The sequence below is a fragment of the Deinococcus sp. genome, assembly GCF_025362455.1.
Classification (GTDB): domain Bacteria; phylum Deinococcota; class Deinococci; order Deinococcales; family Deinococcaceae; genus Deinococcus.
This window is the reverse complement of sequence record NZ_JANYGJ010000114.1, coordinates 1-56044: the sequence shown is the minus strand read 5'-3', so window position 1 is coordinate 56044 and position 56044 is coordinate 1. Positions and strand designations below refer to the sequence as shown.

Here is a 56044-nt window from a genome sequence, read left to right as displayed (position 1 = left end):
GTCTCCGGACGCGGCGAGCTGCACCTGTCGATTCTGCTCGAAACCATGCGCCGCGAGGGCTACGAGCTTCAGGTCGGCGCCCCGCAGGTCATCACCCGCGATATCGACGGCGAGAAGTCCGAGCCCATCGAGCACCTGGTCGTGGACGTGCCGGAGAACTTTTCGAGCACCGTCATCGGCGCGATTACCAGCCGCAAAGGCCAACTGGTCAACATGGAGCCGCAGGGAAGTCGCGTGCGCGTCGAGTTCAAGGTGCCTTCCCGCGCGCTGTTCGGCTTCCGTACCCAGTTTCTGAGCATGACCCAGGGCGAGGGCATCATGAGCCACATCTTCGACGGCTACGCGCCCTGGGCCGGGGAACTCAAGACCCGCCAGAACGGCTCGCTGGTGGCGATGGAGGCCGGAAGCGCCTTCGCCTACTCGATCTGGAAATTGCAGGACCGTGGAAGCTTTTTCATCATGCCTGCCACCGAGGTCTACATCGGTATGATCGTGGGTGAGAACGCCCGTGAGAAAGACATGGACGTCAACGTCACCAAGAACAAGAAGCTCACCAACGTCAGAAGCAGCGGCGCCGACGACGCCCTGAGCCTGACGCCCATCAAGAAGCTGACCCTCGAAGACGCCCTGGAGTACATCGGCGACGACGAACTGGTGGAAATCACGCCCAAGAGCATCCGGCTGCGCAAGAAGATTCTCGAACCCAATATGCGCAAGTAAACCAGTCGGAATGAACCCGCCCCCAGTCGTCATTGACCGGGGGCGGGTTTTTTTATTTTCAGGGCAGAGGGATACGCTTCACATCTGGAAACACGGCCTGATATACCGTGTCGTCGAAGGTCAACAGGCTGGCGCCGTGATGCTCGGCGTGGGCGGCGATCAGGAAATCGGCGGCGATGCGGCGCGGCAATACCCGGTTGCGGCGCTGATCGGCGTAAGCGCGGAACGTCTGCCCGGCCCGCTCCCAGACGGCAGGGGGCATTTCCCAGATCACCTCAATCCCGCTCAGGTTGAGCCAGCCCTCGATTTGCAGCCAGGTTTTGCTGGCACACAACTCGGTGAACACAGGCGGCGAAAGAATCATAAGTTCAGTCGCACCCATCTGGCCCACTAGTGCGCGGGCAACGGCGTGGTTGGCGTCACCAAGATTGAGCGTAGAAAAGATGATGTTGGTGTCGAGCGAGATCAGCGTCACTCCTCGTCCCAGCCGCGTTCACGACGAACGTGAGCCACAGCGTCCGGCATGGTCGGGTCATGGTAGGCGAACTGGTCGATGGTCGACAGGATGTCGGGACGGCTGGGCAGCACTCTGAGCCCCGCGCCCTCGACCTCGAAGGTGACTTTATCCCCAGGTTTGAGCCTCAGCTCCCGCAGGAGTCTGGCCGGAATGGTGACCTGGCCCTTGCTGCTGAGCGTGCCGCGAATTGGAGTGGTCATGGCCAAGGATAGCACGCTTGGCACGCTGCGCTTGGTATCCAATGGTGTCCGCCTTCACCGGCTGCTACCCTACAGGTCATCATGCGTGAACATGAACTGTGGCGCGAAGACTTCGGCACCCACACCGAATACACCCTCTGCCTGGCCGGACCCGCAGGCGAAGCGGCGCGGGCCTCGCTCGGCCCCAGCGCCACACGCATCTGGACCGTCCGGGCCGCCAGTTACGTGAACGCCATGCAGCAGTATTACGACTTCATGGACTGGGGCGACTGCTCTGTAGTTGGCTGCCCGGTGGCTCACGAGACGGACCGGGAGCCCTGCGCCACTGCGGCGCCGACAGCGTTTGGCAACGCGACAGGCGACAACAAAACCTGACCAACGAAGGCAGCGGCCAGCAGTTCCATCAGATGCATCTTGACAGATACATACATGTATGATTGTATCTGTATATGAAACGGACCCAGGAAGACGCCGCGCTGACCCGTGAAGCGCTGCTCATGGCGGCCCTGTCAATTTTCAGTCGTCGGGGGTACGCCGCCAGTACCCTCGCGGAAATCGCCCAGGCGGCTCAAGTTACACGCGGCGCGCTCTATCACCACTTTTCGGGCAAATCGGAGCTGTACACCACCCTGATCGCTCAGGCCGCCCAGCAGCCGGGCATGATTGCGGCGCAGGCCATCGCCGAGGGCGGAGACTTTCTGGAGATCATCCGCCGGGTCTTCGTGCGCCAGCTCGAACTGCTGAGCAGCGACCCGACCTACCGGGCCACCGCCGAACTGGTGATGTTCCGGCTGGAGTACGGGCCGGAGCTGGACACCGCCCACACGCTGCTGAGTGCCGAGCGAGCGGCCACTCTCCGGCTACTGACCGGCGCCTTCGAGGAGGCCAGGGCACAGGGGGCGGTGCGGCGCGACCTCGCACCCGAAGAGCTGAGCCGCAGCTTCATGGCGCTTCAGATCGGCCTGTTCCAGCTCTGGAGTTCAGGTTCGCACACGTTTGATCTGGTAGCCAGTGCCCACGCCCTGGCCGATGTTCTGATCGCCGGGTTGAAGCCGCTGCCTTGAAGTCAGACCCATCTTTTTTTGAATCACAAACATACAGACAAGTACGTATCAAAGGAGTATTGACATGACCACAGCACCACAAATCGACTTTTTTTGGATGACCGGTTCTACCCGTCCAAGCGGTGAAACGTGTTAATCTGGGTGGCGGCTGCGCTGGTCGCCCTCGGCTTGGGGGTGGTGTACCTGCTGTCCACGGCGACCATCGCCATTCCGAAACCCAGCGGGCCGCACGCGGTCGGATTTGCGAGCACGACCATCAGTGACCGGACACGCACCGTCACGCTCGACATCTGGTATCCGGCGTCCAGCACGGAAGGTTGCCGGGCCGCGCCCTACAACGAGGCGGCGCTCAGGGTGGCGCTGGCAAAATATCAGGGCATTCCGGCGAACCTCAACCGCGAGACGCCCTCGTTCGCCTTTCAGGACGCGCCGGTGCTCGGTGGCCGACATCCGGTGGTGATCTTCAATCACGGCTACGGCAGCTTCAGCAAGCAGAACGCCTCCACCACCCAGGAACTCGCCAGCTACGGTTATATGGTGCTCTCACTGGCACATCCCGGCGACTCGCTGATCGCCCAGGATGCCCAGGGCCAGATCGCCGAATTCGACGGCCAGGATGAGGTCTACCAGCAGCTCAGAGTTTCGCAGAAGGCACCAGCCTTCGCAGCCGGGCTGGCCACACACCTGGCTGCTCAGCGCCGGGCCGGTACGCCTGAAGCCCACCTGGCTGCCACCCAGGCCCTGACCCGTGGCCTGCCCTATTCGCTGCTGGGGCCACTGCGCCAGCGCTGGTTTTACGACACCCGGCTGGTCATCACCAGGCTCGCACAGACCAGGCTTTCGCAGGATGAGAGCGACAGCATTTTGAGCGCCGCAGATACCAGCCGGGTCAGCGTCATGGGGCACTCGTTCGGCGGCGTAACCGCGCTGGATATCGCCCGCGATCCGCTCCCCGGCGTCCAGCGGGTCATCGACCTCGACGGCCCCTGGCTCGAAGCACTCGGCGGCGAGGGCGGCAGCAGCTCAGAGCTGAAGGTGCCGGTGCTGGCGCTCCTGAGCACGCAAAATATCCAGCAGCGCCAGGATCTGGGGCTGCACGGCACCTTCGACGCGCCGCTGAGGCAGGGGCGTCACGGCAACCACGCCATCGAGATCGCGGGCACGGCCCACATGAATTTCACGGACCTGAACTTCATCCCCATTCTCAGGCGCTTTTCACCGCTGCTGGGCCGTGTGGACAACCGCCGGATGGCCCGGCTGATGAACCGGGCCATCCTCGAATTTCTGTCGCGTGGTCCGGCGAGCGCGGCAGCGCCCCTGCTGCCTGCTGAACATGATGTCCGCCAGCAGTTCTTCCCACCCGCCGACTGAGCTTGCTACCCTTTGCCCATGCCCACGCCACTCAAACCCACCGTCAGTTTTGATGCCACCCTCGGCTTGCTCGATATCCGGCTGGGGCGGGTGCTGAAGGCAGAGCTGGAACCGTCTGCCCCGAAACCCGCTTACCGCCTGACCATCGACTTCGGCCCGTACGGCACGCGAACGAGCGTGGGGCGCTTCACCTGTCACCCGCCAGAAGACCTGATCGGCAAACAGGTGATGGGCGTGCTGAACCTCACACCGCGCCTGATCGGCGACGTGCTGAGCGAGGTGCTGGTCATCGGCGTTCAGTTCAAAGGGGCCGAGAGCGGCGAGGCGACGTTTCTGACGCCCGCGTTGGAAGGCAAGTTGGGCAGCAAACTGTTCTGAGCTGTCACTTCTTGCAGGTCAAATCCACCCGGAAGCTGGGGTCGGGCACAGTGAAGGCCACACCCTTGTAGCGGTCGGTGATCTTTTTCAGGTTTTCGATCAGCAGCTTCTGGGGGGGCCTGGCGAGCACCTCGGCCCTCTCCAGCTTGGCGTCGGGATACAGCTTGAAGGTGTAGAGAAAGCCCGCGCCCTGCGGCAACTTGGTGTAGGTCTTGTCCTGCCAGCCGTCACGCACGCTCTTGCCCCAACTGTCGCCGTCGGCGAAGGTGAGATTGACCGCGCCGTTGTAGACGACGCCGACATCATCGAGCGTGATGGTCTGGGTAACGCCGTTCCTGGCTTCAATCGTGACCGCCCAGCCGTCACCGTAGTTGTAGCTGCCCGGCGGGTCGGTGACCGGCTCGACCTTGGTGGCCCGCAGCCGCCAGACGCCGTTGAACAGCCACTCGTTCAGGCAGCCGGTCACGCTGGCCTTCTGGTTGGCGCCGCCTGTGCCGCTGCTGGGCGCCGTGGCCGCCACCGCCGCCTTGCCCCCGGTCAGGCTGAGCACGCCGCCGCCGCTGCTGACCTGAACGCCCAGGCTGGGCAGGGCGCTCAGCGGCACGTAGACCTTGCCGCCCACCGTCAAGACTTTTTCAGTGGACACCTTGCCGTTGAGAATCAGCGTCTGGGCCAGGGCGCCGGAACTGGCCGAAGCCGTGAGCAGGAGAACGGGGAGCAGCAGCCGGACGAACAGCGATCTGGTCATGGACGGAGAGTACGAAAGGGGGCGTTAAATGTGCGTCAAAAGCTGCTGGAGCGCAGCACGGCCACATCACACTGGCAGTCTCCGGGCGCAGCCCCACCACAAAGGCGAAGCACCACACCGCCCGCTTCATTCTGTTCAAACCGAAATCCAGCCGCTAGACTCTTCGTATGGCCCCGACCCTCGCCACCCTCCGCGCCGCCGCTTACCGGACGCTGGCGCCACAACCGGACCTTCAAACCGCGCTCAATCAGATGGGCTTTCTCCAGGCCGACCCGATCCGCGCTCCGGCCCGCGCCCAGGACCTGACGCTGATGCAGAGGGTGCCCGGCTACCGCGCCGGAGAGCTGGAGGCCCGCTACGCCGAGCTGGAGGTGGAAGAGGACTACTTCCCCAATTACGGCTTCGTGTCGCGCCCGGTCCGGGGGCTGCTCCACCCCCGCGCTCCCCGCGCCGCCCGCATCGAGCACGACGCGCCGGGCCTGATGGAGCGGGTGCTGGCGCATACGCAGCACACCGGTGAGCTGCATCCGCGCATGGCGGGCGAGGTCTTCGGGCGCACGCGGGTGGCCAACAACTGGGGCGGCGGCTCCAACGCCACCACCCGCGCCCTGGAGGCGCTGCACCACGCCGGTCACCTCCGGGTCGTGCGGCGCGAGGCGGGCATCAAGGTCTTTGGCCCGGCAACTGTGCCCGCCAATGTGCTGACCCAGGCTGAGCGGCTGCGGGCGCTGGTGATGGTCCTGGCGCGGCTGTACGCCCCCGCCTCCGAGCCGGGGTTGCGGCTGCTGGTGGGACTGTCGCACTACGGGATGCCCGGTCTGCTGGCCGAGTTGCGCGCCGAACTGAAGGCGGCGGTAAACGACGGGGCCTTGACGTCGGCGAAAGTGGACGGCCTGAGCTACCTGTGGCCTGAAGGCACCGAGCTGGACAGTATGTCAGCCGCCACGTCAGCTTCCGGCGTGCGAATCGTCGGCCCCTTCGACCCGCTGATCTGGGACCGGCGCCGCTTTGAACACCTGCACGGCTGGACTTACCGCTTCGAGGCGTACACCCCGCCCGCCAGACGGGTCATGGGCTACTACGCGCTGCCGCTGTTTCTGGCGGACAAGGCGGTGGGCTGGGCCAACCTGAGCGTCAAGGGCGGTGAATTGGTGTCTGACATCGGGCTGATCCCTGGCCTGCGGCGCACCGCCGCCTTCGAGAAGGGGCTGAAGGCCGAGCTGGAGCGCTACCGGAGGTTTCTGGGACTGGTTATCTGAGAATCAGGACGCCGCGCAGTTGATCATCCATCCCACGCCAAATTTGTCCGTCAGCGAGCCGAAGACGCCGCCCCAGAACATCGGTGAGAGCGGCATATTCACCTCACCGCCGTCGCTGAGAGCGGCGAACAGGCGCCGGGCGTCTTCCAGGGTGTCGGGTTCCAGATTGAGGTGAGCGTTGTTGCCGAAGTTGAGCTTGAACCCCATCGACTCCGGGGCGTCGGTGCCCATCAGCACATGGCCGCCCAGAATTTCCAGCTCGATGTGAACGAGCAGATGACGGTCAGCCTCCGACATCGGCGGGGCGCCGTCCTGGGCGGGCACCATGCCGAAGCGCATCAAGCCCGTCGGTGTGGTGCCGAAGACCGAGCCGTAGAAGTAAAAGCGTCCTCTGTGTGGCGGGTAAAATTCAGGTAAGTGCTGGTGCGGGCCATGCAAAAATAGTAGCATCAATCACACTCGAAGGGAGGAAAACACCCATGACCACCATCACCGTCGCCGTGACCGTCAATGCCCCGCTGGAGCGCGTCTGGACCGCCTGGACGCAGCCGCAACACATCACGCGGTGGAACTTCGCCTCACCTGACTGGGAATGCCCGTCGGCGAGTAGTGACCTGCGTGCGGGCGGCAGCTTTTCATACCGGATGGCCGCCAGAGACGGCAGTTTCGCCTTCGATTTCGGCGGCGTGTACCGTGAGGTTTCCTTGCATGAGCGCCTGGTCTCCGAGCTGGGCGACGGCAGGCGGGTTCAGGTGGACTTCGGGCGCCTGCCAGACGGGCAAACCCGCCTCACCCAAGCCTTCGAGGCCGAGGACCAGAATCCTGCCGAGATGCAGCGCCAGGGCTGGCAGGCCATCTTGGAGAACTTCAAAACGCACGCGGAGTCGCTGCCGGGCTGAGCGCTCCTCCGCCACCTGGCCGATGTGGTGGGCACGGCCCGGCTTCTAGACTGGCGGGATGTCCTGCTCTCTCACGCTTCCGGCCAGCACTGTCCGCAGCACCGTTCTGGCCGTCGTCGCGCATCCGGATGGTCGGCGCCTGCTCAGCCTCGGCGGCGAACTGCCCGCGCTGGATGTACTCCATAGCGTCTATTTCGGCCAGGGCGTCGCGGCAGACTTCTCCAGACTGCTGGGCACCCAACTCGAACTGCTGCGCCGAGTGCACAGCGAAAAACTCAACGATGTGGCGTTGCACGCCAGCGGCCTGTCGCTACGCCGGGTGATCTGGACGCTGGGCCTTGTCGGTCATGAGCCGGACAAAGCCGAATGGACCGTGCCCGCCGACCTACCGCCTGAACAGCGAATCTGGGCGCTGGCAGCCCTGGCACCCATTCCTGCCGCGCGCCCGCTGTGGCAGCGGCCCGGTGGGCAACGCCGTCTGCTGGCCTGGCTGGACGCCGAACTGGCCGCCCAGGAGCGCCCCCGCACCGCCGACATCGAGGTCGTCAAGCACAGCCAGATCAGCTTCCTGGCCCGCGTGCCCACCGCTGCCGGGCCGCTGTACCTCAAGGCGGTGCCGGAATTCTTCGGGCGTGAGCTGCCCGTCACCGCCTGGCTGAGCCGGGAGCTGCCGGGAGGGGCGCCCTTCGTCCTGGCCTCTGACAGCGCACTCGGCGCCCTGCTGCTCGAAGACGCCGGAGAGCCTATCGAAGTCGAGGCGACCGGCTGGAACGGCCCGGCGGCTCACCCGGAGCGCTGGACCCTGGAGGACAGCCGGGCGCTGCTGCGGCACCTGGCGCGGGTTCAGCGGGCCACCGAAATGCGGCTGCCGGAGCTGACTGAACTTGGCCTGCCCGATCACGGCCCGGAATACCTGCTGGAGCGGCTACCCACGCTGTTCGAGCCGGAGAGATTGCTGGAAGGCCAGCCGGGCGGGTTGAGTTCGGCTGAGACGCAACGCTTCGTGCTACTGCGGCCCGCGCTGGAAGCAGCGCTGACCCGGCTGGCGGCCTCCCCGGTTCCCCGGACGCTGGGGCACGGCGATCTGCACGAAGGCAATGTGGTGGTCAGGGACGGCGCCTTCACCCTGATCGACTGGTCGGATTCGTCAATCACGCACCCGTTTCTGGACGCCAATCCGCGCTATCTGGTGCCCGAAGCCCACGCCGAGGCCGCTGCCGAAGCGTATCTGGACGCCTGGGCGGGGGTGCTACCGCCGGAGGAGCTACGTGCCCTGCTCTGTGACGCCGTTCTGGCGGGTGAGGTCTACCGGGCACTCGGTCTGATCCTGGGCATCCAGCCGCACGTCGAAGACGATTCCGAGCAGGGCGACGCCCATCTGTACCACGTCCAGGCGCTGCTCAGGATGACGGTTTGAGGGCTGCCAAGTTCCTGTATCCGCCGACGAACAGCGCCACCCGCAATTCCTGAATGAAGTTCGCCAGCCAGGCTTCCACCGCTTCGGGGCTCTCCAGCGCGTGCTCCAGCAGGGGCCGGGCCACCGCCACCACGTCGGCGCCCAGGCTCAGCGCACGGGCCGCGTCCAGCCCGCTTCGGATGCCCCCGGAGGCGATCAGCGGCATCTGGGGCAACGCGCCGCGCACCTCGCGCACAGCCTGGGCGGTCGGAATGCCCAGTTCGCACAGGTCGGGGCTGCGGACCTCGCCCAGCTCCGAGAGTTGCTCGACCCGCGCCCAACTGGTGCCGCCCGCCCCGGCCACGTCCAGCGCAGCGAATCCGGCGCCCGCGACCTGGCGGGCCACCCCGGCGCCCAGCCCGTGCCCGACTTCCTTGAGCAGCAGCGGCAATTTTGTCTGGGCGGCGACCTCGCGCAGCCGCTGCGCCAGTCCAGCCCAGTTGGTATCACCGCCGGTCTGCACGGCCTCCTGCAAGGGGTTGAGATGGATCGCCAGCGCGTCGGCGTCCACCAGCTCAGCCGCCCGCTCGATCTCGGCGGCGCCGTAACCCTTCAGGAGCTGCGCGGCGCCCAGGTTGCCGATCAGCAGAATATCGGGCGCGTATTCACGCACCTGAAAGCTGGACACGGCTTCGGGGCGCTCCAGCATCACGCGCTGGCTGCCGAGCATCAGGCCCAGGCCCAGGTGCTGCGCGGCAATGGCCAGGTTGCGGTTAATGAGGGCCGACTTCTCGGCGCCGCCGGTCATGGCGCCGATCAGCACGGGAGCGCTCAGGGGCTTGCCCAGAAAGGTGGTGGACAGCTCCACGTCTGCCAGATTCAGCTCCGGCAGGGCGCGGTACGGCCAGGGCACCGCTTCGAGGCCGGTGCTCACCGTCTGGTACTGACTCTCCGGCAGCAGGCAGGCTTCGATGTGCCGCAGTTTGCGCGTCTGGATATCGGCGCCGGGCACCGCTGCTGGCCGGGCCGTCACGCTAGCGCTGTCCCGACGCCCTGATGGCCTGCATCAGTTTCTGGAGCGACAGTTTCTTGAGCGACTGGGCGACATTGATCGCCTCCGAGCGCACGGCTGGGTCTTTGCTCAGCGCCCCCAGCCGGGTCGCCGCCAGTTTCGCTAAATTCAGCACAGCGCCAGATTCAGCACGGCGGTGGTCGGCAGCCGGATACCCTTCGGAGTGGATGGACGGGTCATGCCTGCATTGTGCCGCGCCAGCGGAGAATGAAATGGAGGCTGGATCAACACCGTCACGCGCCTGTCTATACTCGCGCCATGAGCGACCCTCCCCCAGACCCGGCACCAGACCCGGCACCAGACTCGGCCCGCCGCCTGATCTTCGGCGAGCAGCATGACCGTATCCAGCAGCGCCTGGAGCGCCTCGATCCCGATCTGGCAATCTACATCCGCGACTTCGCCTACGACACGGTGTACCAGCGGCCCGGCCTGGACCTCAAGACCAAGGAACTGCTGGCCTGCGCCCTGCTGGCCAGCCTCGGCGCGGGCAGCGAACTCAAAACCCACCTGCGCGGCGCCCTGCGGGCCGGAGCCTCTGAGACCGAGCTGCGCGAGACGCTGCTGTTCATGATTCCGTACCTGGGCTTTCCGAGGGTGGTCGCCGCCTTCGAGCAGTTGCGCGGGCTGGTGGGGGAAGGGGAAAAGGAGGGTTGAGATGCGGAGGTCGGGACAGCAGACGCCTCGGCAGGATCGAAAGCACGTCTGCCGCGAAGGAGCAGGGGGTGATCCACCCATCCCATCTCACTCGATACTCAAAACCGGTGCCCAAAAAAGGGCGCGGCCACCTGCTCAGGCCGCGCCTCACTTCGTCCAGAACCTTACGCGCTCAACGCCACTTCCGGCGCGGTGTAGGGCAGCTCCAGCGCCTCGGAGACGCCCCTGAAGGTCAGCTTGCCGCCTTTGGTGCTCAGGCCCCGCCGGAGGGCCTCGTCGCGGCGCAGGGCGTCCAGGCCGTGATCGGCGAGGTTCAGGGCATACGGCAGGGTCTGGTTGGTCAGCGCGAAGGTGCTGGTGCGCGGCACGGCGCCGGGCATGTTGGCCACGCCGTAGTGCAGCACGCCGCCTTCGGTATACACGGGATCGTCGTGGGTGGTGGGGTGGATGGTCTCCACGCAGCCGCCCTGATCCACCGCCACGTCCACGATGACGCTGCCTTCCTGCATCAGACTCAGCATGTCGCGGGTCACCAGATGCGGGGCGCGGGCGCCGGGAATCAGCACGCCGCCGATCAGCAGGTCCGTTTCGGGCAGCAGGCTGCGGATGTTGGCCTCGCTGCTCATCATGGTGGTCAGCTTGCCGAAAAAGACGTCATCGAGGTAGGTCAGTCGGCGGTGCGAGACGTCCAGAATGGTGACCCTGGCGCCCAGACCCATCGCCATCTTGGCCGCGTTGGTGCCCACGACACCGCCGCCGATAATCACCACATGCCCGGCCTGCACCCCCGGCACGCCGCCCAGCAGCACGCCGCGCCCACCCTGCGGCTTCTGGAGGTGGTAGGCGCCCGCCTGGACGCTGAGTCGTCCGGCGACCTCGCTCATGGGCATCAGCAGCGGCAAACTGCCGTCGGCACTCTGGACCGTTTCGTAGGCGACGCTGGTGGTGCCAGAATCGAGCAAGGCGGTGGTCAGCGCCGGATCGGCGGCCAGGTGAAGGTAGGTGAACAGCAGCAGATCGGGGCGCAGGTGAGCGTACTCGCTAGCGGTGGGCTCCTTGACCTTCACGACCATCTCGGCGGCCCAGGCATCATGGGCGCTGCCCAGCTCGGCGCCTGCCGCCCTGTATTCCTCGTCGCGGACGCCGCTGCCAACCCCCGCGCCCGCCTCGACCATGACGCTGTGGCCGCGCCGGATCAGCGTGGCGACGCCGCCGGGCGTGAGGGCCACGCGGTTTTCCTTGACCTTGATTTCCTTGGGGAGTCCGATTCGCATAGTGCTCCTTGGGTGCTTGAGAGTTGTTCGGGGTCGTACCCTCCATGCTAGTCCAAAATCAGGACTCAGGATTGCCGGGCGTGGCCCAAAACAGCCGTGCGGCGCAATACAAATGCGTGCGGGCAGGGTTTATACTCTAAAAATGTCTCAGGCCGAACTCGACGCAGTAGACCGCAAGATTCTGAGCATCCTGCAACTCGACGGGCGCATCGCCAACACCGAACTCGCCGACGAGGTGGGCCTGACTCCGGCGCCCACCCTGCGCCGGGTCCGCCGTCTGGAAGAGGAGGGCGTGATCCGGCGCTACGTGGCGCTGCTCGACCCCAAAAAGGTGGGCCGCGACCTGACGGTGTTCGTCAACGTCAGCCTGGACAAACAGACCAAGCCCGGCTTCCAGACCTTCGCCGAGCACATGAGCCGCCGCCCGGAGGTGCTGGAATGTTACCTGTGTCTGGGCGAGAGCGACTTTCTGCTCAAGGTCTGCGTGCCCGACCTCGACGCCTACCAGCGCTTCCTGGTCGATGTGCTGGCGGCCATTCCCGGCGTGCGCAACACCAACTCGACCATCATCGTCAAGCAGGAGAAGAGCACCACCAGCCTGCCGCTGGACTGAGGGCTCTGAACAACCCCACCCCCCAACGCCGGATGAGTACCCCCTGAACTTGTCATGCACCGGCCCCGGCAGAGGTCTACACTACGAGGCGTGTCATGTGTACTCAGGGCCGTTGGAGCCGAATTCGAGGTGGACGCTTTTTTGCGTTGTAGCCGCCTGTCACCGCTGAAAGTCTGGCGCCGGGGAGACCGGCTGGGTGCCCGCGCCGCGCCGGAGCAGATGCTGATCGAGCACGAGGTCGCCGAGAAGAAATACGGCCAGTCGGGTTTTGCGGTGGTAGCCAGCGCGGCCTCGTTCCGCGACCCGGTCAAGCAGGCCACCGACGCCGCCTGTTTTCTAAGACGCCACGAACCCGCGCTCTCACAGCTTGCGGGCTGCCCCGGTATCGAGGCGATTTTGCTCGACTTCGGCATCGAGGACCGGCCCGTGGAGCAGCAGACCAACTACTTTCCGCCGGAACTGCTGAACCTGATGGGCCGCCTGGGCATCGGGCTGGTGGTCACCCGCTACCCGGAAACGGCAGGCTGAGGCCGGGACAAGTCGCCCCTGACAGGCGCCTACAGTACCGGCATGAAGTGGTTCACCGCTGCCCTGCTCACTGTCGCCGCCGTCCTGGGCGGCCTGCTGATCTACCGCAACGAGGCCCAGGCCAGCGCTGTGCTGCACGGCACCTCGCTCGATCCGGCCAAGCTGGTGGGCGCCCTGCCGCTGACCCGCGACGACGGCCAGGCGGTCAACGTCGGCGGCCCCGCCGCGCAGGTCCGGCTGGTGTTCTTCGGCTTCACGCGCTGCCCGGACGTCTGCCCGCTGACGCTGGGGCTGCTCGCCAAAACGTACAACGGCCTCAGCGCCGAACAGCGAAAAGCCGTGCTGGTGCAGCTCGTCAGCGTGGACCCGCAGCATGACCAGCCCGCCGTGCTGCGAGCGTACCTGAACAACTTCAGTGCCGACTTCCGGGGCTTTACCGGCACGCCTGAGAAGGCCAAAGCCGCTGCCGACGCCTTTTATGTGCTGAGCACCAGGGCTGCCGACGGCACTATTTTGCACGGCGAACAGGTGGCCGTGCTGGACCGCCAGGGCCGCTTTCGCCGTGTCTACAACGGCGACTCGCTGAGAAACGGGGACCTGGGCGCGGATTTGCCGGGGATGATGAAGACGTACTGAACGCCACATCGCTTTTGGTCTACCTCGTAAGTGTCAATTCATAAGTGTAGATTCATAAGTGTAGATTCCGCTTTTCTCCCGATTGACTTTGAAGGAGAATACCCGGCCCATACTGGTCAGGTTGATCGGGCCAACCCTTTCACTGTTTGGAAGACCATCTTTAAGAAACGAAGTTTCAAACATGACACTACCTGAACGGGGCATGTACGTTTCCCACACCCGGTTCGTTCCGCTCGGTTTAAGGATGTCCTTGCTCGCTCCGCTCGGTAAAGCTAAAGCCTTACAAGGAGATACTTAATTACCGCCACAACAATCTTTGACGTTGCAGTGTTTTTGAAGTAGAGCTGGACGGTCAATGGACCTGGTGGTTGTTTCGATGCTGAAGGGGAGACGACCCGGACGCTCCGCTCCGGCGCTATTTCCCCGGTTCTCCTGGCATCATCAAACCCGGTCCACAGGGATCACGGCTGCGAAGACCACCGGGAGTACCAGTATCGTCGATACGAATATTTTGAGCGTAGCTTCTCCTCTCGCTTACCGACAAGGGCCGCCCCAGCTTCCCAGGGCGGCCCTCTTCATTCCAGAGCAGTACTCCGAATGACGCCACGGGGAAAACAGCCTCCCCGCGCCTCCATTCTGCGCCTTGCTCAGTCAACACTACTCGCTCCGCTCGGTCATAAAAAAGGTCTTTTTATGACATCTGCTCCAGTACTGGCTTACTTCGGCCCGGCGATCACCGGCCCGGCGGTCACCTGCACGATGTTGGCCGGGTCGAGGAGTTCCCTGGCGGCGGCGTTCACGGCTTCGGGGGTCACGGCGTTGATCCTGGCCTGGTAGTCGCTCAGCTCGCTCAGCGGCAGGCCGTCGGCGATCAGGCTGGTGAAGGTGCCCGCCAGCGCGGCGGGGTCGGACAAGCTCACCGTGTAGCTGCTCAGCAGGCCGTTCTTGGCGGTGCCGACCTCGGTGGCGCTCAGGCCGTTGTCGCGCACGTCTTTCAGCACGGCCAGGGCGCTGCCGATGGCCTTGGCCGTGTTGGCAGGCGCGGTCTGCATATTGATGAAGAAGGGTCCAGGCTGACGCAGCGCCGAGAACCCGCTGCTAACGCCGTAGGTCAGGCCTTCCTTGTCACGGAGTTGCGTGCCCAGGCGGCTGCCCAGGGTACTGCCGCCCAGCACGTCGTTGAGCACCAGCGAGGTGTAGTAGCGCGGGTCGCTGCGGGCGATGCTCTGGTAGCCCAGGTAGGTCACCGCCTGGGTTTTGTCCGGCAGATCGACCTGCGCCTTCACGACGCCGTTGGGCTTGCCGATGGTCGGATAGGTGATGGTCGGCGCCGCCCCCGTGGCCTTCCAGCCGCTGAATTTCTGGGTCAGCAAGGCCTTGACCTGAACCGGGTCGAAGTTGCCCACCAGCGTCAGCACGGTGGCGTCAGGGCGGTAGTGGGCCGCGTAGAAATTCACGGCGTCTTGCTGGGTCAGCGAGGCGATGGTCTGGGGCGTGCTGAAGACCTGCCAGGGATTGCCCGCCGGATACAGGGTCTTGCGGAAGGTCTTGACGGCCACGCTGCCCGGATCGTCATTGGCTTTGCGCGCACCCTGCACGGCGCGGGTCTGGGCCTTGCCGAACTGGTCCGCCGGGAAATTAGCGTTTTGCAGCACGTCCGACAGGGCCTCGATCAGAGTGGGCAGGTCCTTGTCCCGGCTGGCGCCGCTGAAGTTCACCCCGAAGCGGTTGGCGCTGGGCGAGAGCGAGGCGCCCACGTCGTCGAGCAGCTTGGCCAGGGTCAGCTCGTCGCGGGTCTCGGTGCCCGACAGCAAATTGGCGGCCACCAGATCGACCAGCCCGGCCTTGGCATCCACGTCGAACTCACGCCCGGCCTTGACGGTGGCGCTGAGGGTCACGGTGGGGGTCGAGGTGTCGCGCAGCAGCAGGGCGGTCATGCCGTTGGGCAGCTTGATCTGCTCCGGCAGCGTCACCTTGGTCTGGCCCGACGGCTGGAATTTGGGCAGATACCGGGCGACCTCGGCGGGGTCCACCGGTGGCCCGGCGTTGAAGCCCTCCTGGGTGGCGCCGCCCGCCGACGCGCCGCCGCCACTGCCTGCCACCACTTTGGTCGGCTCGAAGTAGCCCACGCTACGCGAGCTGTCTTGCAGGTACTTGTTCGCCACCCGCTGCACGTCGGCAGGGGTGACTTTTTGCAGCGCCGCCAGAAACTTGTCGGTGTACTGGTAGTCACCAGCGGTGGTCGCGTCGGTGGCCAGGTTGGTGGCCTGGGCGTCCAGCGAGCGGGTGCTCAGCAGCGTGGAGGTGCCGATGCTGGTCTTGGCCCGCGCGATCTCCTCGGCGCTGACCGGGTTACTGCGCACGTCGGCCATGACCTTCAGCAGCGCGGCGTCGAGTTTGGCCACATCGGTATCGGGCGTCGGCGTGAAGTTGATGGCGTACCAGCCGCCGCGTGCGAATTGGTAGGGCGCGGTGCCGCCGTCCGCCGCCAGGCCAGTCTCGAACAGGGCCTGATACAGCTTGCTGGTGCGCCCCGACAGCAACACGAAATCGAGCACCTTCAGGGCCGGAGCGTCAGGGCTGCTGACGTCGGGCAGCGGGTACACGGCGCTGATGAGCGGTGTGGCGCCCGCCTCCTTGAGGATGAGGGGGGCCTTGAGCGCCGGTTTGCCCAGGGTCGTCTCGCTGCCGCCCACCACCAGCGGCACACTGGTGCCCACCGGCCTGGTGCCGGGCTTGCCCAGCTTGCCGAAGGTGTCCTTGATCTTGGCCATGATCTCGGCGGTGTTGAAGTCGCCCACCACCACCACGGTGGCGTATTCGGGCGAGTAGTACTTTTTGTAGTACGCCTTGACCTGATCGGCGGTGAACGCCTTGATGTCCTTGGCGGTGCCGCCCACCGTCAGGCCGTAGGGCGAGCCGGGGAAGGCGGCGGCCTGCACGGTGCGCTCCAGCCGGTTGGCCGGGTCGTTCTCGTTGCTCTGAATCTCGGAGAGGACCACGTTGCGCTCGCTCTCCAGCGCTGCCGGGTCGATAATGGAGTTGGCCATCCGGTCGGCTTCGAGTTCGAGCGCCGCGCCCGCCTTCTCGCGCTCCACGACCTCGTGGTAATCGGTCTGGTCGTAGTAGGTAAAGGCGTTGAAATCGGCGCCCAGTGCGCCCAGCAGGCGGCCAAACTGCACCGGGCGGTTGGTGGTGCCTTTGAACAACAGGTGTTCGAGCTGGTGGGCGATGCCGTTGACGCCCGCCGCCTCGTTGCGCGAGCCGATCTTGTAAGCGACCTGCACCGCCACCACCGGGGCGCCGCGCACCTCCTTGGTCAGCACGGTCAGGCCGTTGGGCAGCACCGTGCGCCTCACGTCTCTGGTCAGGCTGAACTCGGTCTGGGTCAGGGCGGTGGGGGCGGCCTGGGCGCCGGGAGAGAGCAGGGCCACGCTCAGCAGGGCGGTGGCCGTCAGGATGGGCGCCGTCAGGATGGGCGCCGTCAGGTAGTTCCCGATGGGATAGTTCTTCATTAGACCTCCGGAAATAAAGCGGGACCAGGCTACTGAGTAAGCCAGGGTACTGAGTAAGCCAGGGTACTGGGCAAGAAGGTATGCGCGTTCTCCGGGCAACGACAGGTGAGGGATTGTGCTGGTGTCCAGACTAGCGCCCGTGAGTGAAGCATAAATGTAGTCGAAGAACCGCCGCCGCTCCCCAGCTCGGAAGCTGCCTCTGAGCGCGGCGCACAGCCATACCATCTTGCTCTGATTCCAACCTATCCGCAAAAAGCACCGGATAGGTTTCCATCGCCGCCAGACGGTATTCTTTGCTACTCCCGTTGGTCGGCCCTCGTCTTCGACTCAACACAATTTGGTATCAGTTTAAGCGACTGTTGGAAAGGCTCCCACGCGGCGGCTTATGCTGGGAGCATGACCAAGCAGCCCCCCCAGGACGCCGAGTTACCCGAAGGCCAGACACCTGCGCCAGACGCCGCGCCGCTCAAGCTGTCCAGACCCAAGCTGCCGAGCAAGGCAGCCGTCACAGGAGCGCCAAAGTCGAGCACGCCGAAGCAGGCCACCGCGAGGACCGGTGAGGCGAAGGCAGCCCAGCCGAAAACAGGCAAGCCCGCCGCCGAGAAAAAGCCCCGCAAAACAGCGGTCAACACTGGTTCAGACGGGGCTGATACCGAGGCAGCCAAGGCCGGTACAGCCGACGCCAGCACGGCGACTGCCAAGCCGACTCGCAAGCCCACCACCCGCAAGCCTGCGTCCAGCCCAGAGAAGGTCAGCCCAGATAAGATCAGCATAGCCCAGCCCAGCCCAGACCAGCTCTCACCGGAAGCCGAGCAGACCCTCGCGCTGCGGCTGGAGCGTTACCGCGCCGATCTGGAAGGCAGTTTGCAGACCGTCTACGGCCAGGACCAGGTGGCCGCGCTGTGGCCCCGGCTGGAGGCGGCGCTGCGGCGCAACCTGGCCGAGCGCCCCGCCGAGCTGCGCCGCCTGGACGAAGCCCGGCTGCTGCGCCCCGACTGGCTCCAGGCGCCGGAGATGATCGGCTACGTGGCCTACGTGGACCGCTTCGCCGGAACGCTCAAGGGCGTGGCCGAGAAGGTGCCGTACCTCGAAGAACTGGGCGTGAGCGCCCTGCACCTGATGCCGCTGCTGGAGCCCAGACCGGGCGAGAACGACGGCGGCTACGCGGTTCAGAACTACCGCGCCGTGAGAGGCGACCTGGGCACGATGGACGACCTGAAGGCGCTGGCAGGTGAGCTGCACGGGCGCGGCATCAGCCTGGAACTCGATCTGGTGCTCAACCATGTGGCCCAGGAACACGACTGGGCGGTGCGGGCACGGGCCGGTGAAGCGCGTTACCGTGACTACTTCCGGCTGTTTCCGGACCGCGCCCTGCCCGACGCCTACGAGCGCACCTTGCCGGAGGTCTTCCCCGAATTCGCGCCCGGCAACTTCACCTGGAACGACGAGGCGGCGAGCTGGGTCTGGACGACCTTCAACAGCTACCAGTGGGACCTGAACTGGGCCAACCCCGAAGTGTTTCTGGAATTCGTGGAGACGGTGCTGTTCCTGGCCAATCAGGGCGTGGACATCCTGCGCCTGGACGCCATCGCCTTTATCTGGAAACGGCTGGGCAGCGACTCGCAAAACCAGCCGGAGGTCCACGACCTCACCCGCGCCCTGAGAGCCTGCGCCCGCATCGTGGCCCCGGCGGTGGCCTTCAAGGCCGAGGCCATCGTGGCGCCTACAGACCTGATCTCGTACCTGGGTGTGCGAGGTCACCACGGCAAGGTGTCCGACACGGCCTACCACAACTCGCTGATGGTGCAGCTCTGGAGCAGCCTGGCCAGCCGCAGCACGAGGCTATTCGAGCAGGCCCTGAGCGCCTTTCCGCCCAAACCGAGTAACACCACCTGGTCGATGTACCTGCGCTGCCACGACGACATCGGCTGGGCTATTTCCGACCACGACGCGGGCCTGGCCGGAACCGTCGGCTGGGGCCACCGCGCCTTCCTGAGCGATTTTTACAGCAATCAGCCGATTGAGGGTGAGCTGGAGAGTTCGTTTGCGCGTGGGCTGGTCTTCCAGGCCAATCCGCACACCGGGGACCGGCGCATCAGCGGCTCGGCGGCCAGCCTGGCGGGCTTGGAGGCGGCCCGCAGCGCCGAGGAGGTCGATTTGAGCCTGGGGCGCTTGCGGCTGCTGCACGCCGTGGTGCTCGGCTACGGCGGCCTGCCGCTGCTGTACATGGGCGATGAGCTGGCCATGCTCAACGACTACGGCTACGTGCGCGTGCCCGAACACGCCCCCGACAACCGCTGGGTTCACCGCCCGGTGATGGACTGGGCCACCGCCGAGCGCCGCCGCGACCCGCTGACCCTGGTAGGCCGGATGTACGGCGCGGTCCAGAAGCTGATTCAGGTTCGCAAGGGCCTGCCGCATCTGCACGCCAGCATCGAGGCGCAGGTGGTGCCCAGCCCGAACGACCACGTGCTGCTGCTGCGCCGCGCCCACCCGGAGGGCAACATGCTCGGCCTGTACAATTTCAGCGAGGAGTTCCAGCCGCTGAGTGCGGGCCTCCTGAGCCAGTTCGTCGGCGGCCACCCCCGCGACGCCCTGAGCGGCCACCATTGGAATCTGAACACGCCGGAAGTGGCGCTGGAGCCGTATGGGGCGTACTGGCTGGTTGAATGAGGCGCGTGGCTTGTGGGAACAGATTTGGGAAGTGGGAAGTGGGGCAAGACAGGGCCATGACATGATGTCATCCTGAGCGCGGCGAAGGATCTCGCCGTTCAACTACGAGACCTTCGCCGCGCTCAGGATGACAAAGTTTAGTTTTTAAAGGGCTGGCTTGTTTCAAAAGAGGGCGTGTTCGGTTGAATATTCAGGTTGCTGAACAGGCAGCCCAGTCCCGCTCAATCGAGCAGCTTCTCAACGACTCGCAGCCGCCTCGCCTCTTCCCCGCTCAGACCTGACACTCCAGGCGCTGATCGGCAGACAGCCAGCTCAGGTTCTGCCAGGTCAGCGCCATGTTCCGGGCGGCCAGGTAGGCGTCCAGGCAAAAACCGTGGGCTTCCAGTTCGCTCAGGAGGACGGCGGCCTGGGCGGTGACGCGGCGCCTCAGGTCAGGGGTCACGTAACCGGCTCGCCCGGCGGCGTGCAACTCGTCCTCGTCGACCAGGCGGACGCCCGCGCCGCTTTGCAGCAGCACATCGAGGTAATGGTCGTGCAGTTCCCAGACCTCGCCGCGCACGGCGACGGTGGCCAGGTCGAGGTAGTAGTCGTGCTCACGCTGACCGTGAAAGTCGTAGCGGCAGATTTGCAGCCCCAGGCCGGGCAGCAGGTGGGCCTGCCAGGCGCGAATCCGGGGATGGTCGGTGAAGGCGCGGGCCACGTACAACCCGTGCTGATGAAGCTGATAGACGCCGACCTGGCGCACGCCGGTATTGGTATGGTGCTCACGCCGCGACAGATAGTGCTTCTCTATTTTGGGCCGCTCCGGCTGGAGGCATGATGGGCGACCCGCCTCGGCAGCTTCCGGAGACTCGTGGTGGCGGGGCGCGGGCGACATACGCCACAGTACAGGCCGAACGGGCCAGGGGGATTAATTGACCGCCCAGCTATGTAGACCGGCGTTCAATTGCACCGTGTTCAAGGTTCAAGCAGCAGTGTGTCCAGAGCGCACCGCTCCCAGGCTCATGCAGCAGTGGGGTGGGTACGGACTTTACAAACGCCAGGTGTCCGAACAGCTCGAAGCCCACAACACGCATTTAAATCGTTTTTCTATATCTAAAACCTTTCACACGAGTTCTCCCTGCATCTTCAATCTACCTCCTGCATTCTTATCCATCTTTGTCAGTTCAGAGAGAATGCAGTGATAATTATGGGACTACACTGCCTTCATGTATTACGCTGATCTCGACACGCTGACCAAGGCCAGGCTGGCAGACGCCGGAGCCTCCCGCCTCACCGAGCCCACGCCGGGGTGGATGAGCAGATGGGTAAAGTGGGTGCTGGAGCGGCTGGAACACCGGAAATAGCGATGCTTTTGTAGTCGATGGTAGACTATGGTATGGGCTTTGAACTGATTCGCGGAAGACCAAATCGCCTGAAAAGTGACAATACGTTCCACCCCACGAGACACAGCACTTCTAAATCCACCTTACTCATTGAATCATACGACGGCGTTGACTTGATGCTGTTCTGGTATACTGAGTACATTGAGCTTCCATTTCACTTCAGCAACATCGAAGTTTTTCCTGTGCTAGTCGCCGCAGATGAGGTTCCAGATCGACTGAAGCATCTGGGTTACATTACAGAAAACGGCTTCTCAGGCTATGAGCTTAAAACAGACAGTGCAAGCTTTCTGATCATTAGCGGGGTTTGCGAGTTTATGTCCAGGCCGGAAGCTGAGGCCCGCGAAGAAGGTCTCAAGTTTGATGACCGTTGGATCAGCCTCTATGACGGCCTGAGCGTCAAAGAGCGCAGGATTGAGGCTGCTAAAGTTGGTGGCCCGCTCGCTTACGCTCAGTTGCAGCGCGAGCAATTGGGCGACTACTGATTTCTCCCGCTCACCGCACCAGCTTGGCATCATCTTGCTCGGACATCATTCTCAGGAAGGCGTCCACGAATTGCGGGTCGAACTGGCTGCCCGACTGCTTGCGGAGTTCCTGCAAGGCCCGCTCGCGGCTCCAGGCGGGCTTGTAGGGCCGGGCGTTGACCAGGGCGTCGTAGACGTCGATGATCGAGAACAGCCGGGCGGTGTCGGGGATGTCCTGGCCGCGCAGGCCGCTGGGGTAGCCGCCGCCGTCCCAGCGCTCGTGGTGGTAGCGCACCAGATCGAGCGTCTCGGCGGGCAGGAAATGCAGGTCCTGAAGCATGTCGTAGCCGATGGTGGCGTGGCGCTGCATACTGGTGCGTTCCTGGGGGTCGAGCGGGCCGGGTTTGTGCAAAATAGCGTCGGGCACGGCAATTTTGCCCAGGTCGTGCAGGTAGGCGCCCCAGCGGGCGGCCTTGAGGCGCTCCTCGTCCCAGCCGAGGCGGGCGGCCAGGCGCAGGCTGAGGGTCACCACGCGCTGAGTGTGGCCGCCGGTCTCGTCGTCGCGGTGCTCCAGGGCGGCGCCCAGGGCTTTGAGGGTCAGGTCGTTGGCGTCGCGCAGCTCGCGGATAGCGTAGACCTGGCCGAGCTGGGCGCCGAACAACCGGGCGAACGACTCGACCACCGATTTCTCGTCGATGCGAAATTCGCGGTCCTCGCGGGTCAGCAAGATCAATCCCAGGTGCTGGGTGGCGCGGCCATAGATATTGACCACCAGTTGCGTCTTGCGCTGCGTCCTGGGCAGCAGCGACAGGACTTCCTCAGCGACCCAGTGGTCGGCCTGGACGCTGCGGCTGTCGTTGTCACCGGGCACGATCGGCTGCTCGATGAAGTTCTCGAAGGCCCCCCGCGCCGCCAGGATCATGGGGGTGCCGCGCCGGTAGGCGACCAGGGCGAAATGCGGCGCCACCCGCAGGTTCTGCAAAATGACGATGCCCGCCCGGATGATCGCCTCGGCGTCTCTCGCCTCGCCCAGCTTGACGCTGCCTTCTTCCAGGGCGCTGACGGTGTTTTTGAGCCAGACCGTCTCACGCGACTTAGTGCCCTCCCAGATGAACATCAGGCCCAGGCCCAGCAGCAGCAGCAGGGCGCCCAGCAACGTCAGCGGAGCGGGGGGCACTTTGAAGACCGCCAGTTGCACGCTGAACGCCGCCGCGTAGGCCAGAATGGGAATCCAGCGCCAGACGCCGCTCAGGCGCTGACTGAAGGCCGCGCACAGCACCGTCATGCCGATGACCAGGGTGGTGTTTCTGGCCACCACGCCGTACGCCACCAGACCGGCAGTGACCAGCGTGGCCAGAATCAGGAGCACGGGCGAGGATGAAGGAGTTTGAGCGGCCACGACGCTGAGTTTAGCACCCTCTTAGGGCGGATTCACGCACCGTCGCCGTGGCCCGCACCAACCGGTTGCAGGCCGCGCAGGAGGCCGGACGCACGGCAACAGGCCGTCTTCATGTTCTTCACACAGCCTTCTCCACAGCCTTACTCCACAGTCTTACTCCACAGGGCCGGGGGGTGAACGACGACGTTCAGCCGCCCTCTGTGCCCTCACCCTCTGTGCCCTCACCCTGGATGCACTCGCCCCTGGCATCCGCCGCCTGCCGGAATCCGGCAAAACTCCGGCGCAGCAGCCGCGCCGCCTCGCCTGCACGCACGCCCGGCGTCACCTCCAAACGGTGGCCCCAGTTCGCCGAGAGCAGGTCAGACACGCCGCCCAGCGCCCCGGCACGCGGATTGCTGGCCCCGTAGACCACCCGGCCCACCCGCGCCAGGGTCAGTGCGCCCAGGCACATCGGGCAGGGTTCCAGGGTCACGTAGAGGGTGCAGCCGCTGAGGTACGGCCCCACCACGGCGGCCCCGGCCCTGAGCGCTTCCAGCTCGGCGTGGCGGGTCATATCATTTGCGGCCCGGCTGCGGTTGGCGGCGGCGGCGATCAGCTCGCCCCCGCGCACCAGCACCGCGCCCACCGGCACCTCACCGGCCTCGGCGGCGGCGCGGGCCTGCGCCAGAGCCTGACCCATCCAGAAGTGATCGGGGTCGTTCAGGCGTTCGTCGTAGTCGGGCACCTGATTTCTAGCATTCACCGCCCAGATCGGCGGCGCGGTGCCCACCCACTGCACGCCGTCTGAGCTGGCCAGCAGCCACAAGTTCTCCCGCGCCTCAAGCGTCAGCCGTAACTCGCCCAGCACGTCGCTGAGACTGCGCGTGCCGCCCGACAGCCGAATCCGGTCGCCGGGCTCGCGGCGGCGCAGCGTCCAGCTTTCAGGTGGGGCGAATGTCGGGCGCGGGCCGTCCGGAACCGGGCGCGGGAGATCTGGGCGCGGCAGATGAAGCTGCGAAAACGCTCCACCGGTCACGCTCGCCTGTGCGCCGCCCGGCAGGGTCTGACGGGTCGCCCGGCCCTCGCCCAGCGCCCCGGCCAGGTGATCGAGATGCTCGGCGTGGAAGGTCAGCTCGGCGCCTTGCAGCGCCCGGCGCACGAAACGGCGCAGCACGGCGTCAGGCTGCCGGGCCAGCGGCGTATGCGGTGTCAGGCGGGCGGTCAGGTCGCTGAGTGCGCTGTCGTCCGACGCCTGGAAACGGGCCAGGCGACTCAGGCTTTCCTCCAGGCCGGGAAAACGCTCAGCCAGCAGCGGCAGCACCTCCAGCCGCAGCCAGTTGCGAGTGTAGCGGGTCTCCGAGTTGCTGGCGTCCTCGCGCCAGGCTTGCGCCCAGTGCGAGAGCGCCGCCTCGACCTGAACGCGGCTCACCCCCAGCCAGGGGCGCCGCAGCGGGCCGCGCTGGGCCGGAATGCCGTGCAGCACCGCCTCACCGCGCAGCAGTTGCCACAGCACGGTTTCGGCCTGGTCGCGGCGGGTGTGCGCCGTGAGAATCAGCCGGACGCCGTGCTGGCGGGCCACGCGGCTCAGAAAGTCGTAGCGCAGCCGCCGGGCGGCCTCCTCGGTGCTCCAGCCGCGCCGGGCCGCCACCTGGGCCACCGGAGCCGCGCCCAGCTCGCAGGGCACGCCCAGTTCGGCGCACCGCTCGGCCACCCAGCGGGCATCGGCGCCGGATTCGGGCCGGAGCTGATGATCCAGGTGCGCCACCACCGGGCGGGCACCGACCGCCAGCAGGCCGCGCAACAGCGCCACGCTGTCGGCCCCGCCTGACACGCCCACCACCACGTCGGTTGCCGCGTAGACCCGCAGCGGGGCAAGCAGGGGTGTGAGTGGGTCGGACACGGGGACATGGTATCGGGGTTGTGGGCTGTGGGGTGTAGGGAACGGGACGGCATCATTCACCGAGCTGACCTCACCCCGGCGCTCCACCACTTCGGCACCCGGATCAACCCGGCAAGGCCGACGGCCCCCATCTGTTCAGGCATCTGTTCAGGACAACGCTTCGCTGAACCCTCCACCATCCAGCCATCTGTTCTATCTGTTCCATCTGTTCCCACACCACACAACCCCCTCTACGGCATACTGGACACCATGACGCTTCAAGTTGGCCAGCTCGCCCCCGCCTTCGAGGTTCGCAGCGACGACGGGCACACGGTGTCCCTGGAGGCGCTGCGGGGCCTGTGGGTGGTGCTGTACTTTTATCCCCGCGCTATGACCCCCGGCTGCAACATCGAGGCGCAGCGTTTCGAGCAGGCGCTGCCGGAATTTCAGCGGCGCGGCGCCCGCGTGATCGGGGTCAGCACCGACACCGAGGCGAGAGCGGCACAGTTTCGTGATTCCTGCTCGCTCAGTTTTCCACTGCTGCCCGACTCAGAGCGCGAGGTCTCGAAGCTCTACGGCGTTCTGGGCGGCGTCACCGGGCTGCTCGGTATCGCCAACCGGCACAGCTTCCTGATCGACCCGGCGGGCAACGTCGCCTACATCTGGCGCAAGGTCAACCCAGGGCGCCACGCGGGCGACGTGCTGCGCGAACTGGAGAGCTTGCAGGCCCAGCCGGTCTGATGACAGCGAACCCGGTTCAGAATTTGGCGCTGGCCTTCATGCCGCTGAGCTTGAGGGTGTCGCCGACCAGGCTTGCGCCCTGAATGGCCTGCACGCCGAAATAGCCGTGCCCGGCCTTGGCCGCCGCGTCGAGGGCGCCTCCGGCGAGTTGAAAGCCGGTCACTGCACCGTTCTGGATGCTGATGGTGCCGATGCGCTGCCCCGCCTCGTCGCCCGCCGCGCAGAGCTGGGACTTGGAGAGCGGCGACTTGGACAGTGGGGGCGCCGCGCAGCTCGGCATGCTGCTGCGCAGGTACACCGCCACCTGCTTGAGCGTGCCCGCACCTGCGTAATCCACGTTGCCGCTGACCGAGACGTTGCTCAGCAGGCCGGGCAGGCTGGTGCCGCCAAAGGCGTCGCTGCCGTCGTAGGCCACGTAGTTCTCGAAGCCCGCGCTGGAGGGCAGACTCAGGCTCTGGTCGGGAATGGCGACGGCGGGCAGCGGCACCACGCCGCAGGCGCAGAGCAGAGCGGCGAGTCCAGCCAGGGCGAGCAGGGTCTTCTTCATGGCGACAGACTAGCGGCGCAGTCCTGACAGGGACGGCACAATGAACGTCTCATACGGACTCCGCTAAATTCCTTAACTTCCGAAAAGGCGCCGGAAGTTAATCCATACCGCAGAGTCCGTAGTTGCTCCTACTCCCGTTGGTCGGATTTCATCGTTTTTACAAAACGATTCAATCGGAGTCCGTATCAGACGTGGAAAATATCGCAATCAGGCTAAGCTGAGCGACGTTATTAAAGCGCCATTCCAGGCGGCGCGGCCATGCGATAGTGCGTGCCATGAACCCGGCCAACAAGAAACCCATCAGCAAGACCGTTCCCGGCAGGCCAGGTCTGGGCAAAACCGTGACCGTCAAGGCCCAGGCGCTGCGCCGACTCAGGGGCCGCTACCCCTTCGGCCACGCGGGCGACATCCTGGACGCCCAGGCCGGAATAGAGAGCGGCGAGGTCGTGGACGTGATCGGCGAGGACCGCAGCTTCGTGGGGCGCGGCTATTTCAATGCCGGGGGCGCCACCCCGCTGCGGATGCTGACCCTGGAGCGCGAGGACATCGACGAGGGCTTCTACCGCCGCCGGGTGCGCGAGGCCATCAGCCGCCGCTCAGGCCAGATTCACGGCACCGACGCCATGCGCGTGCTCCACGCCGAGGCGGACGGCCTGAGCGGCGTGGTGGCCGACCAGTTCGGCGAGGTGCTGGCGGTGCAGCTTCGCAACGCGGGCACCGAGCGCCACCGCGAGCTGATTCTGGGTGCCCTGAAAAAGGAGACCGGGGCGGGCGCCGCGTATGAGCGCAGCGACGTGGGCGAGCGCCGCCGCGAGGGCCTGGAGCCCGTGACCGGCCTGCTATGGGGCGAGGTGCCGGAGCGCATCCGGTTTCGTGAAGACGAGCTGCAACTCTTTTTCGACTGGCAGTCCGCCCAGAAGACCGGCTTTTTTCTCGATCAGCGCGACAACCGCCGGATGCTGGCAGGGCTGGTAAAGCCGGGGCAGCAGTTTCTGGACGTGTATTCGTACACCGGGGGCTTCAGTCTGCACGCCGCACTCAGGGGCGCCCAGACCGTCGCCATCGACAAGGACGCCGCCGCGCTGGGCATTCTGGAGGCGGTGGCCCACGCCAACAAACTCACAGCGGGCGCCCGGCTGGGCGACGCGCTGGAGGTGCTGGCCCAACTGGAGCGCGAGAAACGCCGCTTCGACGCTGTGGTCCTCGACCCGCCGACCCTGGCCAAGCGCCGCGACGACGTGCCGAACGCCAAGCGGGTCTTTACCACCGCAGCCGCCAGCGCCCTGAAGATGCTCAACCCCGGCGGCCACCTGCTGATCTCGACCTGCGCCCATTACCTGAAAGTCGACGATCTGCTCGACGCGGCGCGGGTCGCGGCAGGCGAGGCGGGCGCGGCGGCGCAAGTCGTCGCCGTGACCTACCAGCCTGCCGACCACCCCTTCATGCTGGCGGTCCCCGAAAGTCTGTATCTCAAGAGCGTGCTGCTCAGAAAGGAATAATGTTGTGACCGAAATCATCGAATTCACCGTGCCCAACAACATTCCGTACAAAGGCGGCTGCGTCACCGAACCGGCCCTGTTCGCGCTGGACCATCTGGTGAACTATCAGGCGGATGTAGTGGTGGCGGGGCAAATTCATCCAGATGCCCGCGTGCTGGACCTGCTGCGAGCCGTGCTGCAAGGCCCCGCCGCGTACCACGTCTCTCCTGCCGAGGCCCAGGCCGCCCGCCAGCGCTTCGTGACCCAGGCCGGGCAAGCGCTGGTGCAGGAAGGCGGGCAAGTGGAATGGCTGGAAAAGGAGTTCGGGGTGGGCGGGAAGTGAGTTCAGCACAACTATGTCGGCGATGAACAACAAACCGGTTGGAACATCGGTTGCCGTCTCAGCTTGACCAGATGGGGATTCGGAAACTCTGTCGCCGCTCAACGTTGCGTCCCCACCACCTCCGCCAGCCTGCCCACGCCCTCCCGCAGCGCCCCCGGTTGCAGGTGCGCGAAGGCCAGCAGCAGCGCCTGGGCCGAGGTCTCGCCGCCCAGCCGGTACTCGCCCGACACGCTGAGGCCCAGGCCGTGCTCGGCGGCGCGGGTCTGAAGGTCCAGCTCGGCATAACCCGGCGGCAGCGGCAGGTACAGGTGGGTTCCGGCAGCGGCGGGGGTTACCGGCCACGTCGGCAAGGCCAGCCTGAGCGCTCCCACCAGCGCCTCGTGCCGCGTTCTGAGTTCGCCCCTGGCGCGGCGCAGATGCCGGGCGTAGCCGCCGCCCGACAGGAATTCGGCCAGCGCCAGCGCGTCGAGGGTCGGCGGCGTGCGCTGGGTCACGGGCCGGGTACGGGTCAGCAAGTCAGTCACCAGCGCCGGAGCGACCAGATAGCCGCTTCTCAGCGCGGGCGAAAGGCTGTTGCTGAAGGTGCCCAGCAGCAGCACCCGCCCCGGCGCCTCACCCTGAAGGCACAGCGGGGCGCGGGCGCTGAAATGCAGGTCGGCGGCGTAGTCGTCTTCCAGAATCCAGGCCCCGGCGCGGCGCGACCACTCCAGCAGGGCTGATCTACGCGCCGCGCCCAGGGTCACGCCACTGGGAAACTGGGTGCCGGGCGTCAGGTAGGCCAGCACCGCCTGAGCGGGCAGCTCACCGAGACAGGCGCCCCCACCATCGACGGGCAGCGGCCACAACTCGGCGCCCGTGGCCTGAAACGCGGCGCGGGCACCGGGGTAACCGGGGTCTTCGAGGACCGCCAATCGGCCCGGTTCGAGCAGCAGCCGCGACAGGGCGTCGAGGGCTTCCTGGGCGCCACCGGTCAGCAGCAGCATATCGGGCGTGAGCACCGCGCCGCGCTCCCGGCGTAGCCACTCGCACAGGGCCGAGCGCGTAATCAGCGGCCCACGCGCATCCGGCGGCGAGAGGGCCACGTCGCCCGCCGAGCGGGACAGGGCCTGTGCCCACTGTTCGGAAGGAAACAGTCCGCTGGAATGGCGCCCCAGCCGGAAGTCGATGAAGCTGGCGTGCGTTCCAGCCGGTGCCGTGCCCTGCACACCCTGACCGTCCAGTGCCCGGCGTGCCCAGGCGCTCAGGCGCAGCGGCGGGCCGGGGTCCGAGCTGGGCAGCTCAGGGGCGGGCAGCGGCACCACGTAGGTTCCGCTTCTGGGCCGGACCTCCAGATACCCCTCGTCGCGCAGTTGCTCGAAGGCGCCGTCCACGGTGTTGCGGGCCACGCCCCAGAGTCGGGCCAGTTCGCGGCTGCCGGGCAGGCGCTCGCCTGGGCCGCGCTCACCGCTGCGAATCTGCTCGCGCAGGGCGCGGGTCACGCGGGCGTGCTGGGTTTCACCGTTCAGCGCGGGCGGCAGGGCGAGCATGGGGGCATGATACGGGCCGGGGCGGTCTGAGACGGGCACCCCAGCCGCTTTCAGGCAATATCGAATGCTGACGAAACCGCTGTTCCGATGTGGCACGGGAATGCGGAGCCGATCAAGACTGAGAGTCCGAGGTCATCAGAGCCTGGTCTTCTCTCTCAAGCGGCGCAAAGACAGCGTATCGCCTGCCTGGCCTCAGCCGCGAATGGTGACGCAGCCGTCGTTCCAGCGCCTTCTGTCTGGGAAACAGGTGCTCTTTCGACTCACCTTCTCGCGCCGACTGGGTGCTTCTGTCCAGTCTTGAGAACGCGCGTCCTCTAGACTTTTGGCGTGCCCACCACCTCACCCGCGCCGGTCAGTGAACTGCTGCTCGAATTCCAGCACTACGTCATGGCGTACCGGTTGCGGCGTGCCCTGGGCGGCGCCCTGACTCCCAAAAACCCGCAACTGACCCTGGGCGAGTACGGCCTGGCCCGCAACGAGCGCCAGACGCTGGCCCGGCAGATGATCTCACGGGGTTCCCCGCCCGGCACCATGCAGCGCTTAGACGCCCTGACCGACACGCTGCTGTTCGGCTTCTGGCACAACCCCTCGCAGGTCGCCGAATTCGTGCGGGCCGCCATCCGCGAGGGTGGGCACCCGGCGCTGGAGCAGCCTGCCGCCTTCGCGCAGCTTCTGAGCCCTGGCGAGCGCACCCGGCTGGGCGAGGCGGGCGTGAGCCGGTTGGTGCGCCACTACTACGCCTGCCTGGCGCTGGCCGCCATCTACACCAATCCGTACAGCATGGACGCCGCCTGGGCACGCATCGAGGCCGAAGCGGTGCCGCTGTTCGTAGATGAGTTGAGCACCGCCCAGCCCGGTCAGGCACCCGTCGGCCCGTGACCAACCGGCCCGTGACCGCCGTTGTCCAGAAACTGCTGCGCGCGCTGCTGCCCCGCGCCTGTCCCGGCTGCGGCGAGTCGCTGGGCCACTCGGCGGGGCTGTGCGCGGGCTGCGCCGCCTCGCTGACGGTGCGGGTCGAGTCGCACTCGATGCTCAGCAACACGGTGAGGCCGCATCTGGTGGTGCTCGGCCAGCACAAGGGCCTGCTGCGCCGGGCCGCCCGCGAGCTGAAATACAGCGGCCACCGCGACCTGGCCGGGGTGCTGGGACAGGCTCTGGCGCGGGGCGTGCCGCCGGGCTGGGGCATTCAGGCCGTCAGCGCCGTGCCGATGCACCCTGAGCGGCAACGCCAGCGCCATTTCAACCACGCCGAGATGCTGGGCCGCGCTCTGGCGGACGCGCTTGAACTGCCGTACCTCGAAGCCCTGGCCCGCCGCCGCCACACCGCCCAGCAGGCCAGAAAAAGCGGCTCGGAGCGCTCCGGCAACCTGGAAGGCGCCTTCGTGCCGCTGCCGGAGGCGCTGGAACTGGGCGGCCCGTTGCTCCTGGTTGATGACGTGATGACCACCGGGGCCACCCTGATCGCCTGCCGCGACGCGCTGGCCGATCACGGCATGGAGCAGGTGTATTACGCGGTGCTGACCCGTTAGACCGGCAGCCTCTCCCCGGCCTTCACGGCGATGTTCAAGCGGTTTCCGGCGGGCGGCAGCGGGCAGGTGTAGGCGTCGTTGAAGGCGCAGTACGGGTGATACGCCCGGTTGAAATCGAGCGTGACCGTATTGCCGTCTGTCGGCGCGTCGAGGTAACGGCCCGCGCCGTAGGTCTGCGCCCCGCTGGTGGCGTCCCGAAACGGCACGAACAGGCTGGCGGGCACGTCATCGCCTGCGCGGGCGTAGAGGGTCAGGCGCTCACCGGAAGGCAGCTCGACCACGCCCCAGCTCACGAAGGTCTGCGTTTCGCCGGGTGTGGTGGTCGCCAGCGTCACTGGCTCAGGCGGTATCCGCTTAAGCTTCAAATGCATGTTCCAAGCCGGATCGGGCGGAAAATAGGCCAGACCCGTGAACGTAGCTAGATTCGCCGCCAGAATCGGCCCGCGACTACTCTTGAAATGGGTGTCCTTACGGGCACGGAAGTCGAGCAGGGCGGCTTCCCATTCCCCGATTCCGCTCATTCCCCGGCGCTCACTCTTCGGGCCAGTCCACCGTATGCGGCGTGCCGTGCAGCTCGATGATGTCGCCGCGCCTGAGCTTCTTGCGGCGGCGGGTTTCGGGTTCGCCGTTGAGGCTGACCTCACCGTTCTGGATGCGAAATTTGGCTTCGCCGCCGGTTTCCACCAGCCCGGCGATCTTGAGAAAATCTTGCAGATCGATGGTGGCGTCGGGGTCGGTGCGTGGGGCGCTACTTCGCTGGGTCATGGGGTTCTCAGGGTCATGGAATCTTGTACTCCTCGGTAAACAGCTTCACGTCGCTCTCGTCGACCCGCCCGTCGCGGTTGAGGTCGCCGGGCAGGCCGCTGGTGGTTTTGCCGTAGTTGCCCATCAGCAGCGCCAGGTCGCTGAGGTCCACCTTACCGTCTCCGTTGATGTCCGCGCCGCTGAGCTTGCGCCGGGCCGAGAGCGCCGTGAACTCGCTCAGGCCCAGCAGCTTGCCGATCTCGGCACGTACCGCCGCCGCCAGTGGCACCGGCCCCTGCGGATTGAACTCGGTGCGGGTCACGCCGCCGACGTTCAGCGTCCGCGAGGCCACGTCCGGATTGAACGGCACGGCGCTGGCACCGGTCTGGCCGCCCAGAAGGAGCAGCGGCCCGGCGCCCTGGGCGCTGTCGTCGAGCGTCACGGGAAAGTCGGGACTGCTCAGGGCTCTGAGGGCCGAGAGCACTTCCTGGCGCAGCGCGTCACCCTGCGGACGCAGCGGCACGCTGGCGAACTTGGCCGCCTGCGCCGCTCCCAGGCTGAGCAGCGCCGAACTTACCAGGGCCAGTATCACCGGGCGTTTCATTTGCCCGCCTTGGCCCGCGCGGCCAGGACGGCTTGCCGGAAGGCGTCCAACGTGAGCTGACCGGGGCCGAGTGCGGCAGGAGCGGCTGGCGGCGTCGGTGCTGGCGGTGTGGCGGCTGAACTGGGCGTTGTAGTTGCTGCACTGGGCGTGGTGGTCCCCGGCGCGGCGCTGCTGAGTGTGGTCGCAGCCGCTGGCGCAGCGCTGGGCGTCGTGCTGGCCGCTGCCGAGGGCGTGCTACCCGGAGCCGTGACCGTCGCGCTTTCACCGAGGTTGGACGGCGCGGGGGTCGTCGCCGCTGACGGTGTGGACGTCGCTGCCGAGGGCGTCGTGGTGCTACCAGCCGAGGGCGTCGTGGTCGTTCCGGCGGAGGGCGTGGTCGTCGCCGCTGACGGCGTCGTGGGGCTGCCAGCAGAAGGAGTGATCGTCGTTCCAGCCGAAGGCGTGGCAGACGCGGCGGAAGGCGTGATGGTCGCCGCTGACGGCGTGGTCGTTCCAGCAGAAGGGGTGGAGGTTCCCGCAGAAGGCGTCGTCGCGCCCGCGCTGGGAGTGGCCGTACTTGGCGTGCTCACGCCTGCGCTGGCGCCTGCCGAGGGCGTAGCAACCGGGGGCGGCGCCTTGGTCACGCCCGGCGTGCCGTCCGGCAGTCCGCTGACCAGCTTGCGCTCCGCCGGTCCATCGACGCTGTACTGGCCCTGGCTAAAACCCACCAGCGGACTGTCCAGACGCGCTTTATAGAGCAGCAGCATGGCCTCACCGCTTTTGAGCATGGGGCCGTCCGTCAGGCCGCCGAGCACCCAGACGGCGGGTTTGTCCTGGTACCTGGGCAGCGCGGCGGCGTCACCGGCCAGCGTTTCGAGCACCGTGAGCGGGTAGACGGTCCAGCTCTGGGCGCTCTCCTGCACGGTGGCGGGCGTACCCACCGTCGCCCGCACGATCACTTCGGCCTTCACCGCCTGCTGCTCCAGGCTCAGCGGCGGCGCATACGTCGCCCCGGCCAGCGTCAGGAGGCCCAGCAACACGCCACCGGCAGCGATAAAACGCCGCTTCATTTGCCTCCAGGCACAGCGGGCACCGGGTCGGTTTTCGGCGCAGCAGGAGTGATTGGATCAGGTTTTGGCGTGTCCGTCTTGGCCGGATCGGTGGTCGTGGGCGCCGCTTTGGTCGGGTCGGTCTTGGTTGGGTCCGTCGTGGGCGTGGTGCTGAACGGCGGCGTCACCGGGGCACCAGCCGGAGCGGCCTTGGGATCGACTTTCGGGTCTGCTGGTTTGGTGTCTGTCGGTTTAGCGTCTGTCGGCTTGGCGTCTGTGGGCTTGGTGTCTGCTGGTTTGACCTCTGGCGCTTTCGGCTCCGGCGGCTTGACCTCGCGCAGCACCTTGCCCGCGCCGTCCTGGGCCAGCAGGAAGGTCGTCGTGCCGGAGGCGGCGGCCAGCGACAGCGGCTTGTCGGTCATGGGCCTCACGCTGATGAGGGCCACCTGGGCGCCATTTTTCGGTGCCAGTCGGAAGCCGAAATCGAGCAATAAGTTGCGCCCATTCTGCTTCCAGAACACCACCGGGCGGCCCGCGTCGGTGCTGTTTTCAGACTGGATTTTGGTGACGACGGCGCCTTCAGGCATCACCCAGGTGTAGCGGGCCGCCCGCACGCCGCGCGGTCCCTGCACGCTCAGGGGCAATCTGGTTTCGCCGCGCACCTCACCGGTGGGCAGGCTCAGGGTGAAGTCCAGCGGCGGCAGATCGGTGACGGCCAGGGTAAAACTCTGGGTCTTGACGCTCAGGTTGGCGTCGCTGACTTCCAGGGAAAAACTCGAACTCCCGGTAGCCGTCGGCGTGCCCGCAAGGACGGCGCTGGAGCCGCCCGTGAACTTGAGCCCGGCAGGCAGGGCGCCACTGGCCAGGCGCACGCTGTACGGCCCGGTGCCGCCGACGGGCGCAACGGTGCTGGTAAACGCCTCGCCCACGTAGGCGCTGCCCAGCGAGGCCGTGCTGAAGCTCAGCAGCTCGCGGCTGGATGTCGGCGTGCTGGTGCCCGCGCCGCTGCCACACGCGCTCAGGAGCAGGCTGACCCCGGCAAGGGCGGGAAGCAGTCGTTTCATGCGGGCAGTGTAACGGAGGCTGGTGAGAGAGAGTGGGAGGGTTAATGGACGGTGGTGAGAGGGGAAGTGGGAAGTGGAATAACAGCGGTTCCGAGTTAATCAGCCTGAGAGCTTGCCATACCTGCCTGAGCACCTTACTTGACCATCGTCCCTGCCCTGTTCCTGACTCCCCACCACTTCCCTTCTGCCCCACATCACACCTTGCCACTCTCACACGGGCGCTAGACTTCCGTCCATGACTCAACTTTCACCCAGTTCCAGCACTGGCGCTCCCCTGCTGGTGGCCCTGCCCAACGTCGGCGAGCACATCGGGCGCTATACCGTCGAGCGCGTGGAGCAGCTTCCCGAAACGGCCTCGGTGTACATCCAGCTTCGGCACGAACTCGGCAGCCGCCACATCCATATCGTGCGCGACGATCCGAACATGGGCTTCTCGGTGACGTTCCCGACCGTGCCCAAGGACTCGACGGGCGTGGCGCACATCCTGGAGCACATCGCGCTGATGGGCTCGCAGCGCTACCCGGTCTCGGACCCGTTCTTCGCCATGATTCCGCGTTCGCTGAACACCTTTATGAACGCCATGACCTCCTCGGACTGGACCACCTACCTGTTCTCGACGCGCAACCCGCGTGACTTCGGCAACCTGCTGGGCATCTACCTCGACGCGGCCTTCTTTCCCAAGCTCAGCCGCGTGAGCTTCCTGCGTGACGGCCACCGCTTCGAGAACGCCGACCCCGCCGACGCGGGCAGCGAACTGAAGATGCAGGGCGTGGTCTACAACGAGATGAAAGGGGCGATGGCCAGCCCCGGCAGCGTGATGTGGCGCACGCTGGGCCAGGCACTGTACCCGGATTTGACCTACGCCAACAACTCCGGCGGCGCTCCTGAGCGCATCCCAGAGTTGACCCACGAGAACCTGAAAGCCTTCCACGCGGCGCACTACCACCCGTCCAACGCCTACTTCTACAGCTACGGCGAGTTGAGCCTGCCAGAGTTGCTGGGCACCATCGAGCGCGAGGTGATGAGCAAATTCACGCCCAATCCGCTCGACGTGCAGATTCCGGATCAGCCGAATTTCACCGCTCCCCGCTCCTTCGAGGCGGCCTACCCCTCCACCGACACCGAGCGCGGCGCCCAGGTTTTGATTGCCTGGAAGGTCACGCCGACCTATCAGGCCGAGGCGAACCTGCGCTGGAGCGTGCTGAGCGAGGTGCTGCTGGGCAACCCCGCCGCGCCGCTCTACAAGCCGCTGATCGATTCGGGCCTCGGCAGCGCCCTGGCCGACGGCAGCGGCTACATGGACAACTTCCGTGAGGCGGCCTTCGCGGTGGGCCTCAAGGGGCTGCCAGCGGGCCGGGCGGCGGAGGTGGAAAGCCTGGTGCTGGACACCTTGAAGCAGATCGCCGAAACCGGCCTCGACGACGCCCTGATCGACAGCGCCCTGCACCAGTTCGAGATCGCCCAGCGCGAGGTCAGCAACTCCGGCACGCCGTATGCCCTGAAGATGATGTTCGCGGTGCTCAATCCCTGGCTCTATGGCGGCGATCCGGTGGCGAATCTGGATCTGGGCGCCGAGCTGGAGAAGTTGCAGGCCCAGCGGCGAGCCGGGCGCGTCTTCGAGCCGATGATCCGTCAGTGGCTGCTGGAGAATGCCCACCGCGTCACGGTGAGCCTGACGCCGGACCCGGCCCTGCAAGACGGTCAGGTGGAAGCCGAGAAGGCACTGGTCGAGCGACTGAGCGCAGGGCTGACCGAGACGGACCGCGCCCAGATCGTGCAGGACGCCCTGGCACTGCAAAACGCCCCGCAAGACGACCATTCGGTGCTGCCCAGCCTGAGCCTGGATGAAATCACGCTGGACGTGCCGCGCCCGGCCTACGAGACGAAGCCGTTGGGCGCCGCAACCCTGTACCGCGCCGCCCAGCCGACGGGCGGCCTGGTCTACCTCGACGTGCAAGTGCCGCTGCCCGAACTGCGTGACGATCAACTGGAACTGCTGCCCTTCTACGCCTTCGCGGTGACCCGAAACGGAGCGGCGGGCATGGACGCGGTGGAACTCACCCGCCGCATCGAGGCTGTGACCGGCGGCGTGGGCGTCTCGGCGGGCAAGGGCAACGGCCCGGACGCGCTGGCGCCGATTCGCACCAGCCTGACCTTCAGCGCCAAGGCCCTGAGCCGCAACGCCCCCGCCATGACCGAGCTGCTGCGGGCCGTCATCGCCGAGCCGCAGTTCAGCGACGAGCGGCTCTCACAGCTCGTCTCGCAGCGGGTGGCGGGCGTGCGCTCCGGGCTGGTCAGCAACGGCGCGGGCTACGCCTCGACCCTGGCGGCGGCCCAGGTCAGCCCCCTGGAGGCGCTGGACGAGCGCCAGACCGGCTTCGCGGCGTTCACCCGCTTGCAGGGGTGGCAGGCTGGAGCCGACTGGGCCGGGCTGCGAACCCGCCTGGAAGAACTCAGCGCGGTCATTCGTGCAGGTGCGGCCCGGCTGGTGCTGACCGCCTCCGGCAGCGACTTAGACTTGGATGTCAGCGCCCTGGCGGGCCTCTTCGGCGGCGCGGCGCCCCAGCTCTACACGCCCGCCTTGGAGGCCCGCGTCCCCCAGGCCCGCACCACCGATACCCCGGTGGCGTACAACGCCGTCGCCTTCCAGACCGTGCCGTACAGCCACGCCGACAGCCCGGCGCTGCTGGTGCTGGCCAAGCTGCTGAGCACCGAGTACCTGCTCAAGGAGCTGCGCGAGAAAGGCGGGGCCTACGGCGGCAGCGCCCGTTTCGATTCTCGCAGCGGCGTGTTCAGCATGAGCAGCTACCGCGACCCGCACATCGCCCGGACCTACGAGGTCATGGGCAAGCTGGGTGAGTTCCTGACCGGTGACCTGAGCGAGCGCGAGCTGACCGAGGGCGTGTTGAGCGCCAGCCGCCAGCTCGATCCCCTCCAGAGCGCCGACAGCGTGGCCCGCAGCCGGATCTTTGGCGACCTGGCGGGCTTCAGCGCCGACATGCAGGAGGACTACAAAGCCCGCATGATGCGCGTCACGCTCGCCGATCTGCGCCGCGTCCAGGCCAGCTACCTGACGCCGGAGCGAGCAGCCTACGCCACGCTTTCGGGCCGCGATCCGAACGAGGAAACCGCCGCGCAGAAGCTGAAGTTCGAGGTCAAGCCGGTTTCGTAAACACCGACGTAAGCTCAGACTCTAAAGGCTCCATCCGCTTCGCCCCTGACCTCCACCGGCCAGGGGCGCTAGCATGTCGCCATGTTGCCGCTGCTCAAGCAGGTGCTGGATAACTTCAACTTCGACGTCGACCCGGCGCGGTCCCGTGAGGAGAACGCCGAGGAGGTCATCCGCGCCGCCGCGCTGCTGTCGGGCACGGTGGCCGTCGAGCCGCTGCCGTTCGCCGATTTGATCATCATCACGCCGCTGCAACTCAAGATGGTGCTGCACGTCGGCAAGGTCTACGGCTTCGAGATCAGCGCCGAGCGTGCCCGCGAGATCGTGCAGGAGCTGGGCGCCACCGTCGCCTACGGCATGCTGGCCCGCCAGGTCATGCGCGGCCTGGCCAAACTGGCGCTGCCGGTCATCGGCGGCCTGATTACCGCCCCGGCGGTCTACGGCTGGACCTACGCCCTGGGCCGCCTCTCCGAGCAGTACTTTGCCCAGAAGGCCCAGGGCCTGCCGTTCGACAAAACCAAGCAGATCCAGGTCGTGCAGGAGGCCCGCAAGACCACCAAGAACATCCTGCCCAGCGCCAGCGACTTCACGGACCTGGCCAGTGAACTGCGCCGCCGCGCCGAGGAGCGGGCCAAACCGAAGGGAGAAGGCGACCCCAAAACGCTGGACGCCCCCGGCCCGGTCAAGCTGAACAAGGAAGCGGATCAGAGCAAGTTGAACTGATGGGGGAAGCAAACGATCTGGGCAGTACACCGGCAGTTCCTTACTACCACGATCTTCTACTATCATTTCTAAAACGACCGCATATGTATTTCTATAAAAATCCGAGCTGGCTGGAAGTTATCGCGTGCTTGTCCGGAATCACAATCGCTAGCCGATTCTTTGAGCCCAATGCAACAACTTACAAACGGTGGGACGGCTTCCTCAACGAGTTTATTCTGGGTGGTAAGAGCGGGATGCTTGAAGAGGGCAACTTCTGGCCCGACTTTAGGTCGAAACACGACTCGGACGCCCAGGCTATCGCTGCATTTCGTGACGCTTACAGAGCTTTTCTGGACCGGAATTATCCACTGCCAGAGACCTAGAGCAGATGTCATAAAAAGGGTCTTTTTATGACCGAGCGGAGCGAGTAGTTTTGACTGAGCAGGACGCAGAATGGAGGCGCGGGGAGGCTGTTTTCCCCGTGGCGTAATTCGGAGTACTGCTCTAATTCTCATCCTCGCTCCAGCACGTACCACGCCCGTTCTCCTTCCCGCGCCAGTTGCGTGACCGCGTAGCCCCGCGCCAGATAGCCGCCCAGCACGGCCCTGAGCGCCAATCTCCAGCCCAAGCGGAGGCCGTCCAGCAGGGTGTCGGCGTTCACGGGCACCTCGGCCAGCAAGCGGGCTTCTGCCTTGTCCAGACGCGGTACGCCCAGTTCCGGCCCGACTGTCCAGCCCGACTGTTCAGCCCGACTGTTCAGCCCGACTGTTCAGCCCGACTGCCGAAAAAACGAGCATGGTCGCAGGAGAGCGGCTGAAGCTACTTGCATTTCAGCGCGAATTCCATGTTGCTCACCGGGGCGAAGGGGAGGCCCCTGGTGCGCCCACCCGTGAGCGTATCGGCGTCGGGCCGGAACAAAATCCGGGTCACGGTGAAGGCGGGCGGGGTGTTGAGTACGAAATTGGCGGTCAGGTTGGCCCCAGGCGTGATCTGGTGGTTGGGAGTATTGGCCTCGTCCCAGGTATCGAACTTCTGCACCTGTCCGTCGGCACTGGCCGCGAACATGTAATCGTAGTTCACGGCGGCGTCGGTGGGAGGCAGCAGGTTCTTCTGGGCGCCGTTGGCGACCTTGAAGCTGATGACGTACTTGCTGTCCTTGACGCCCGCCGAAAGCAGCGTGATCCGCACCACGCCGTTGAACAGCGGCTGACCGAGGCAGCCCTGAATCGCCCCAACCGGCACCGACCCGCCTGCCACCAGGGCGCCGGACTTCTGCAACTCGCTGACCGGCAGGGCCACATACGGTTTGCCGTCCACCGTCACGGCCCTGCCTTTAATCGGCGTGCCGTTGATGTACACCGTCGGGGACTTGTCGGCCTGAGCGGCGGCCAGGGTTATCAGCATCAGGGCCAGCAGCAACAGTCGCATGCCTTACTTTCACATTGCCTGGTGAAGACTGGGTGAGGTCAGGCGCCGTACAGTTCCGTCTGCACCACCGGTCCTGGCCCTGAGAACGCCGGTTCCTCCTCTCCGAAGGCCCCGAAAAACGCCTGGACCACCTGCGGATCGAAGTGCAGCCCAGACTGTGCCCGAAGCTCGGCGCGGGCGGCCTCCACCGTCCAGGCCGCTTTGTAGGGACGCTCGCTGATTAAGGCGTCGTACACGTCGCACAGGGCGAAGATGCGGGCCAGCAGGTGAATACTCTCGCCCCCCACGCGCTGCGGATACCCGGCGCCGTCCCAGCGCTCGTGGTGCTGAGCGATCACCGCCAGGGCTTCAGGCGGCAAAAAACCCAGCGCACCGGCAAACTGATGACCGACGATCACATGGGTCTGCATCAGGCCAAATTCCTCGTGGCTGAGCTTGCCGGGCTTGTGCAGAATCTGGTCGGCGATGGCGATTTTGCCGATGTCGTGCAGGTAGGCGCCCCAGCGCAGGGCCTGGCACTCCTCGGCGCCGAGCTGGAGGTGCTCGGCCAGTTGCAGCGCCATACCTGTGACCCGGTCGGTGTGGCCCTGGGTTTCGCGGTCACGGGCTTCCAGGGCCAGCCCCAGGGCACGCAATGCAGCTTCACGGGCGGCGGTGGCCTGCTCCTCGGCGGCCAGGCGGGCCAGCAGCGAGGCGATGATGCCCGTCACGCCGCTGCACAGCCGCATCTCCTCGTCGCTCCAGGCGTGCAGCTCGAAGGTGTGCATCAGGAAGGCGCCCAGCAACTCGCCACGGGCGCTGAGCACCGGGGCCGCCGCCAGGCTGGCCACGCCCAGTTCGGGAAAACCTGCCGATTCCGGATGCAGCCGGGTATCGCCGAAGAACATCGGCGTGCGGCGGCTGAGCAGCGCCCGCAGCAGCGGCGTGTCGCTCGGCAGACCGTGGGCGGCGATGGCCTGCATTCCCGGCGTACCGGGCATCTCCCCGGCGGCGGCCCGCACCTGATAGATCAGCGGCGGACTGGTCTGAAGCCCAAGGTCCGGCGGCGATCCCTGAAGCTGGAGCTGCTCGACCTGGCTGTGTTTAACCTGGCTGTGCTTGACTTGACCGTGTTTGACTTGAAAGTAGGCCGCGCCCACTGCCGCCGTGTTGCCGATCAGTTCGTGCAGCGTCGGAACCACGCCCGCACCGAGGTCGGGCGCTTCCAACGCCACGCGCAGCAGCCTCAGCACACTCTGGGCAGAGGTCTCTCGCTGGTCTGGCCTCTGGTCTGGGAGCGGGTGATCCGCAGCCGCGTGGTCTGAGGCGACAGGCGCAGATTCGCCGGGCGGCGCCGAGAAAAAACCGGAATCAGTCGTCATGGTTGCTCGCTTGTGGGCCAAAAAAGGAGGGCGGAGGGTGAATGGTCTTGTCTTCCACTCTAGCCAGGCGCTCCCACAGATCAGTCACAACTTCATCGACTGACGCCTTGGTCAATTCGTTGACAGGCGTTGACGAAACGGGGGCGGGTCTGTGTTCGCCGCCGTGAAGGCTCGGCAGAAGCTGACGGCACAGAAGCTGACGGCACAGAGACTGACGGCACAGACCTTTTACAGTCCGCGCCGTCAGGCTCATTGGGCCAAAGAAGATCCTCGAAATCTATTAGCTACACGGTGAGGCTCATCACGAATCGGCGTTGTTTTGCAGCCGGGCCAGCTTCTCCGGCGCGAAGATGTCGGCTTCCTTGCCGTAGCGCCTCTTTACGGCCATCTGAATCAGCCAGATGCCCACGCCCACCCCGACCAGGCTCAGCACCAACGCTGGCAGGCGCATGATGGCGTTGGCCTGCGCCACCTGGGCGTTGAAGGCGTCGGAACCGAACTTGCCGGTTACGGTGCGCAGGTTCACGAAATAATTGACGACCGAGGACGCCAGTTCGACCAGCCCATACGAAATAGTGGCGCCGCGCACCGCCGTATTGACTGTTGGTTCGTGCAGCGCCCGCTGGGTGGCGGCCCGGTGCTCGGCGCTCTCGGTCAGGGTCGTGGCGTCGAGGACCACCCGGAAAATGGGAGTGCGCGTCAGCAGACTGCCCAGCGCCAGCACCCCGAACAGCAGCGCGGGCACGCTGTCTTTGACGGCGAACAGGGCGCCGTCCACGTACCAGAAGGCCAGGGCGCCGCGAACGAGCGCCACCGTGCCGCCCAGCATGGCCAGGGCACTGACGGTCCGGTTGATCGCCAGGTCGGCCAGCACGTAGCCCACCGGCACCAGCGCGGCCAGCAGGTAGGCGCGGATGTTGCCAGTGACGCCGCCGCCGAACACCGTTTCGCTGATACTGATGCCGCTGCCCAGGATGTTGGGGCTGAGGATGGCAATCGGGATCACCAGCGTGAACAGCAGGTCCCAGACGGTCTTGGGGACGCCTACCCGGCGGCGCGGTTTGGCAGATGGGGTGGGAACGGTCATGTGGGGAATTGTCTCACGGAGAGGGAGGCCTGTGGCCTGTGGGAAAAGATGGGGAGTGGGAGGTAGGAAATGGGAAAGACAGGTCGATGTGGGTCAGGCTCCCACCCGGCTCCCACTGCGCTTGAGCTCAGGCCGGAGCGGAGGCCAACGGCGTCCAGCACGAACAGCTTTCCGAATCCGGCCTCAATCTCTTCCCACACGCTGTGCGCCGCGCCTCCGGCGCGAATCCAGCAGCACTAGCCCCCAGCCGACGAGCTGAATGACGCCGCCGATGGGGGTCACGGCGCCCAGCACCCGCACGCCGCTGAGGGCCAGGGCGTAGAGGCTCAGCGAGAAGATCAACGTGCCGATCAGCAGCCACAGCGGGCCGCGCCGCTGCTGTGGGTAGAGGCCCAGCACCAGCAGCGCCAGGCCGTGATACATCTGATAGCGCACGCCGGTCTCGAAGACGGCCAGGTATTCAGGGCTGAGCACGGCCCTGAGCGCGTGGGCACCGAAGGCGCCAAAGCCCACCGCGCTGCCCGCCAGCGCGGCGCCCCACAGCGCCGAGTTAAGCCGCGCCGCCGGTCTGGCAGCCATCTGAGATGCAGCCGTCTGAGATGCCGCCATCTGAGATGCCGCCGTCTGAGCTGCAACCGTCTGGGGTTCCGCCGTTCGGGACAGAGAGTCTGGAGCCTGAGTCATACGGCCAGCTTAGGCGCCCGGCCCGGCGGCAGGTGTCCCGGCGCTGCATTCACCTGGCGCTGCATTCACTCGGCCTTGGGACTCGTTCAGGCACCCATTCAGACACCCACTCAGACAAAAGGAGAGGCTCAGGTGGGGGAAGGGGGGCACAATCTCCAGATTCGCGCCGCAAAGTGGGAGACAGTGGTAAAACGTGGTAATGGGTGTTACACTCCCACTACCAGGTTCTGTACGCGCTCCGGGCGACTTTTTGGTCGGTTTTGCCCGGTGGCGGCGCCGCAGGGTCTGGTGGGAGCACCGCCCTAAACCGGGTGGTCACGAGGAGACCTCAAGTGCCGTTCGGTGAATACCCCTACGCGATAGACGATAAAGGCCGTGTGGTGATGCCACCGGCTTTTCGTGAGTTTGTCGAGGACGGCATGATCCTGACACGCGGCATGGAAGGCTGCCTCTACCTCTTTCCGCTGTCCGGCTGGAAGCGCGTCGAGGAGCAGCTTGAGGGCCTGCCGCTCACCGACAACCAGAGCCGGGCCTTCGTGCGCTTTTTCTATTCGGGGGCCAGCAAGGCCCGCCTGGACGCCCAGAGCCGCCTGAGTGTGCCGCAACCGCTGCGCACCTTCGCCGGGCTGGAAGGCGAAGTGGTGGTCGCCGGAGCCCCCGGACGCCTGGAACTCTGGAACCCGCAGCGCTGGGACGCCGCCATTCAGGCCGTGCAGGACAACCCGCCCCACCCCGAACTGCTGGTCAACTTCGTGGCCTGAGCACCTCAGCCTGAACATGACGGCGCCGCGCCCACGAGTACTGAATACCTACCCCGTCTCCCACCCGTTTCCCCAGGAATTCAATGGCCGCATCCACCTCAAAATCCAGAGCCAAAAAGAGCGCCCGGCCAGGCCGCCCCGCCACCTCGCGTCCGCCCGGTGCCGACGCCGATCTCGATGCCATCAGGATCAGCGCGGCCAGGACCGATTTAGCCAGGACCGATCTAGTCAGGACCGATGCGGACTCCGACTTCACCGACGCGGAACTCGGCGGCGAGGGTCTGGCCCTCTCGCACCTGCCGGTGCTGGCCGCCGAGGTGCTGGAGCTGCTCGACCCGCAGCCGGGCGAGGTGTTCGTCGACGGTACGCTGGGCGGCGCGGGGCATACCCGGCTGCTGCTCAAGGCCGGGGCCAGCGTCTACGGCATCGACCAGGATCCCTACGCCCTATCCCGGCTGGGCGAGCTGGCGGGCCTGACCATCGTGCAGGGCAATTACCGCGAGATGGACCGCCTGCTGCAAGGCTACCGGATCAGCGCCGTCGACGGCGTGCTGCTCGACATCGGCGTCAGCAGCTTTCAGCTCGACGACGCCCAGCGCGGATTTTCGTACCACACCGAGGCGCCGCTCGACATGCGCATGAGCCAGCAGGGCGAGGGCGCCTACCAGGTCATCAACGAGACCCCGGTGGAGGAACTGGCAGCCATCATCTTCGAGTTCGGCGAGGAGCGTCACTCGCGCCGCATCGCCCGCGCCATCGAGGCCGAGCGCGAGCGGGCGCCGATTGCCACCACCACCCAGCTCGCCGAGATCATCAAGCGGGCGTATCCGGGCGCTCACGCACGCGGCATCCACCCGGCGCGGCGGACCTTCCAGGCGCTGCGCATCTACGTCAACGACGAACTCGGTGCCCTGAACAGTGGTCTGGAAGCGGCTTCCAGGTTGCTCAAACCCGGTGGGCGCATCGCCGTGATCAGTTTTCACAGCCTGGAAGACCGCATCGTCAAGCGGTTTTTCCGCGACCAGCCGGACCTCCAGGCCCTGACCAAGCGCCCGGTGGAGGCCAGCGAGAACGAGCAGGCCCGCAACCCCCGCGCCCGCAGCGCCAAGTTACGCGCCGCCCGCAAGTCAGGCCACGCCCAGACTGAGCACGACCGGGTCAAGGACAGCCAGTCGTGAGCCAGCCGCTGCCGCTTCAGGCCAGCGCGGCGGTGTGGCGTTCGCGGGCGCTGCGCTACACCACGCTGTATGTGGTGCTGGTCGCCGTGCTGCTGGGCCTGCGCTACGCCACCCGCTACACCTACCGCGATCTGCGCGAGCTTCGTGTCAGCGTGGCCGACTTGCAGCTCAAGCACGACCAGTTGGAACTCGAAGTCCAGACCCTGACCACCGGGCCGCGCATCCTGGCCTGGGCCACCGCTCAGGGCATGGTGCCCTACGCCCAGGCCAGCAAGACCACCACCGAGATTCAGGCGTTGCCCCCGGTATCAGGCTACCCGGTATCAGGCTACCCAGCACCGATCAATACCGCGCCTATCAATACCGCGCCCATCGACACTGCGCCTATTAACATTGCGCCCGAACCGCTCACCGCCTCCAGCGCGGCGGCGCAGGGCAGCGCAGCGCCGAGTGCCGCGCCCGCCGAGCAGACCTCCAGCACCGACCCGCCCTCAAGCCCGGACCGTGCGAATTCAAGTGCTCCAGCACCCATCCGGCCCCGACTTGAGGTAACCACCCAATGGAAATAAAAATTCGCAACCGCTCCAAGATCATTCAGGTCATCGCCCTGATCGCCTTCATGTCGCTGGTGTGGGCCTACGCCCAGCTCGAATGGGGCCTGCCCCAGAACGTCAAGCGGGCCGTGCTGCAAAGCCGGGGCAGCATCGTCACCGAGTCGGGCGCCGCGCTGGCCCGCACGGTGGACGACAAGCGGGTCTATCCACAGGGCAAGCTCGCCGGGCAACTGCTGGGCATGATGGGCGCCACCGACGGCCTGGAGGGCCTGGAAGCCGCCTATAACGGGCCGCTCTCGGCGGGGCAGAACGTGGTGGTGACCATCGACCCTGCCATCCAGGCCCCCGCCGAGGCGCTGCTGGCCAAGGGTGTAATCAGCCACGGCGGCGAGTACGGCTCGGTGGTGGTCATGGAGGTGCGCACCGGCAAGATTCTGGCGGCGGCCAGCTACCCCAGCTTCGATCCCAACGTCTGGAGAGGCACCTCGCCGGAGTCGCGGCGCAACCGGCCCTTCATCGACACCTTCGAACCCGGCTCGACGGTCAAGGGCCTGTCGGTGGCAGCCGCGCTCAACGAGGGCCTGACCACCCCGACCACCAGCTACAGCACGCCCATGAAGCGCTACATCGGCGGTCGCTGGGGCCACACCATCGGCGACGCGGTGCAGCATCCCGGTACGCTCACCACCCAGGGCGTCCTGCGCTACTCCAGCAACGTGGGCATGTCGCACATCGTCGAGCACTTTCCCAACGAAAAACTGCGCGGTTATTTCGCGGCCTTCGGCTTCGGCCAGGACGTGGACCTGCCCACCGTCGTCACCGGCACCGGCAGCCTGCAACCGCTGCGCAAGTGGGACGACCTGGTGCGCACCACCAACTCCTTCGGGCAGGGCGTCTCCGTCACGCCGCTGCAACTGGCCGCCGCCTACAACGCGCTGGCCAACGATGGCCGCTACGTCTCGCCCCGGCTGATCCAGGGCGAGGCGCCGGGAGTGAGCCGCGACGTGATCCGGCCCGACTCGGCCCGCAGCATCCACACGTTGCTGCGCAACGTCATCAAGGACGGCATTCCCGGTCCGGCGGGCATCAAGGGCTTCGAGCTGGCGGGCAAGACCGGCACCGCCCAGGTCGCCACCCGCAGCGGCTACAGCTCGACACTGTACGACAGCGTGTTCGCGGGTTTCTTTCCCGCCGAGGCGCCGCGCATCACCATCGCCGTGATGATCCACGGGGCCAAGCGCGATTACCACGGCAGCATGCTGGCCGCCCCGATCTACCGCGACGTGGCCTCGGCCATCATCAGCAAATGGGCCGCGCTGCCCGCCCAGAGCAGTCAGGACCACAGCAGCAGTCAGCAGTAGGCGGTTCTTGGGAGGCGGTGGAGGCGGTAAGGGGTGAGGGGCAGGCGCACGCCGAAGCAGTCTCGATCAAAACAGCGCCAGTCAGAGCGCTGTGAGGTTATGAGCAACACCTGAGAGACTTGCCAGAGCCGGACGGTTAACTTCATGAAGAGGGTGGCCGTCCTCTCGTTTGGCACCCCCCGTAACGTGAGGATCTCCACAAAGAGGGCGCCCGGCTCAGGTCGGGGCGCCAATTTTTGTTGTGCTCGGTTCAATATCCGGCAGATCATATGAGAGGTGGCGTGAGGATATGAGAGCGTTTCTCATATTTTTGATTTCGTCCCAGGCAGAATTTACGTCTGTTCTTTCAAAAATATTCAAACTGCTTCGTGAGCTAGGCACCTGCGTACCTTAGAAAGCACTCATGCGCTCTCCCTAAGCTGAGCCCGTTCGGTGGAGGTGAGCTGGCCCGCGATGGGCAGCCCGGCTCCACCGCCTCAGGTGTACAGCTCGTGCCAGACGGCGCCGAGCAGAGGTCCACGGCCACCCTGCCTTTCTGCCCCGCGCAGAAGGCGCCCTCCACTGTGGCCCGGCGCCGCCGGGGAACTGAGCGTCATGCATCCGCCCCCCATCTTCCCCTCGCCCCTTGTTCCGCGCCCGAACAACCGTGTTCAGCCAGCCCCGTGCAGCAAGTCCGTGCAGCAAGTCCGTGCAGCAACTTCGGCCCGGCGCCCCAGGAGTCCAATGTCCAACTCACCTCAGCCACTGCTTCGTCTGTTTCGCCCGGCCAGCCTGTATTGCGCCGTCACCTTGCTCATCGGCAGCTTCGCGGCGGCCCAATCGACTGAACTATCGACTGGGCTTCAGGCAGGCCAGGCCCAGGTCGGCGCCCCACTCGGCAGCCTGGAGCTGGCTGTAGGCCGCAGCGACGGCGCCAGCCGCAGCGTTCGCGCCACCGCCTACAGCAGCGACGTGGGCCAGACCGACAGTTCGCCCTCGGTCACCGCCACCGGCAGCCGTACGCGCCCCGGCGTGATCGCGCTCAGCCGCGACCTGCTGCGCACCTTCCCCTACGGCTCCCGCGTGACCCTGCAAGACAGCGCCGGGTTGCTCAACGGGCGCGTATTCGTCGTCGAGGACACCATGAACGCCCGGTTGCGCAACACCATCGACATCTGGATGGGCAGCCGCAGTCAGGCGTACCAGTGGGGCGCCCGAACGGTGAGAATGACCGCCGTCCGTTAATGAGGTTCACCGGCTCTTCGGCCACACAATCTGATGAGAGAATGGGTGAGAGGATGAGAATGCTTCTCACCCATCTTTCGCGTCCAGCACGGCACTTCTAGGGTGTATAGTCACCAGCGTCCTCGTTACTATGAGAATATTTCGCCTAAATTTCATAATTCTCCCACGCATCATACTTAGGCTCTGGGTTGGAGCGGCACAGCACCGACCATGTTGCTTCCAGCAATTTATCTGTCCTGTTATCTGCCCTGAAACCTGACGCGGCGGGCCTCTGCCAATCAAGCGTGGCCAATCAAGCGTGGCCGATCAGGTCTGACCTGCCGAACGGTGTCGCAGGCGTCAAGCCACCATCTGCCCGACTCGACCAAATCCTGCATGAGCTGCTCTACACAGGCGCCCAACGCTTTGCTCGACCCCTGAACGACCCAAGCTGGTGGCCTGAACACGGCCTGAATCACTGAGGAGTGGAATGTTGAAACGAGTTCATGTAGCGGGTGTCCTGGCTTTGGGCTTATCTGGTTTTGCGGCGGCGCAGACCACCACCAATCCCGCCACACCGGCCCCCGATCAGGCGCCACCGGAAACCGGGACCGCCATTCACCAGTCGGGCAGCGCCTCGTTTCTGAGTCCCAGCGTGCTGGGCAGCACCCTCACCCAGCATCTGGCCGGTGCCGCGCTGCTGCTGCACCAGGAAGCGCCGTTGTGGCCCAGGCTACCGCTGACCAGCACCATTCCGGCGCCGATTCCGGAAGTGACGGTGGATGAGGGTGCGGCCCAAGAAGGTGTGGCCGCCGCGCCAGCGCCGGGTGACACGGCCCCGCAGGTCTCTGCCGGTGCGGCACAACTCGCGCCCCAGATTCAGGCCGAGGCCGAGGCCCAGGCGCAGGCGACCTTCAACGAGGATACCGACGCCAGCCCGGCGCCCGATGTTGTCAAGCCCAGCGCCGTCAGACCCAGCACGGTCAAGCCCAGGGCTGCACAGGCGAACACAGTCAAGCCCAGCACACCGGAGGCGCTCTTCGAGCTGAAGCTGCCTGTCCTGCCCAGTGCCGCCCTGACCGGCAGCGTGGTCGACCTGGCCCTGGCGACCCCCACCCAGGCTGGCAGCCAGCTCGCCCGACTGCGGCTGCTCCAGGCCCAGAACCCGCGCCGCCCTTCCCAGGCAGCAGCCCAGGCAGCGGTAGGTCAGGCAATGGTGGGCCAGACAGCGGTAGGTCAGGCGCAGGTCGCCCCAGTCGTTGCCGCGCCGGTGGTCGTCAGGCCCGTCCCCACCAGACCCATTACCGTCGACGCACCGGTACCGGAAGTCACGGCTGGGGCCACAAAAGCTGAGGCCACTCAACCCGTCACGGCCAAACCCACTACCGCCAAACCCACTACCCCCAAGCCCACTACCGCCAAACCGGCGCGGGCAACGCCGCAACAGGCCGCCCCCGCCCCGGTTATCAACGTGACGGTGCGGACGCCCGCCGTGTCCGCGCCGCTGACCACCACCGCCCGCAAAGCGCCCGCCTCAGCCGTGGTCAGGACGGCGGCGCCGGTCAAGCAGATCGTCACGGCGACCCGGCCACCTGCGCCCACGGTTCTCAGAGCCACTCCCGTCAAGCCGGACGCTGCCGGATCAGCCGCTGTGAAAGCAGACGCAGCCAAAGCAGACATAGCCAAAGCAGATACGGTCAAGTCGGATACTGCCAAACCAGACACGGCCAAGCCAGATGCAGCCAAACCAGTCGCTGCCGCGCCAATTGCCGTCAAACCAGCTCCAGCACAGCTCCAGGCTGCCGCGCCCAGCACCCGTAGCCTGGGCCGACCTGTCAGCAACGGCGCCCGGCGCACCGTCAGCGCCACCGCCTATAGCAGCGACGTGGGCCAGACCGACAACTCACCGTTCGTCACCGCCACCGGCACCCGCGTGCGCCCCGGCGTGATCGCGCTCAGCCGCGACCTGCTGCGCACCTTCCCCTACGGCTCCCGCGTGACCATTCAGGACGCGGGCGGCGTGCTCAACGGGCGCGTGTTCATCGTCGAGGACACCATGAACGCCCGGTTGCGCAACACCATCGACGTCTGGATGGGCAGCCGCCGCCAGGCCTACCAGTGGGGCCGCCGCACCGTCACCATCACCGCCGTGCGTTGAGCGCGTCTGTACAGTAAGCGGTCTGTGCAGTAAGCGTCTGTGCAGTAAGGGGACACAGGCCGCGCCAGGACGACGTTTTCGTCAATGTTGCTCGGAAACAACAAATCGGCGCAGGTTGCCCCTGCCTGGCCCTGACCCTGCCACCTCGCCGCCCGCCTGCGCTCTGCTATCCTCGCCGGACGTGCCGACTTCGCCGCATTCACCGCCCAGCCAGCCGCCCACCGATCAGGGCGCCCGATCTGCCCACTCTGTCAGGGGCCTGCACTCGCTGCCGCTGACGCTGGCCCGCGCTCACCTGCGCCGCCGCCGGACCCAGAACCTCAGCACCGTGCTGGGCATCGCCGTGGGCGTGATGGTACTGATCGCCGCCCTGAGCCTGACCAACGGCTTTACCGGTGCGCTGGTGCAGGCCACCCTCCGCGCCAGCCCGCACCTGAGCCTGAGCCGCTACACCCCCGGCGGAACCGACGCCAAGATGGAAGCCGAGCTGGCCAGCAACCGGGCCGTCACCGCCTGGACGCCCTTCCTGGCCGACAAGGGGCTGCTGACGCGCCCAGCGGGCGATGGCCGGGGCGCAGGCGTGGACTTCGCCACCCTCTTCGGCGTCGGCGCTCAGGCCGGGCGGGTGCTGGCCCTGCCCGACGAGGAAAGCAAAAAACTGGCCAGCCTCAAACCCGGCGAGGTGCTGCTCGGCAGCGCCCTGGCCCAGAACCTCGGCGCCTTCGAGGGCCAGTCGTTGCGGCTGCTCAACAGTACCCTGCGGCGCAGCAGCCTGAAAGTGGCCGGGGTTTTTCGCAGCGGCAACTACCTGATCGACAGCCAGTACGCCTTCGTGCCGCTCTCCAGCTTGCAGGCCATTCAGAACGCGCCGGGCCGCATCACCGGCTACCAGGCCCGGCTGCGCGACCCCGACGCGGCCCCGCAGGTGGGCGACGCCCTGACCCGCAACCTGCCCTACGCCAGCCTGCCCTGGCAGAGCCTGTACGGCTCGCTGCTCGACCAACTGAAGCTGCAAAAGCAGGTCATCGGCTTCGTGGTCTTCTTGATCGTCATCGTGGCCGCCTTCGGCATCGCCAACGTGCTGACCCTGACCGTCTTCGAGAAGACCCAGGAAATTGCCATTCTGCGGGCGATGGGGGCCTCCCGGCGCGATATCAGCCTGGCCTTCGTGTGGCAGGGTGCGGCTCTGGGCGCGGCGGGGCTGCTGCTGGGCAACCTCCTGGGCCTGCTGATTAGCGCCTATTTCACCGTTCGCCCCTTCCAGATTCCCGGCGACCTGTATTTCATCACCGCCCTGCCGGTCCAGGTCAAGGTCGCCGATCTGCTGTGGGTCAACGCCCTGGGCATCAGCACGACCCTGCTCGCGGCGCTCCTCCCTGCCCGGCGGGCGGCGGGGATCGAACCGGCGCGGATTATTCGGTGAGGGGGAAAGGCGCCCGCTTGTGGCTTGTGGGGAAGGATGGGTAGTGGGGAGCGGGAAGGGATGATTGTTTCGCGGCGTTCAGGGGACGCCGGGCATCACCCCTTCGGGGCCACCTCCCCTGAAACGGGAGGCAAAAGACCGAAGCATGCGCCCATCACTGACTTCGCTGAAGTCGGTCATACTATTCCAGCGAAGTCAGTGATGGGCAGGTGCGGAGCACGGGCGCCCCACCGGGACGGGGGAGCCGACGCCTTTGCTCAGCGCCGACGCCTAAAAAAGCCAACGTTCCCGCTGAGAGCAGGACGCAGAATGACGCCACGGGGAAAACAGCCTTAGCGCGCCTCCATTCTGCGTCCTGCTCAGTTAAAACTACTCGCTCCGCTCGGTCATAAAAAGACCCTTTTTATGACATCTGCTCTAGAACACGTCCAGCCCAGCAAGGCCACCCAAGCGCCAACAGCCCGTCCAGCCGCCCTATTCCCCGCCAGCCTCGTTGTACAGATGCCCCAGGTCCAACACCTGCTCGATGAATAGGCGCACCAGCTTGGGGTCGAAGCTGCGGCCTGCTTCGCGGATCATGAACTCGGCGGCGTCGCCAGGGGTCCAGGCGGTTTTGTAGGACCGGTCGCTGGTCAGGGCGTCGAAGACGTCGGCGATCATGACGATGCGGGCCGATAAGGGAATGCCCTCCTGCATCAGGCCCGCCGGGTAGCCCTGACCGTCCCAGCGCTCGTGGTGGTGCAGCACCGCCTGGCGGGCAGCGTCGGGCAAGAACTCCAGACGCTCCAGAATCTCCACGCCCCAGACCGGGTGCTGCACGACCACATCGAACTCGTCGGCGCTCAGTGGGCCGCGCTTGCCCAGAATGTCCTGGGGCACGCGGGCCTTGCCCACATCGTGCAGCGCTGCGCCCCAGCGCACGGATTTCAGCTCCTGACCGCTCAGGCCATACGCCTCGCCCAGCCGCATGGCATACGAGACCATCCGCACGACGTGCTGGCCCTGCACCGCGTCGAGGGTAGTGCCCAGGCAACCGATGGTCTGCTCCAGGGCGTCCTCGGCGCGGCGCAGGCGTTCGCTGCGCTCGTAGGCGACCTTGGCCGCCGCGCCCGGCAACTCCAGGTGGCCCGCCGTCAGCTTCTCGCCGCGCTTCCAGACCACCCGGACCCGCTTCATGATGCCGCCGCGCCCGACAGAGCCTTCCTCACAGACGCCGGATTCGGCATAGAGGCCCTGCGGGTGACTGCTCTGGGGCAACTTCAGAAACTGGTGCAGCGGGCGGCCCATCGCCTGTTCGCTGCTCAGGCCGCTGACCGTCTGCCAGTTGCCGCCCAGGCGCACGATGATCCCGGCCTGGTCGAGCAAAAACAGGGCCGAGGGCTGGGCCGCCAGCAGCGCGGCGTCGTCGGCCTGAAGCTCGACTTCCTCCTCGGCGATCAGCTTGCGCGGCGGCGGGGCAATCTGCTCGCTGGCGTCGTGGTAGGAGTCGTCGAAGGGAAAGCGGCGAAAGGGGCCGCTCAAACGCCACCACACTCCCGGTGCAGACCGAGCGGAAGCTGGCCAAACATGGACTGGTCAGTCAGCTTGCCGGTGTTGTGGCCGAAACTCATCACGCGTTCAGTCTACGTGAAAATCCAAAAAGCAAAAGACTACCCGGCCAGCTTGCCTTCCTCCCTCCCGGCTCCCCTCAGCACCGCAAACCCGGTCAGGCGGCGAGCGGCGTGAAATATACCCGGCGTAGAACATACCCGGCGTAAACGTACCTGACGTCCGGGCTGACCTGAGCCGCTAGCATGGGCAGCATGTTGCGGGTGCTGTTTGTGGGAGATGTCTACGGTCGGCCTGGTCGGCGCCTGATCGCCGCGCACCTGCCGACGCTGCGCGAGCGCTTCGACTTCATGGTGGTCAACGGTGAGAACGCTGCCGGGGGCTTCGGGCTCAACCGCGAGGCCTTCGAGGTCATCACGGGCGCGGGGGCGGGCGCCGTGACGCTGGGCAACCACGCCTGGCACCACAAGGACGTATACAAATTGCTCGGCGACCCGCGCCTGATCCGGCCCCTGAATCTGCCGAGTGGCACGCCGGGCCGGGGGTATTCGACCTTCGAGGTCAACGGCGAGCGGCTGACGGTGGTGAACGCGCTGGGCAGGGTGTTTATGGAGGCCAGCCACAATCCCTTTCTGGCCCTCGATGAGCTGCTGGAGCAGGGCGACCTGGGCAGCGTCATCGTGGATTTTCACGCCGAGGCCACCAGCGAGAAGGCGGCGCTGGGCTGGCACCTCGACGGGCGGGTCGCCGCCGTGATCGGCACGCATACCCACGTGGCCACCGCCGACACCCGCATTCTGCCGCGCGGCACCGGCTTCCAGACAGACGCGGGCTTCACCGGCCCGATGCACAGTATTATCGGCGCCGACCCCGAAGGCCCTCTTCAGAAGTTTCTCACCGAGCGGCCCCATCGCTTCGCCGTCAAGGACGGGGGCGCCGAACTCAACGGCGTGATGATGGAGATCAAAGCAAACCGAACCCTGAAGATCGGGCGCTATCACCATGAGGAACGACACAGCGGAGAACGACACAGCGAGGAACCGGCCCTCTGAAGAAGCCGGACTCACCCCTGAGTAACACTCACCCCCGATGAACAAGGAGCACACCACTATGGGCATTCGTGAAGACGTGAATCTGCTGGGCCGCACGCTGGGACAGGTGCTCAGGGAGCAGGAGGGCGAGGGGTTCTACAACCTGGTCGAAGAGGTCCGCTCACTCGTTCGCGCCGCCCGCAAAGGTGAGGGCTCAGCAGCGCTCCAGACGCTGATTGCCGGGCTCGAAACCGGCGACGCCGAGAACCTGGTGCGGGCCTTTACCTGGTATTTCCAGCTCGTGAATCTGGCCGAGGAATACGAGCGGGTGCGCGTGCTGTCGGAAACCAAGGGCGTCAGATCGCAGAGTCTGGAGCGTGCCCTGCTGGACCTGAAGGACCTGGGCCTCAGCGCCGAGGACACCGAGGCGCTGATCGCCCGCGTGAACCTGGGCCTGACCTTCACCGCCCACCCCACCGAGATGCGCCGCCGCACCGTGCGCAACCACCTGGTCGAGGTGGCCCGCACCATTCCGGAGCTGAGCCTGCCAGATTTGTGCGAGGAGGCCACCGCCCGCGTCGCGGCGCACATCGAGGCGATGTGGTCCACGCCCGAACTCCGGAGATTGAAACCCACCGTGCAAGACGAGGTGAAGGGCGGCCTGAGTTACCTGCCGATCATCGCCGTGGCCCTGCCGAAGCTGCAACGCGATCTGGAGCGGGCTTTCATGCACGTCTACGGACGGCATACGAGTGCCCGGCTGCCGCTGAGCTTCAACTCGTGGATGGGCGGCGACCGCGACGGCAACCCGTTTGTGACGCCGGACGCGACCCGCGAGACGCTGGAACTCCACCGCGAACGTGCCCGCGAACTGCTGCTGGCGCAGATCAGCCAGGCGTATGCCGATCTCAGCCAGGACGACGGCGGCGAGGAGCCCTACCGCGAAACCCTCAGCGCCCTGCACCTGGCCGTGCGCACCGGTGGCGGCCCGGACCATCATGGGCCAGTGGACGTGCTGCCCGAACTCGAAGCGCTCGACGCCCGCTTAAGGCGAGGCGGCCAGGCCCGCAGCGCCGATCAACTGCTGACCCCGCTGCTGACGGTGGCCCGCACCTTCGGGCAGCATCTGGTGAGCCTGGATCTGCGCGAGCACAGCCAGCTCACCGGGGCGGCGGTGGCGCTGCTGCTCAGGGAAGCCGGGGTCAGTGCCAACTACGCCGAGTTGCCCGAACACGCCAAGCTGGAAGTGCTCAGCAGTGAACTCCGCTCGCGCCGCCCGCTGTGGCCCGCCGCCGCGCCGATGCCCGACGAGTTGGAGCGCACCGTCGGCCCGATCCGCGAAGTGCAGAAAGCCGTAGCGCAGGTCGGCCCGCGCGCCTTCGGGCGCTACATCATCAGCATGAGCGAGTCGGTGTCGGACATCCTGGAGCCGCTGCTGCTGGCCCGCGAGGTCGGCTTCAGGATTTTGCCGGTGCCGCTGTTCGAGACCCTGGGCGACCTGGAACGTGCTCCCACGGTGATGTGGGAACTGCTGGGCCTGCCCGAATACCGCGCCGTGCTGGGCAGCGACGTGCAGGAGATCATGCTCGGCTACTCGGATTCCAACAAGGACGCCGGATTCCTGGCCGCCAACTGGGCGCTGCACGAGGCCCAGCGGCGGGTCAGCGCGGTCTGCGTGCAGGCGGGCGTGCCCTGGAGATTCTTTCACGGGCGCGGCACCAGCATCGGGCGCGGCGGTGGCCCGGCCTCGCGGGCGATCCTGGGCCAACCGGCAGGCACCATCGACGCCGGGCTGCGCATCACCGAACAGGGCGAGGCGCTGGCCGACAAGTACAGCCATCCGGTGCTGGCCCACCGCAATCTGGAACAGGCGCTGTATGGTCTGCTGCTCTCGGCAGCGCGGCCCCAGAAAGAGCTGAACCCAACCTGGACCGAAGCCCTGACGCGGGCGGGAGCGGTCAGCGTCAAGGCGTACCGCGATCTGGTCGAAGACCCCAGCTTCCTGCCGTTCTTCGAGGCGGTCACGCCCATTCACGAGATCTCGCGCCTGAACATCGCCTCGCGCCCGGTGCGGCGGCCCGGTGCGCCCACCCTGAGCAACCTGCGGGCTATCCCCTGGGTCATGAGCTGGACCCAGAACCGCTCGAACCTGCCCGGCTGGTACGGCTTGCC

The 56044-nt window shown here is 66.2% G+C and carries 56 protein-coding genes (1 of these 56 cut by a window edge); 31 read left to right on the top strand and 25 right to left on the bottom strand.

What is annotated here, in order from left to right:
* Positions 1-720, top strand: the 3' portion of a protein-coding gene (gene typA, locus Q0R23_RS09160; RefSeq protein WP_293912313.1) for a translational GTPase TypA. Its footprint begins 1062 nt before the window's first position; 720 of the gene's 1782 nt are visible here — the last part of the coding sequence; the start codon falls outside the window, past its left edge; the stop codon is at positions 718-720.
* A gap of 58 nt (positions 721-778) precedes the next feature.
* Here the strand turns inward: typA and Q0R23_RS09155 are convergent, their stop codons facing one another.
* Together Q0R23_RS09155 and Q0R23_RS09150 are read right to left on the bottom strand one after the other, a co-directional pair.
* Positions 779-1195, bottom strand: coding sequence for a PIN domain-containing protein (locus tag Q0R23_RS09155; protein WP_293912310.1), 417 nt, complete (start codon positions 1193-1195; stop codon positions 779-781).
* Positions 1192-1437 carry an AbrB/MazE/SpoVT family DNA-binding domain-containing protein gene (locus Q0R23_RS09150; RefSeq protein WP_293912307.1) on the bottom strand — a complete coding sequence of 82 codons (246 nt, stop codon included), beginning with the start codon at positions 1435-1437 and terminating at the stop codon, positions 1192-1194. The genes Q0R23_RS09155 and Q0R23_RS09150 overlap by 4 nt, the downstream gene beginning before the upstream one ends.
* Positions 1438-1518: 81 nt before the next feature.
* On the opposite strand from Q0R23_RS09150, the gene Q0R23_RS09145 reads away from it, so the two are divergent.
* From Q0R23_RS09145 to Q0R23_RS09130, 4 genes are all read left to right on the top strand, one after another.
* Positions 1519-1812: a hypothetical protein gene (locus Q0R23_RS09145; protein ID WP_293912304.1), complete on the top strand. Its 294-nt coding sequence runs from the start codon at positions 1519-1521 to the stop codon at positions 1810-1812.
* Positions 1813-1886: 74 nt separating this feature from the next.
* Entirely contained in the window at positions 1887-2501 is a 615-nt protein-coding gene (locus Q0R23_RS09140) for a TetR family transcriptional regulator (RefSeq protein ID WP_293912301.1), read from the top strand.
* A 129-nt stretch (positions 2502-2630) separates the two neighbouring features.
* Positions 2631-3872: a hypothetical protein gene (locus Q0R23_RS09135; protein WP_293912299.1), complete on the top strand. Its 1242-nt coding sequence runs from the start codon at positions 2631-2633 to the stop codon at positions 3870-3872.
* Between the two features lie 18 nt (positions 3873-3890).
* On the top strand, positions 3891-4250 hold the full coding sequence (locus Q0R23_RS09130; RefSeq protein ID WP_293912296.1) for a tRNA-binding protein: 360 nt from the start codon (positions 3891-3893) through the stop codon (positions 4248-4250).
* A gap of 4 nt (positions 4251-4254) precedes the next feature.
* On the opposite strand, the gene Q0R23_RS09125 is transcribed toward Q0R23_RS09130, so the two are convergent.
* Complete coding sequence (locus Q0R23_RS09125) at positions 4255-4998, bottom strand: hypothetical protein (protein WP_293912295.1); 744 nt, start codon at positions 4996-4998, stop codon at positions 4255-4257.
* A 167-nt stretch (positions 4999-5165) separates the two neighbouring features.
* On the opposite strand from Q0R23_RS09125, the gene Q0R23_RS09120 reads away from it, so the two are divergent.
* Positions 5166-6257, top strand: coding sequence for a crosslink repair DNA glycosylase YcaQ family protein (locus tag Q0R23_RS09120; protein WP_293912294.1), 1092 nt, complete (start codon positions 5166-5168; stop codon positions 6255-6257).
* 3 nt (positions 6258-6260) lie between these two features.
* Here Q0R23_RS09120 and Q0R23_RS09115 read toward each other — a convergent pair whose 3' ends face one another.
* The gene (locus Q0R23_RS09115; protein WP_293912291.1) at positions 6261-6707 is read right to left on the bottom strand and encodes a VOC family protein; all 447 of its coding nucleotides are present in this window, start codon (positions 6705-6707) and stop codon (positions 6261-6263) included.
* A gap of 29 nt (positions 6708-6736) precedes the next feature.
* Here Q0R23_RS09115 and Q0R23_RS09110 point away from each other — a divergent pair, with 29 nt between their 5' ends.
* Together Q0R23_RS09110 and Q0R23_RS09105 are read left to right on the top strand one after the other, a co-directional pair.
* Positions 6737-7156: an SRPBCC family protein gene (locus Q0R23_RS09110; RefSeq protein WP_293912289.1), complete on the top strand. Its 420-nt coding sequence runs from the start codon at positions 6737-6739 to the stop codon at positions 7154-7156.
* A gap of 58 nt (positions 7157-7214) precedes the next feature.
* Positions 7215-8573, top strand: a complete 1359-nt coding sequence (locus Q0R23_RS09105) for a phosphotransferase (protein ID WP_293912287.1) — start codon at positions 7215-7217, stop codon at positions 8571-8573.
* Here the strand turns inward: Q0R23_RS09105 and fni are convergent.
* The 3 genes from fni to Q0R23_RS09090 are packed head-to-tail and all read right to left on the bottom strand — an operon-like array spanning position 8557 to position 9861.
* A complete protein-coding gene (fni, locus tag Q0R23_RS09100; RefSeq protein WP_293912285.1) occupies positions 8557-9585 on the bottom strand; it encodes a type 2 isopentenyl-diphosphate Delta-isomerase in 1029 nt (342 codons plus the stop codon). The two genes, Q0R23_RS09105 and fni, sit on opposite strands and share 17 nt — an antisense overlap.
* Before the next feature lies 1 nt (position 9586).
* Positions 9587-9739: a hypothetical protein gene (locus tag Q0R23_RS09095; protein WP_293912284.1), complete on the bottom strand. Its 153-nt coding sequence runs from the start codon at positions 9737-9739 to the stop codon at positions 9587-9589.
* Positions 9733-9861: a hypothetical protein gene (locus Q0R23_RS09090; RefSeq protein WP_293912282.1), complete on the bottom strand. Its 129-nt coding sequence runs from the start codon at positions 9859-9861 to the stop codon at positions 9733-9735. The genes Q0R23_RS09095 and Q0R23_RS09090 overlap by 7 nt, the downstream gene beginning before the upstream one ends.
* 21 nt (positions 9862-9882) lie before the next feature.
* Between Q0R23_RS09090 and Q0R23_RS09085 the strand changes: the two genes are divergently transcribed.
* The gene (locus Q0R23_RS09085; protein WP_293912279.1) at positions 9883-10278 is read left to right on the top strand and encodes a carboxymuconolactone decarboxylase family protein; all 396 of its coding nucleotides are present in this window, start codon (positions 9883-9885) and stop codon (positions 10276-10278) included.
* Between the two features lie 164 nt (positions 10279-10442).
* Here the strand turns inward: Q0R23_RS09085 and ald are convergent, their stop codons facing one another.
* The gene (gene ald / locus Q0R23_RS09080; protein ID WP_293912276.1) at positions 10443-11552 is read right to left on the bottom strand and encodes an alanine dehydrogenase; all 1110 of its coding nucleotides are present in this window, start codon (positions 11550-11552) and stop codon (positions 10443-10445) included.
* Between the two features lie 142 nt (positions 11553-11694).
* On the opposite strand from ald, the gene Q0R23_RS09075 reads away from it, so the two are divergent.
* From Q0R23_RS09075 to Q0R23_RS09065, 3 genes are all read left to right on the top strand, one after another.
* Complete coding sequence (locus tag Q0R23_RS09075) at positions 11695-12165, top strand: Lrp/AsnC family transcriptional regulator (RefSeq protein WP_293912273.1); 471 nt, start codon at positions 11695-11697, stop codon at positions 12163-12165.
* Between the two features lie 90 nt (positions 12166-12255).
* The gene (locus Q0R23_RS09070; RefSeq protein WP_293912271.1) at positions 12256-12693 is read left to right on the top strand and encodes a hypothetical protein; all 438 of its coding nucleotides are present in this window, start codon (positions 12256-12258) and stop codon (positions 12691-12693) included.
* A 42-nt stretch (positions 12694-12735) separates the two neighbouring features.
* On the top strand, positions 12736-13329 hold the full coding sequence (locus Q0R23_RS09065; protein WP_293912269.1) for an SCO family protein: 594 nt from the start codon (positions 12736-12738) through the stop codon (positions 13327-13329).
* 716 nt (positions 13330-14045) lie between these two features.
* Here the strand turns inward: Q0R23_RS09065 and Q0R23_RS09060 are convergent.
* Positions 14046-16844, bottom strand: coding sequence for a pitrilysin family protein (locus Q0R23_RS09060; protein ID WP_293912268.1), 2799 nt, complete (start codon positions 16842-16844; stop codon positions 14046-14048).
* 396 nt (positions 16845-17240) lie between these two features.
* Between Q0R23_RS09060 and Q0R23_RS09055 the strand changes: the two genes are divergently transcribed.
* Positions 17241-19517 carry an alpha-amylase family glycosyl hydrolase gene (locus Q0R23_RS09055; protein ID WP_293912266.1) on the top strand — a complete coding sequence of 759 codons (2277 nt, stop codon included), beginning with the start codon at positions 17241-17243 and terminating at the stop codon, positions 19515-19517.
* A 271-nt stretch (positions 19518-19788) separates the two neighbouring features.
* Here the strand turns inward: Q0R23_RS09055 and Q0R23_RS09050 are convergent, their stop codons facing one another.
* On the bottom strand, positions 19789-20394 hold the full coding sequence (locus tag Q0R23_RS09050; RefSeq protein ID WP_293912264.1) for a DUF402 domain-containing protein: 606 nt from the start codon (positions 20392-20394) through the stop codon (positions 19789-19791).
* A gap of 331 nt (positions 20395-20725) precedes the next feature.
* On the opposite strand from Q0R23_RS09050, the gene Q0R23_RS09045 reads away from it, so the two are divergent.
* On the top strand, positions 20726-20863 hold the full coding sequence (locus Q0R23_RS09045; protein WP_293912262.1) for a hypothetical protein: 138 nt from the start codon (positions 20726-20728) through the stop codon (positions 20861-20863).
* Positions 20864-20895: 32 nt separating this feature from the next.
* Positions 20896-21384 (top strand): hypothetical protein, encoded by a 489-nt coding sequence (locus Q0R23_RS09040; RefSeq protein WP_293912259.1) that lies wholly within the window; start codon positions 20896-20898, stop codon positions 21382-21384.
* 10 nt (positions 21385-21394) lie between these two features.
* Here Q0R23_RS09040 and Q0R23_RS09035 read toward each other — a convergent pair whose 3' ends face one another.
* Both Q0R23_RS09035 and tilS read right to left on the bottom strand, forming a co-directional pair.
* Entirely contained in the window at positions 21395-22732 is a 1338-nt protein-coding gene (locus Q0R23_RS09035; protein WP_293912258.1) for an HD-GYP domain-containing protein, read from the bottom strand.
* Positions 22733-22949: 217 nt separating this feature from the next.
* Entirely contained in the window at positions 22950-24641 is a 1692-nt protein-coding gene (gene tilS, locus Q0R23_RS09030; protein ID WP_293912256.1) for a tRNA lysidine(34) synthetase TilS, read from the bottom strand.
* Positions 24642-24890: 249 nt separating this feature from the next.
* Between tilS and Q0R23_RS09025 the strand changes: the two genes are divergently transcribed.
* Positions 24891-25361, top strand: a complete 471-nt coding sequence (locus Q0R23_RS09025) for a peroxiredoxin (RefSeq protein WP_293912254.1) — start codon at positions 24891-24893, stop codon at positions 25359-25361.
* Between the two features lie 16 nt (positions 25362-25377).
* On the opposite strand, the gene Q0R23_RS09020 is transcribed toward Q0R23_RS09025, so the two are convergent.
* Entirely contained in the window at positions 25378-25908 is a 531-nt protein-coding gene (locus tag Q0R23_RS09020; RefSeq protein WP_293912252.1) for a hypothetical protein, read from the bottom strand.
* A gap of 275 nt (positions 25909-26183) precedes the next feature.
* On the opposite strand from Q0R23_RS09020, the gene Q0R23_RS09015 reads away from it, so the two are divergent.
* Both Q0R23_RS09015 and Q0R23_RS09010 read left to right on the top strand, forming a co-directional pair.
* Positions 26184-27407: a class I SAM-dependent rRNA methyltransferase gene (locus Q0R23_RS09015; protein ID WP_293912251.1), complete on the top strand. Its 1224-nt coding sequence runs from the start codon at positions 26184-26186 to the stop codon at positions 27405-27407.
* A 4-nt stretch (positions 27408-27411) separates the two neighbouring features.
* The gene (locus Q0R23_RS09010; RefSeq protein WP_293912249.1) at positions 27412-27729 is read left to right on the top strand and encodes a hypothetical protein; all 318 of its coding nucleotides are present in this window, start codon (positions 27412-27414) and stop codon (positions 27727-27729) included.
* 98 nt (positions 27730-27827) lie between these two features.
* Here Q0R23_RS09010 and Q0R23_RS09005 read toward each other — a convergent pair whose 3' ends face one another.
* Positions 27828-29255: a PLP-dependent aminotransferase family protein gene (locus Q0R23_RS09005; protein WP_293912247.1), complete on the bottom strand. Its 1428-nt coding sequence runs from the start codon at positions 29253-29255 to the stop codon at positions 27828-27830.
* A gap of 327 nt (positions 29256-29582) precedes the next feature.
* On the opposite strand from Q0R23_RS09005, the gene Q0R23_RS09000 reads away from it, so the two are divergent.
* Positions 29583-30134 carry a hypothetical protein gene (locus Q0R23_RS09000; RefSeq protein WP_293912246.1) on the top strand — a complete coding sequence of 184 codons (552 nt, stop codon included), beginning with the start codon at positions 29583-29585 and terminating at the stop codon, positions 30132-30134.
* Positions 30131-30784, top strand: coding sequence for a ComF family protein (locus Q0R23_RS08995; RefSeq protein ID WP_293912244.1), 654 nt, complete (start codon positions 30131-30133; stop codon positions 30782-30784). Before Q0R23_RS09000 ends, Q0R23_RS08995 begins: the two co-directional genes overlap by 4 nt.
* Here the strand turns inward: Q0R23_RS08995 and Q0R23_RS08990 are convergent.
* From Q0R23_RS08990 to Q0R23_RS08970, 5 genes are read right to left on the bottom strand one after another with little or no spacing between them, the layout of a single operon-like run.
* Complete coding sequence (locus tag Q0R23_RS08990; RefSeq protein WP_293912242.1) at positions 30781-31305, bottom strand: DUF1684 domain-containing protein; 525 nt, start codon at positions 31303-31305, stop codon at positions 30781-30783. The genes Q0R23_RS08995 and Q0R23_RS08990 overlap by 4 nt on opposite strands.
* Positions 31306-31315: 10 nt before the next feature.
* Entirely contained in the window at positions 31316-31549 is a 234-nt protein-coding gene (locus Q0R23_RS08985) for an RNA-binding S4 domain-containing protein (protein ID WP_293912240.1), read from the bottom strand.
* Between the two features lie 13 nt (positions 31550-31562).
* The gene (locus tag Q0R23_RS08980; RefSeq protein ID WP_293912238.1) at positions 31563-32132 is read right to left on the bottom strand and encodes a hypothetical protein; all 570 of its coding nucleotides are present in this window, start codon (positions 32130-32132) and stop codon (positions 31563-31565) included.
* The gene (locus Q0R23_RS08975) at positions 32129-33181 is read right to left on the bottom strand and encodes a hypothetical protein (protein ID WP_293912235.1); all 1053 of its coding nucleotides are present in this window, start codon (positions 33179-33181) and stop codon (positions 32129-32131) included. The genes Q0R23_RS08980 and Q0R23_RS08975 overlap by 4 nt, the downstream gene beginning before the upstream one ends.
* Positions 33178-34224 (bottom strand): putative Ig domain-containing protein, encoded by a 1047-nt coding sequence (locus Q0R23_RS08970; protein ID WP_293912233.1) that lies wholly within the window; start codon positions 34222-34224, stop codon positions 33178-33180. Before Q0R23_RS08970 ends, Q0R23_RS08975 begins: the two co-directional genes overlap by 4 nt.
* Before the next feature lie 235 nt (positions 34225-34459).
* Here Q0R23_RS08970 and Q0R23_RS08965 point away from each other — a divergent pair, with 235 nt between their 5' ends.
* Positions 34460-37396 (top strand): insulinase family protein, encoded by a 2937-nt coding sequence (locus Q0R23_RS08965; protein WP_293912230.1) that lies wholly within the window; start codon positions 34460-34462, stop codon positions 37394-37396.
* A gap of 81 nt (positions 37397-37477) precedes the next feature.
* Positions 37478-38116, top strand: coding sequence for a DUF697 domain-containing protein (locus tag Q0R23_RS08960; protein ID WP_293912227.1), 639 nt, complete (start codon positions 37478-37480; stop codon positions 38114-38116).
* A gap of 490 nt (positions 38117-38606) precedes the next feature.
* Here Q0R23_RS08960 and Q0R23_RS08955 read toward each other — a convergent pair whose 3' ends face one another.
* From Q0R23_RS08955 to Q0R23_RS08935, 5 genes are all read right to left on the bottom strand, one after another.
* Positions 38607-38756: a hypothetical protein gene (locus Q0R23_RS08955; protein ID WP_293912225.1), complete on the bottom strand. Its 150-nt coding sequence runs from the start codon at positions 38754-38756 to the stop codon at positions 38607-38609.
* 158 nt (positions 38757-38914) lie between these two features.
* Positions 38915-39523 (bottom strand): hypothetical protein, encoded by a 609-nt coding sequence (locus Q0R23_RS08950; protein ID WP_293912223.1) that lies wholly within the window; start codon positions 39521-39523, stop codon positions 38915-38917.
* 38 nt (positions 39524-39561) lie between these two features.
* A complete protein-coding gene (locus tag Q0R23_RS08945) occupies positions 39562-40755 on the bottom strand; it encodes an HD domain-containing phosphohydrolase (protein ID WP_293912221.1) in 1194 nt (397 codons plus the stop codon).
* 430 nt (positions 40756-41185) lie between these two features.
* Positions 41186-41971, bottom strand: a complete 786-nt coding sequence (locus tag Q0R23_RS08940) for a VC0807 family protein (protein WP_293912218.1) — start codon at positions 41969-41971, stop codon at positions 41186-41188.
* A gap of 183 nt (positions 41972-42154) precedes the next feature.
* On the bottom strand, positions 42155-42550 hold the full coding sequence (locus Q0R23_RS08935) for a DUF423 domain-containing protein (RefSeq protein ID WP_293912215.1): 396 nt from the start codon (positions 42548-42550) through the stop codon (positions 42155-42157).
* A gap of 437 nt (positions 42551-42987) precedes the next feature.
* On the opposite strand from Q0R23_RS08935, the gene mraZ reads away from it, so the two are divergent.
* From mraZ to Q0R23_RS08900, 7 genes are all read left to right on the top strand, one after another.
* A complete protein-coding gene (gene mraZ, locus Q0R23_RS08930; protein ID WP_293912212.1) occupies positions 42988-43416 on the top strand; it encodes a division/cell wall cluster transcriptional repressor MraZ in 429 nt (142 codons plus the stop codon).
* An 83-nt stretch (positions 43417-43499) separates the two neighbouring features.
* The gene (gene rsmH, locus Q0R23_RS08925) at positions 43500-44594 is read left to right on the top strand and encodes a 16S rRNA (cytosine(1402)-N(4))-methyltransferase RsmH (protein ID WP_293912210.1); all 1095 of its coding nucleotides are present in this window, start codon (positions 43500-43502) and stop codon (positions 44592-44594) included.
* Complete coding sequence (locus Q0R23_RS08920) at positions 44591-45163, top strand: hypothetical protein (RefSeq protein ID WP_293912207.1); 573 nt, start codon at positions 44591-44593, stop codon at positions 45161-45163. Before rsmH ends, Q0R23_RS08920 begins: the two co-directional genes overlap by 4 nt.
* Positions 45154-46509 carry a penicillin-binding protein 2 gene (locus tag Q0R23_RS08915; protein WP_293912205.1) on the top strand — a complete coding sequence of 452 codons (1356 nt, stop codon included), beginning with the start codon at positions 45154-45156 and terminating at the stop codon, positions 46507-46509. Before Q0R23_RS08920 ends, Q0R23_RS08915 begins: the two co-directional genes overlap by 10 nt.
* 723 nt (positions 46510-47232) lie before the next feature.
* The gene (locus Q0R23_RS08910) at positions 47233-47733 is read left to right on the top strand and encodes a hypothetical protein (RefSeq protein WP_293912203.1); all 501 of its coding nucleotides are present in this window, start codon (positions 47233-47235) and stop codon (positions 47731-47733) included.
* 472 nt (positions 47734-48205) lie between these two features.
* On the top strand, positions 48206-49870 hold the full coding sequence (locus Q0R23_RS08905; protein WP_293912202.1) for a hypothetical protein: 1665 nt from the start codon (positions 48206-48208) through the stop codon (positions 49868-49870).
* Between the two features lie 259 nt (positions 49871-50129).
* A complete protein-coding gene (locus Q0R23_RS08900) occupies positions 50130-51293 on the top strand; it encodes an FtsX-like permease family protein (protein ID WP_293912320.1) in 1164 nt (387 codons plus the stop codon).
* Positions 51294-51767: 474 nt separating this feature from the next.
* Here the strand turns inward: Q0R23_RS08900 and Q0R23_RS08895 are convergent, their stop codons facing one another.
* Positions 51768-52814 carry an HD-GYP domain-containing protein gene (locus tag Q0R23_RS08895; RefSeq protein WP_293912201.1) on the bottom strand — a complete coding sequence of 349 codons (1047 nt, stop codon included), beginning with the start codon at positions 52812-52814 and terminating at the stop codon, positions 51768-51770.
* Positions 52815-53095: 281 nt separating this feature from the next.
* Between Q0R23_RS08895 and Q0R23_RS08890 the strand changes: the two genes are divergently transcribed.
* The gene (locus Q0R23_RS08890) at positions 53096-53893 is read left to right on the top strand and encodes a TIGR00282 family metallophosphoesterase (protein ID WP_293912200.1); all 798 of its coding nucleotides are present in this window, start codon (positions 53096-53098) and stop codon (positions 53891-53893) included.
* 58 nt (positions 53894-53951) lie between these two features.
* Positions 53952-56044 (top strand): phosphoenolpyruvate carboxylase (locus Q0R23_RS08885; RefSeq protein WP_293912197.1); only part of this gene is annotated, 2093 nt, incomplete at its 3' end.

Coding starts and splice junctions, on each gene's coding strand:
- Q0R23_RS09055 (WP_293912266.1), top strand. CDS start 17,241: ATGACCAAGCAGCCCCCCCAGGACGCCGAGTTACCCGAAGGCCAGACA.
- Q0R23_RS09085 (WP_293912279.1), top strand. CDS start 9,883: ATGAGCGACCCTCCCCCAGACCCGGCACCAGACCCGGCACCAGACTCG.
- Q0R23_RS08940 (WP_293912218.1), bottom strand. CDS start 41,971: ATGACCGTTCCCACCCCATCTGCCAAACCGCGCCGCCGGGTAGGCGTC.
- Q0R23_RS08935 (WP_293912215.1), bottom strand. CDS start 42,550: ATGGCTGCCAGACCGGCGGCGCGGCTTAACTCGGCGCTGTGGGGCGCC.
- ald (WP_293912276.1), bottom strand. CDS start 11,552: ATGCGAATCGGACTCCCCAAGGAAATCAAGGTCAAGGAAAACCGCGTG.
- Q0R23_RS09060 (WP_293912268.1), bottom strand. CDS start 16,844: ATGAAGAACTATCCCATCGGGAACTACCTGACGGCGCCCATCCTGACG.
- Q0R23_RS08990 (WP_293912242.1), bottom strand. CDS start 31,305: ATGAGCGGAATCGGGGAATGGGAAGCCGCCCTGCTCGACTTCCGTGCC.
- Q0R23_RS09145 (WP_293912304.1), top strand. CDS start 1,519: ATGCGTGAACATGAACTGTGGCGCGAAGACTTCGGCACCCACACCGAA.
- Q0R23_RS09020 (WP_293912252.1), bottom strand. CDS start 25,908: ATGAAGAAGACCCTGCTCGCCCTGGCTGGACTCGCCGCTCTGCTCTGC.
- rsmH (WP_293912210.1), top strand. CDS start 43,500: ATGGCCGCATCCACCTCAAAATCCAGAGCCAAAAAGAGCGCCCGGCCA.
- Q0R23_RS09005 (WP_293912247.1), bottom strand. CDS start 29,255: ATGCTCGCCCTGCCGCCCGCGCTGAACGGTGAAACCCAGCACGCCCGC.
- Q0R23_RS09050 (WP_293912264.1), bottom strand. CDS start 20,394: ATGTCGCCCGCGCCCCGCCACCACGAGTCTCCGGAAGCTGCCGAGGCG.
- Q0R23_RS08960 (WP_293912227.1), top strand. CDS start 37,478: ATGTTGCCGCTGCTCAAGCAGGTGCTGGATAACTTCAACTTCGACGTC.
- Q0R23_RS09120 (WP_293912294.1), top strand. CDS start 5,166: ATGGCCCCGACCCTCGCCACCCTCCGCGCCGCCGCTTACCGGACGCTG.
- Q0R23_RS09025 (WP_293912254.1), top strand. CDS start 24,891: ATGACGCTTCAAGTTGGCCAGCTCGCCCCCGCCTTCGAGGTTCGCAGC.
- Q0R23_RS09105 (WP_293912287.1), top strand. CDS start 7,215: ATGTCCTGCTCTCTCACGCTTCCGGCCAGCACTGTCCGCAGCACCGTT.
- Q0R23_RS09130 (WP_293912296.1), top strand. CDS start 3,891: ATGCCCACGCCACTCAAACCCACCGTCAGTTTTGATGCCACCCTCGGC.
- Q0R23_RS08950 (WP_293912223.1), bottom strand. CDS start 39,523: ATGCGACTGTTGCTGCTGGCCCTGATGCTGATAACCCTGGCCGCCGCT.
- Q0R23_RS09065 (WP_293912269.1), top strand. CDS start 12,736: ATGAAGTGGTTCACCGCTGCCCTGCTCACTGTCGCCGCCGTCCTGGGC.
- Q0R23_RS09150 (WP_293912307.1), bottom strand. CDS start 1,437: ATGACCACTCCAATTCGCGGCACGCTCAGCAGCAAGGGCCAGGTCACC.
- Q0R23_RS09125 (WP_293912295.1), bottom strand. CDS start 4,998: ATGACCAGATCGCTGTTCGTCCGGCTGCTGCTCCCCGTTCTCCTGCTC.
- Q0R23_RS09110 (WP_293912289.1), top strand. CDS start 6,737: ATGACCACCATCACCGTCGCCGTGACCGTCAATGCCCCGCTGGAGCGC.
- Q0R23_RS09045 (WP_293912262.1), top strand. CDS start 20,726: ATGTATTACGCTGATCTCGACACGCTGACCAAGGCCAGGCTGGCAGAC.
- Q0R23_RS09115 (WP_293912291.1), bottom strand. CDS start 6,707: ATGCTACTATTTTTGCATGGCCCGCACCAGCACTTACCTGAATTTTAC.
- Q0R23_RS08910 (WP_293912203.1), top strand. CDS start 47,233: ATGTCCAACTCACCTCAGCCACTGCTTCGTCTGTTTCGCCCGGCCAGC.
- Q0R23_RS08915 (WP_293912205.1), top strand. CDS start 45,154: ATGGAAATAAAAATTCGCAACCGCTCCAAGATCATTCAGGTCATCGCC.
- Q0R23_RS08890 (WP_293912200.1), top strand. CDS start 53,096: ATGTTGCGGGTGCTGTTTGTGGGAGATGTCTACGGTCGGCCTGGTCGG.
- Q0R23_RS08980 (WP_293912238.1), bottom strand. CDS start 32,132: ATGAAACGCCCGGTGATACTGGCCCTGGTAAGTTCGGCGCTGCTCAGC.
- Q0R23_RS09075 (WP_293912273.1), top strand. CDS start 11,695: ATGTCTCAGGCCGAACTCGACGCAGTAGACCGCAAGATTCTGAGCATC.
- Q0R23_RS08970 (WP_293912233.1), bottom strand. CDS start 34,224: ATGAAACGACTGCTTCCCGCCCTTGCCGGGGTCAGCCTGCTCCTGAGC.
- Q0R23_RS09015 (WP_293912251.1), top strand. CDS start 26,184: ATGAACCCGGCCAACAAGAAACCCATCAGCAAGACCGTTCCCGGCAGG.
- Q0R23_RS09140 (WP_293912301.1), top strand. CDS start 1,887: ATGAAACGGACCCAGGAAGACGCCGCGCTGACCCGTGAAGCGCTGCTC.
- Q0R23_RS08975 (WP_293912235.1), bottom strand. CDS start 33,181: ATGAAGCGGCGTTTTATCGCTGCCGGTGGCGTGTTGCTGGGCCTCCTG.
- Q0R23_RS09040 (WP_293912259.1), top strand. CDS start 20,896: ATGGGCTTTGAACTGATTCGCGGAAGACCAAATCGCCTGAAAAGTGAC.
- Q0R23_RS08985 (WP_293912240.1), bottom strand. CDS start 31,549: ATGACCCAGCGAAGTAGCGCCCCACGCACCGACCCCGACGCCACCATC.
- Q0R23_RS08965 (WP_293912230.1), top strand. CDS start 34,460: ATGACTCAACTTTCACCCAGTTCCAGCACTGGCGCTCCCCTGCTGGTG.